Annotated in this window: 57 protein-coding genes (2 of these 57 running past the window's edge); 29 read left to right on the top strand and 28 right to left on the bottom strand. The window is 42.1% G+C overall.

Annotated elements, in window-relative coordinates; translation table 11 throughout:
* Positions 1–594, top strand: partial view of a zinc transporter ZntB gene (locus KFK88_RS10035; RefSeq protein WP_223579196.1) — the 3' portion only. Its footprint begins 342 nt before the window's first position; only the last 594 of its 936 coding nucleotides appear in the window; its start codon lies off the left edge, out of view; the stop codon is at positions 592–594.
* Here the strand turns inward: KFK88_RS10035 and KFK88_RS10030 are convergent.
* Together KFK88_RS10030 and KFK88_RS10025 are read right to left on the bottom strand one after the other, a co-directional pair.
* On the bottom strand, positions 591–1,334 hold the full coding sequence (locus KFK88_RS10030; protein ID WP_223579193.1) for a HesA/MoeB/ThiF family protein: 744 nt from the start codon (positions 1,332–1,334) through the stop codon (positions 591–593). The genes KFK88_RS10035 and KFK88_RS10030 overlap by 4 nt on opposite strands.
* Before the next feature lie 6 nt (positions 1,335–1,340).
* Positions 1,341–2,102, bottom strand: a complete 762-nt coding sequence (locus tag KFK88_RS10025) for a hypothetical protein (protein WP_223579191.1) — start codon at positions 2,100–2,102, stop codon at positions 1,341–1,343.
* Between the two features lie 106 nt (positions 2,103–2,208).
* Between KFK88_RS10025 and purT the strand changes: the two genes are divergently transcribed.
* Complete coding sequence (gene purT, locus KFK88_RS10020; RefSeq protein WP_223579189.1) at positions 2,209–3,390, top strand: formate-dependent phosphoribosylglycinamide formyltransferase; 1,182 nt, start codon at positions 2,209–2,211, stop codon at positions 3,388–3,390.
* A gap of 13 nt (positions 3,391–3,403) precedes the next feature.
* On the opposite strand, the gene KFK88_RS10015 is transcribed toward purT, so the two are convergent.
* Positions 3,404–4,315 carry a pirin family protein gene (locus KFK88_RS10015; RefSeq protein ID WP_223579187.1) on the bottom strand — a complete coding sequence of 304 codons (912 nt, stop codon included), beginning with the start codon at positions 4,313–4,315 and terminating at the stop codon, positions 3,404–3,406.
* 298 nt (positions 4,316–4,613) lie between these two features.
* On the opposite strand from KFK88_RS10015, the gene KFK88_RS10010 reads away from it, so the two are divergent.
* The 9 genes from KFK88_RS10010 (at position 4,614) to KFK88_RS09970 (ending at position 14,697) form a co-directional block, all read left to right on the top strand.
* Complete coding sequence (locus KFK88_RS10010) at positions 4,614–5,030, top strand: hypothetical protein (RefSeq protein ID WP_223579186.1); 417 nt, start codon at positions 4,614–4,616, stop codon at positions 5,028–5,030.
* Between the two features lie 129 nt (positions 5,031–5,159).
* On the top strand, positions 5,160–6,554 hold the full coding sequence (locus KFK88_RS10005) for a TolC family protein (RefSeq protein WP_223579184.1): 1,395 nt from the start codon (positions 5,160–5,162) through the stop codon (positions 6,552–6,554).
* A complete protein-coding gene (locus KFK88_RS10000) occupies positions 6,547–8,034 on the top strand; it encodes an efflux RND transporter periplasmic adaptor subunit (RefSeq protein WP_223579183.1) in 1,488 nt (495 codons plus the stop codon). Before KFK88_RS10005 ends, KFK88_RS10000 begins: the two co-directional genes overlap by 8 nt.
* Positions 8,027–11,149, top strand: a complete 3,123-nt coding sequence (locus KFK88_RS09995; RefSeq protein WP_223579182.1) for an efflux RND transporter permease subunit — start codon at positions 8,027–8,029, stop codon at positions 11,147–11,149. Before KFK88_RS10000 ends, KFK88_RS09995 begins: the two co-directional genes overlap by 8 nt.
* A gap of 9 nt (positions 11,150–11,158) precedes the next feature.
* A complete protein-coding gene (locus tag KFK88_RS09990; protein ID WP_223579180.1) occupies positions 11,159–11,524 on the top strand; it encodes a copper resistance CopC family protein in 366 nt (121 codons plus the stop codon).
* A complete protein-coding gene (locus KFK88_RS09985; RefSeq protein ID WP_223579178.1) occupies positions 11,525–12,403 on the top strand; it encodes a CopD family protein in 879 nt (292 codons plus the stop codon).
* An 8-nt stretch (positions 12,404–12,411) separates the two neighbouring features.
* Positions 12,412–12,879, top strand: a complete 468-nt coding sequence (locus tag KFK88_RS09980; protein ID WP_223579176.1) for a YybH family protein — start codon at positions 12,412–12,414, stop codon at positions 12,877–12,879.
* A 34-nt stretch (positions 12,880–12,913) separates the two neighbouring features.
* Positions 12,914–14,215, top strand: coding sequence for an APC family permease (locus KFK88_RS09975; RefSeq protein WP_223579174.1), 1,302 nt, complete (start codon positions 12,914–12,916; stop codon positions 14,213–14,215).
* Between the two features lie 50 nt (positions 14,216–14,265).
* Positions 14,266–14,697: a YqaA family protein gene (locus KFK88_RS09970; protein WP_223579171.1), complete on the top strand. Its 432-nt coding sequence runs from the start codon at positions 14,266–14,268 to the stop codon at positions 14,695–14,697.
* A 28-nt stretch (positions 14,698–14,725) separates the two neighbouring features.
* On the opposite strand, the gene KFK88_RS09965 is transcribed toward KFK88_RS09970, so the two are convergent.
* From KFK88_RS09965 to KFK88_RS09950, 4 genes are all read right to left on the bottom strand, one after another.
* Positions 14,726–15,349 carry a LysE family translocator gene (locus KFK88_RS09965; RefSeq protein ID WP_223579168.1) on the bottom strand — a complete coding sequence of 208 codons (624 nt, stop codon included), beginning with the start codon at positions 15,347–15,349 and terminating at the stop codon, positions 14,726–14,728.
* Positions 15,350–15,496: 147 nt separating this feature from the next.
* Positions 15,497–15,964 carry a hypothetical protein gene (locus KFK88_RS09960; protein ID WP_223579166.1) on the bottom strand — a complete coding sequence of 156 codons (468 nt, stop codon included), beginning with the start codon at positions 15,962–15,964 and terminating at the stop codon, positions 15,497–15,499.
* A 527-nt stretch (positions 15,965–16,491) separates the two neighbouring features.
* Positions 16,492–17,646 (bottom strand): type II toxin-antitoxin system HipA family toxin, encoded by a 1,155-nt coding sequence (locus tag KFK88_RS09955; protein ID WP_223579163.1) that lies wholly within the window; start codon positions 17,644–17,646, stop codon positions 16,492–16,494.
* Positions 17,613–18,047 carry a 5' nucleotidase, NT5C type gene (locus KFK88_RS09950; protein WP_223579161.1) on the bottom strand — a complete coding sequence of 145 codons (435 nt, stop codon included), beginning with the start codon at positions 18,045–18,047 and terminating at the stop codon, positions 17,613–17,615. Before KFK88_RS09950 ends, KFK88_RS09955 begins: the two co-directional genes overlap by 34 nt.
* A 129-nt stretch (positions 18,048–18,176) precedes the next feature.
* Between KFK88_RS09950 and KFK88_RS09945 the strand changes: the two genes are divergently transcribed.
* From KFK88_RS09945 to KFK88_RS09925, 5 genes are all read left to right on the top strand, one after another.
* Positions 18,177–18,713, top strand: coding sequence for a 3'-5' exonuclease (locus tag KFK88_RS09945; RefSeq protein ID WP_223579159.1), 537 nt, complete (start codon positions 18,177–18,179; stop codon positions 18,711–18,713).
* 305 nt (positions 18,714–19,018) lie between these two features.
* Complete coding sequence (locus tag KFK88_RS09940; RefSeq protein WP_223579158.1) at positions 19,019–19,369, top strand: hypothetical protein; 351 nt, start codon at positions 19,019–19,021, stop codon at positions 19,367–19,369.
* A gap of 100 nt (positions 19,370–19,469) precedes the next feature.
* The gene (locus KFK88_RS09935) at positions 19,470–20,723 is read left to right on the top strand and encodes a TolC family protein (protein ID WP_223579156.1); all 1,254 of its coding nucleotides are present in this window, start codon (positions 19,470–19,472) and stop codon (positions 20,721–20,723) included.
* Positions 20,724–20,731: 8 nt separating this feature from the next.
* Positions 20,732–22,036, top strand: a complete 1,305-nt coding sequence (locus KFK88_RS09930) for an efflux RND transporter periplasmic adaptor subunit (protein WP_345252512.1) — start codon at positions 20,732–20,734, stop codon at positions 22,034–22,036.
* Positions 22,037–22,052: 16 nt separating this feature from the next.
* Complete coding sequence (locus tag KFK88_RS09925; RefSeq protein ID WP_223579153.1) at positions 22,053–25,259, top strand: efflux RND transporter permease subunit; 3,207 nt, start codon at positions 22,053–22,055, stop codon at positions 25,257–25,259.
* Positions 25,260–25,336: 77 nt separating this feature from the next.
* On the opposite strand, the gene cadR is transcribed toward KFK88_RS09925, so the two are convergent.
* Positions 25,337–25,744 (bottom strand): Cd(II)/Pb(II)-responsive transcriptional regulator, encoded by a 408-nt coding sequence (gene cadR / locus KFK88_RS09920; protein WP_223579151.1) that lies wholly within the window; start codon positions 25,742–25,744, stop codon positions 25,337–25,339.
* 75 nt (positions 25,745–25,819) lie between these two features.
* Here cadR and KFK88_RS09915 point away from each other — a divergent pair, with 75 nt between their 5' ends.
* The 4 genes from KFK88_RS09915 (at position 25,820) to KFK88_RS09900 (ending at position 29,997) form a co-directional block, all read left to right on the top strand.
* Entirely contained in the window at positions 25,820–26,722 is a 903-nt protein-coding gene (locus KFK88_RS09915) for a cation transporter (protein ID WP_223579149.1), read from the top strand.
* Positions 26,723–26,756: 34 nt separating this feature from the next.
* Positions 26,757–27,644 carry a cation diffusion facilitator family transporter gene (locus KFK88_RS09910; RefSeq protein WP_223579148.1) on the top strand — a complete coding sequence of 296 codons (888 nt, stop codon included), beginning with the start codon at positions 26,757–26,759 and terminating at the stop codon, positions 27,642–27,644.
* A gap of 174 nt (positions 27,645–27,818) precedes the next feature.
* Positions 27,819–29,060 carry a permease gene (locus KFK88_RS09905; RefSeq protein WP_223579146.1) on the top strand — a complete coding sequence of 414 codons (1,242 nt, stop codon included), beginning with the start codon at positions 27,819–27,821 and terminating at the stop codon, positions 29,058–29,060.
* Positions 29,061–29,076: 16 nt separating this feature from the next.
* Complete coding sequence (locus tag KFK88_RS09900; RefSeq protein WP_223579144.1) at positions 29,077–29,997, top strand: bile acid:sodium symporter family protein; 921 nt, start codon at positions 29,077–29,079, stop codon at positions 29,995–29,997.
* Positions 29,998–30,114: 117 nt separating this feature from the next.
* On the opposite strand, the gene merA is transcribed toward KFK88_RS09900, so the two are convergent.
* The 5 genes from merA to merR form a co-directional block, all read right to left on the bottom strand.
* Positions 30,115–31,752 carry a mercury(II) reductase gene (gene merA / locus KFK88_RS09895; protein WP_223579141.1) on the bottom strand — a complete coding sequence of 546 codons (1,638 nt, stop codon included), beginning with the start codon at positions 31,750–31,752 and terminating at the stop codon, positions 30,115–30,117.
* A gap of 13 nt (positions 31,753–31,765) precedes the next feature.
* The gene (gene merC / locus KFK88_RS09890; protein WP_223579139.1) at positions 31,766–32,209 is read right to left on the bottom strand and encodes an organomercurial transporter MerC; all 444 of its coding nucleotides are present in this window, start codon (positions 32,207–32,209) and stop codon (positions 31,766–31,768) included.
* Entirely contained in the window at positions 32,209–32,499 is a 291-nt protein-coding gene (gene merP, locus KFK88_RS09885; RefSeq protein WP_223579970.1) for a mercury resistance system periplasmic binding protein MerP, read from the bottom strand. The genes merC and merP overlap by 1 nt, the downstream gene beginning before the upstream one ends.
* Positions 32,500–32,540: 41 nt before the next feature.
* On the bottom strand, positions 32,541–32,888 hold the full coding sequence (locus tag KFK88_RS09880; protein ID WP_223579136.1) for a mercuric transporter MerT family protein: 348 nt from the start codon (positions 32,886–32,888) through the stop codon (positions 32,541–32,543).
* 82 nt (positions 32,889–32,970) lie between these two features.
* Positions 32,971–33,363, bottom strand: coding sequence for an Hg(II)-responsive transcriptional regulator (gene merR / locus KFK88_RS09875; protein WP_223579133.1), 393 nt, complete (start codon positions 33,361–33,363; stop codon positions 32,971–32,973).
* A 401-nt stretch (positions 33,364–33,764) separates the two neighbouring features.
* Here merR and KFK88_RS09870 point away from each other — a divergent pair, with 401 nt between their 5' ends.
* From KFK88_RS09870 to KFK88_RS09840, 7 genes are all read left to right on the top strand, one after another.
* Entirely contained in the window at positions 33,765–34,013 is a 249-nt protein-coding gene (locus KFK88_RS09870) for a helix-turn-helix domain-containing protein (RefSeq protein ID WP_223579130.1), read from the top strand.
* Between the two features lie 252 nt (positions 34,014–34,265).
* Entirely contained in the window at positions 34,266–35,558 is a 1,293-nt protein-coding gene (locus tag KFK88_RS09865) for a hypothetical protein (RefSeq protein WP_223579127.1), read from the top strand.
* Complete coding sequence (locus tag KFK88_RS09860) at positions 35,545–36,225, top strand: PDDEXK family nuclease (protein WP_223579124.1); 681 nt, start codon at positions 35,545–35,547, stop codon at positions 36,223–36,225. Before KFK88_RS09865 ends, KFK88_RS09860 begins: the two co-directional genes overlap by 14 nt.
* A gap of 2 nt (positions 36,226–36,227) precedes the next feature.
* Positions 36,228–38,036, top strand: a complete 1,809-nt coding sequence (locus KFK88_RS09855; RefSeq protein WP_223579122.1) for a hypothetical protein — start codon at positions 36,228–36,230, stop codon at positions 38,034–38,036.
* On the top strand, positions 38,033–39,016 hold the full coding sequence (locus KFK88_RS09850) for an ATP-binding protein (RefSeq protein ID WP_223579119.1): 984 nt from the start codon (positions 38,033–38,035) through the stop codon (positions 39,014–39,016). Before KFK88_RS09855 ends, KFK88_RS09850 begins: the two co-directional genes overlap by 4 nt.
* A gap of 294 nt (positions 39,017–39,310) precedes the next feature.
* Positions 39,311–40,414, top strand: coding sequence for a hypothetical protein (locus KFK88_RS09845; protein ID WP_223579117.1), 1,104 nt, complete (start codon positions 39,311–39,313; stop codon positions 40,412–40,414).
* Between the two features lie 9 nt (positions 40,415–40,423).
* Positions 40,424–42,034 (top strand): BCCT family transporter, encoded by a 1,611-nt coding sequence (locus KFK88_RS09840; RefSeq protein ID WP_223579114.1) that lies wholly within the window; start codon positions 40,424–40,426, stop codon positions 42,032–42,034.
* A gap of 67 nt (positions 42,035–42,101) precedes the next feature.
* Here the strand turns inward: KFK88_RS09840 and KFK88_RS09835 are convergent, their stop codons facing one another.
* From KFK88_RS09835 to KFK88_RS09785, 11 genes are all read right to left on the bottom strand, one after another.
* On the bottom strand, positions 42,102–43,535 hold the full coding sequence (locus KFK88_RS09835; RefSeq protein ID WP_223579111.1) for an NAD-dependent succinate-semialdehyde dehydrogenase: 1,434 nt from the start codon (positions 43,533–43,535) through the stop codon (positions 42,102–42,104).
* 102 nt (positions 43,536–43,637) lie between these two features.
* Positions 43,638–45,404, bottom strand: coding sequence for an arginine--tRNA ligase (argS, locus tag KFK88_RS09830; RefSeq protein ID WP_223579108.1), 1,767 nt, complete (start codon positions 45,402–45,404; stop codon positions 43,638–43,640).
* 117 nt (positions 45,405–45,521) lie between these two features.
* Positions 45,522–46,061 carry a DUF924 family protein gene (locus tag KFK88_RS09825; protein ID WP_223579105.1) on the bottom strand — a complete coding sequence of 180 codons (540 nt, stop codon included), beginning with the start codon at positions 46,059–46,061 and terminating at the stop codon, positions 45,522–45,524.
* Positions 46,048–46,539, bottom strand: coding sequence for a low molecular weight protein-tyrosine-phosphatase (locus tag KFK88_RS09820; RefSeq protein WP_223579102.1), 492 nt, complete (start codon positions 46,537–46,539; stop codon positions 46,048–46,050). The genes KFK88_RS09825 and KFK88_RS09820 overlap by 14 nt, the downstream gene beginning before the upstream one ends.
* Before the next feature lie 21 nt (positions 46,540–46,560).
* Positions 46,561–47,340: a 3-deoxy-manno-octulosonate cytidylyltransferase gene (gene kdsB / locus KFK88_RS09815; protein ID WP_223579100.1), complete on the bottom strand. Its 780-nt coding sequence runs from the start codon at positions 47,338–47,340 to the stop codon at positions 46,561–46,563.
* A complete protein-coding gene (locus tag KFK88_RS09810) occupies positions 47,340–47,519 on the bottom strand; it encodes a Trm112 family protein (RefSeq protein WP_223579099.1) in 180 nt (59 codons plus the stop codon). The genes kdsB and KFK88_RS09810 overlap by 1 nt, the downstream gene beginning before the upstream one ends.
* 22 nt (positions 47,520–47,541) lie before the next feature.
* Positions 47,542–48,498 carry a tetraacyldisaccharide 4'-kinase gene (gene lpxK / locus KFK88_RS09805; RefSeq protein WP_223579098.1) on the bottom strand — a complete coding sequence of 319 codons (957 nt, stop codon included), beginning with the start codon at positions 48,496–48,498 and terminating at the stop codon, positions 47,542–47,544.
* Positions 48,499–48,503: 5 nt separating this feature from the next.
* Positions 48,504–50,252: a lipid A export permease/ATP-binding protein MsbA gene (gene msbA, locus KFK88_RS09800; RefSeq protein WP_223579097.1), complete on the bottom strand. Its 1,749-nt coding sequence runs from the start codon at positions 50,250–50,252 to the stop codon at positions 48,504–48,506.
* Positions 50,253–50,267: 15 nt separating this feature from the next.
* Complete coding sequence (locus tag KFK88_RS09795) at positions 50,268–50,687, bottom strand: ExbD/TolR family protein (RefSeq protein WP_223579096.1); 420 nt, start codon at positions 50,685–50,687, stop codon at positions 50,268–50,270.
* A gap of 15 nt (positions 50,688–50,702) precedes the next feature.
* Entirely contained in the window at positions 50,703–51,401 is a 699-nt protein-coding gene (locus tag KFK88_RS09790) for a MotA/TolQ/ExbB proton channel family protein (RefSeq protein ID WP_223579095.1), read from the bottom strand.
* 173 nt (positions 51,402–51,574) lie between these two features.
* The gene (locus KFK88_RS09785) at positions 51,575–53,896 is read right to left on the bottom strand and encodes a DNA internalization-related competence protein ComEC/Rec2 (protein ID WP_223579094.1); all 2,322 of its coding nucleotides are present in this window, start codon (positions 53,894–53,896) and stop codon (positions 51,575–51,577) included.
* 75 nt (positions 53,897–53,971) lie between these two features.
* Between KFK88_RS09785 and KFK88_RS09780 the strand changes: the two genes are divergently transcribed.
* Complete coding sequence (locus KFK88_RS09780) at positions 53,972–54,577, top strand: DUF2062 domain-containing protein (protein ID WP_223579093.1); 606 nt, start codon at positions 53,972–53,974, stop codon at positions 54,575–54,577.
* 12 nt (positions 54,578–54,589) lie between these two features.
* Here KFK88_RS09780 and lolD read toward each other — a convergent pair whose 3' ends face one another.
* Together lolD and KFK88_RS09770 are read right to left on the bottom strand one after the other, a co-directional pair.
* The gene (gene lolD, locus KFK88_RS09775; RefSeq protein ID WP_223579091.1) at positions 54,590–55,297 is read right to left on the bottom strand and encodes a lipoprotein-releasing ABC transporter ATP-binding protein LolD; all 708 of its coding nucleotides are present in this window, start codon (positions 55,295–55,297) and stop codon (positions 54,590–54,592) included.
* 7 nt (positions 55,298–55,304) lie between these two features.
* Complete coding sequence (locus KFK88_RS09770) at positions 55,305–56,552, bottom strand: lipoprotein-releasing ABC transporter permease subunit (protein ID WP_223579087.1); 1,248 nt, start codon at positions 56,550–56,552, stop codon at positions 55,305–55,307.
* A 152-nt stretch (positions 56,553–56,704) separates the two neighbouring features.
* Between KFK88_RS09770 and KFK88_RS09765 the strand changes: the two genes are divergently transcribed.
* Positions 56,705–56,998 carry a hypothetical protein gene (locus KFK88_RS09765; protein WP_223579084.1) on the top strand — a complete coding sequence of 98 codons (294 nt, stop codon included), beginning with the start codon at positions 56,705–56,707 and terminating at the stop codon, positions 56,996–56,998.
* A 61-nt stretch (positions 56,999–57,059) separates the two neighbouring features.
* Here the strand turns inward: KFK88_RS09765 and KFK88_RS09760 are convergent, their stop codons facing one another.
* Together KFK88_RS09760 and nagZ are read right to left on the bottom strand one after the other, a co-directional pair.
* Positions 57,060–57,416, bottom strand: a complete 357-nt coding sequence (locus KFK88_RS09760) for a DUF2288 domain-containing protein (protein WP_223579081.1) — start codon at positions 57,414–57,416, stop codon at positions 57,060–57,062.
* Positions 57,417–57,457: 41 nt separating this feature from the next.
* A protein-coding gene (nagZ, locus tag KFK88_RS09755; RefSeq protein WP_345252514.1) for a beta-N-acetylhexosaminidase crosses the window boundary here: on the bottom strand, positions 57,458–57,671 show its 3' portion. Its footprint extends 803 nt past the window's final position; 214 of the gene's 1,017 nt are visible here — the last part of the coding sequence; its start codon lies off the right edge, out of view; the stop codon is at positions 57,458–57,460.

Genomic DNA, 57,671 nt, shown 5'->3' with positions numbered 1-57,671 from the left:
AAAAACTTGCAGAACAACATTGGCCCTAAAACCCCAGGTGAGTTTTTAGCAGTACTCATAGAGCGTTTAGCCATTCGTATTGAAGATTTCTTTGAAAAGTTTGAAGAGCAGTTAGATGTTCAAGAGGAAAGCATTGAAACTGCTGATAGTCGAGGGCTGGGTACAGAGCTCGGTAACCTCAGACGTCAGGCAGCTACAGTGCGACGCTATCTCACTCCGCAAAAAGATGCGCTTGAAAAACTAAGCCGAACAGACAGCCCACTGCTAACCCCTGAGCTACTGGAAGAAATGAAGGATGACCGTGACAAAACTGCTCGATTACTCGAGGACCTCGAGCTTTCCAGAGAGCGCTCTATGGCACTTCAAGAGCAATTACTGGCTAAAATCGGATATGAGCAAAACAATCGACTGTATGTCTTAGCGATCATTTCAGCCATCTTCCTACCTTTAACGTTCCTTTCGGGGATGCTGGGTATGAATGTTGCTGGATTGCCAGGAACAGAAGATAGCAATGCTTTTTGGTTTGTATCTGGCCTATGCCTAGTCATAGCCATAGGTTTAATGCTGTGGTTTAAATTTAAGAAATGGTATTAACTACAGACACTACAATTAGGATCCTTGGGAACCTTAAATTTTTGAAATGTTGTTTTCAAACTTTCGTATTTCAGTAAAAAGCTGCCATTTGGTTGTTCTAGTTCAAGAATAAGCTTTAATGCTTCTGTGGCTTGCAAACTGCCCATAGTGCCTACTACCGGCGATAAAATTCCTTGATCTGTACAGTCACCTTCTGGCAAATCCATATTCGAGTACAAGCAGTGATAGCAGGCATCTTCTTGCTTACGATTAAACACAGCCAGTTGACCAGAAAAGGCCACGGCTGTTGCTGAGACAAGTGGTATTTGATTCGCTACTGACCATTCATTAATCAGAAATCGACTTTCAAAATTATCTGTACAGTCTAGCGCAAGAGTAAGATTTGATGAGTTAAACTGTCCCAAGACTTCTCGACTGGCTTTTTCTGAAATGGTGTTAACCTTAGTGTAGGGTGATAAGGATTCTATAGCAGCACGCGCAGACTCAGTTTTGGACTTGCCTACGGTGTTTGTTTGATGAATGATTTGTCTTTGCAAGTTTGACGTTTCGACTAAATCGTTATCGACGACAGTCATCTCACCGACCCCGGCCGCTGCTAAATACATAGCAGCAGGCGAACCAAGCCCCCCTAGGCCTATTATTAAGACATGACTGCTCTTAATAGCCTCCTGGCCCTGGATATCTATTTCTGGGAGGATGATGTGACGGCTAAATTGTAGTAGCTCAGATTGACTTAGCATATCTTGTTACTTGCACCGAATTGTTTTACTGGGCTTTGATGCGGCTTTCAACTGTTGTTTATACATTGCACGTTCCTTCAGCACTGCTTCGTATAACCCTTGTTGGCTCTTATCTTTTGATAAGCGCTCTATATTTCTCCTATTATCAAAAAACTTTAGGTAAAAGGATAATTGGTAATCGGTTAATTCATAACCAATGTCAGACAATAAATTAAGGTCCGGGAGTTCCGAAATGGGGATTTGTTCAAATATTGTATCTATAACACTCTCTGCTTCAGATTTATGACCAAGAAGTTGATGATAGTACGCTTGTATTAGATGAAAGTCTTCCCATACGGTCGTACGCGATAGATTAAGTTTTTCTGATACCAGTTGATAGAGCTTTAATTTTTGTCGAACTTGCTCGCAGGAGCCTGGTTGCTTAAATGAGCCCTGACTGCGTCTAACTAAGACATCTTTGTGAAAGGCGCTGATAAGCTTACTAGGCAAGATAGAACGTTTGTCTTCGGGTAACTGCGAAAGGCTGAAAAAAGTAGCCGCAGCAGCGGGGTTTTCATATTCAAAAGTCAGTTGAGTGATAATACTGGCGACATTCTGGTCATTCTCAAAACAGCTTTTACTGATCGATGAGGGGTTGTCTTTGAGAAGTCGCTCAATGTTTTTTGGGGATAGATTGCAGTCTACTTTGACTTGTTGACCTTTGGCTTGTTGACAAAGGGTTGTTAGTACAAAAACACTGGTAATAAGAAAAGCTTTAAGCATTGTCACGATATGACCTTTTCTAGTGGATGGGAATATTTAAGCATACTCCTAAACAAGTTGCACCTGTGATTATCCGCTGATAACCTTAAACAAAAATTTTATATGAAACACTATGTCTACAATCGGAACTCCTTACTCATCGTCCTCAAAAAAAGTCATGTTACTCGGCTCAGGAGAGCTTGGTAAAGAAGTCGCCATTGAGTTACAACGTTTTGGCGTAGAGGTTATTGCCGTCGATCGTTATGAGCATGCTCCAGCGATGCAGGTCGCCCATAAAAGCTTTGCCATTAACATGCTAGATGGTGCCGCATTAAGGCAACTGGTAGAGCAAGAACGTCCACACCTAATTGTTCCTGAAATTGAAGCTATCGCGACATCAACTTTGCTCGAGTTAGAGAAAGAAGGTTTCACTGTAATCCCAACCGCCAGAGCGACAAATCTGACAATGGACCGAGAAGGTATTCGACGCTTGGCTGCTGAAGAATTAGGCCTGAAAACGTCGCCTTATCAGTTCGCTGACACCTATAAAGAGTACCAAGCAGCAGTAAAAGCAGTCGGTATTCCGTGCGTTGTTAAACCTGTCATGAGCAGTTCCGGTAAGGGCCAGTCGACGATAAAATCAGAATCAGATATCGATAAAGCTTGGCAATACTCACAAGAAGGTGGTCGCTCGGGCGAGGGCAGAGTCATCGTTGAAGGGTTCGTGGATTTTGACTACGAAATCACACTATTAACGGTTCGTGCGGTTAATGGCACTCACTTCTGTGAACCAATTGGTCATACACAAGAAGACGGCGACTATCGTGAATCTTGGCAGCCACAGGCTATGTCGCCACAAGCCCTGCAGCAAGCTCAGTACATGGCAAAAGCCGTGACCAATGATTTGGGTGGGTTTGGACTTTTTGGTGTGGAAATTTTTATTAAGGGTGATGAAGCTATCTTCAGCGAAGTGTCGCCACGGCCTCATGACACAGGTTTAGTGACATTGGTGTCTCAAGACTTATCCGAGTTCGCATTACACGCTAGAGCTATACTAGGTTTACCTATTCCTGTTATTCGACAAAATGGTCCGTCTGCTTCAGCAGTTATTTTAGTTGAGGGCGAGTCGAATCAAGTAAGTTTTGGTAACCTTGAGGAGTCACTGTTGGAACCTGATACTCACCTTCGATTATTCGGAAAGCCTGAAGTTAAAGGAAAGCGTCGTATGGGTGTTGCACTAGCCAATGGCCTTGATGTTGAAAGCGCCAGGGCTAAAGCTCGTAACGTTTCAAAATCAGTTAAAGTTACGCTGTAAAACTTGCATAGTTTTAGGGGAGGGGGATAAACTCATCCTCATCCCCTGGAACCTTAGGAAAGCGCTCTGCTTTCCAGTCTTCTTTAGCTTCTTCAATTCGTTCTTTAGAGCTGGAAACAAAATTCCAATCAATATAGCGTTTGCCAAGGTTTTCGCCACCGATAATGGCTAATCGTGTGTTTTTCTGCGCAAGAACGCTTACATCTAGGGAAGTATTAATGACAGCCATAGAGTGCTCGTTGATGACGGTGTCATCTACCGTTACGCTGCCTTTTGCCACATATATCGCCAATTCTTGAACTTTTGGTAATGCTAAAGACTGCTCTGAAGCAAAATCAGCTTCCACATATAAGGTTTCAGCAAAGGTTTTGACCGGTGATGTTACGCCATAAGCTGTCCCCATCATAACTCTAAGTTGCACATCCTCATCAGTGACACATGGAATGTTTTCCGCAGGGTAGTGATGGAACTCCGGTTGCATTTCTTCTTTATCTTCAGGTAATGCTAGCCATAACTGTAGTGCGTGAAGGCTATGAGCCGTATTGCTTATTTCCGGACGCTCTCTTTCTGAGTGCACGATGCCTTTACCTGCAACCATCAAGTTGATATCCCCCGGTGTAATCGTTTGATAGCTACCCAATGAATCCCTATGCAGGATTTCTCCTTCAAACACGTAGGTTACAGTGGCGATACCTATGTGTGGGTGTGGGCGAACATTAATGCCTTGACCAGCTTCAAAACTAGCTGGGCCCATATGATCAAAAAACACCCACGGGCCTACTGCTTTTCTACCTACGGTGGGGAATAAACGCCTTACCGAAAAACCACCCAGATCTTTCTCTTTTGGCTCAATTAACTGCTCTATAGATGAGCAGGGTGTGTTAGTGCAGTCGTTATTTGGTTTTGATTTTAGTAAGTCACTCATGAGCATAAACCCTTTAATATTTATATCCAAATTACCAACTTTAGTGATTTTAAACAAATTATTGATTTAGATAGTTGGCATTACAAAGCGGTATAGTTGTTTACATTCTGAGCTTGTCAAAAATTCAACAATCTAGCTAAAACCCACGCAGAGTAGAGCCTAATCATTTTATCCACAGCCTTATCAACCATTTTTGTGGAAAGAGTTAACTGTAAACCTAGGTAAATAGACTGTATTAGATTTGCCTCTGGGGCGTTACTTCAATAGAATAATAGCCATTACTCAAGTTGTTAACAGTATGAACTCAAAAGCCATTCGTATAATTTTGCTATTAACGCTACTTTCTGTGGCGGGACAGCTTACGGCTTTTAATCAGCATTGTGATATGGGTTCAGAACCTAACAATGATAAAACAGCCATGACGATGAGCATGTCTCATAGCAGTATGGACCATAACTCTACAGATCATAGCTCTGTTAATCATAGTCCTATTAATCATAGTAAGCATGATGCAGAGGATGTTCCAGCCGGAGAAACCATGCCTTGTTGTGACATGTCTTCAGGCTGTGACATGGCAACTTGTGTGGCTATGATGTTAGCTTCAACGGCAGGGCAAGCTGAAGTTTACCGTCAATCCAGCCTAATCAATTTATATAAACCAAACTTTCACTCATTCGAGCTCCACTCCTTTTATAAGCCACCAATTTTCAGTTAACACAGGATAGATCTATACAAATGAAATTGGTGAGCCATTTATACCTCTCTTTCTAGAACCGCTATAAATCGCTCAACCTCCTTTAGTGACGTCGCTGTACGTTAAAATGTTTACTAGAGACCGCAGGTTATGAGTACCCTTAAATTTACTATTGTTGTATTTATTGGAGTTTTCCAATTTAAAGCTCTTTATGCCGAAGAAGCTAGGAATTCAGGTTATGGCTATACATTAGAGTCAACCTTAATTATGGCGCTTGAAAGTGACCCTTGGTTGCAAAAAAGCACCTACAAAGAAAAGTCCTTATTATCACAAGCAAAATCTCAGTCCAGCTTACCCGATCCTAAAGCATCGATTAGTTTAGCCAATGTGCCTGTCGATGACTTCAGTTTTAACAGCCAAGCCATGACGCAGTTCAAGCTAGGTTTAAGCCAAAGTTTTGCACGGGGAGACTCACTAGACATTAAAAGTGATATCAATAAGCTGACAGCTGGCTTAGAGCCACACCTTAGAGAAAATAGAAAAAACCATTTGATTATGGTGGTTGGCACTTTGTGGCTTGACGTTTACAAGGCTCAACATAGCATTGCGCTGATTAATGACAAACAGTACTTGTTTGAAGAACTCAGAGAAGCTGCCGAAATCAGCTATACCTCAGCGCTGTCTAAGACCAGCCAACAGGAAATGATTCGTGCTGACTTGGAGCTTGCCAAGTTGCAAGACCAACTCACGGTATTTTCTGAACAGCTCGACACTTCTATTCGTAAATTAAGTGAGTATGTTCCATTGCCACAAAGTTACTTATCTCATCAGCAACATGATAATCAAAACTTTGTCAGTAAGACGCTACCAGAAATTAGATTGTTAGAAAGCAATAATGCTTTGCAACAACATCCTTTAGTTAAAGCAATAGATAAAGACATACAAGTCTCACTCAAAACAATTGAACTGCAAGAGCAAGGCTATAAGCCACAGTTTGCTGTTAACGGAAGCTATGCCTTTCGTGAGAATGCGCCAGATGGAATGGAGCGCCCTGATTTCTTTAGTGTGGGTGTCAGCTTTGATTTGCCTCTTTTTTCCGACAACAAGCAAGATCAAGATGTTAAAAGTGCTGCTTATATGAAGGAAGCCAAAAAAGAAGAAAAAGCATTACTGTTAAAGCAACTTCATTCAGGGATGACAACTCAACTTGCCAGCCTTCAACGGTTGAAAGAGAGAGAGACTCTATATAGAGAGTCTTTAACTCCACAGGTAAAACAGCAGGGTGAAGCTTCAATGATTGCCTATAGTAACAATGAAGCAGATTTTGCAGAGCTGGTTAGAGCTCGAGTTGATGAGGTTAATGTTCAGCTGACCGCTCTAGAAATTGCGGTTGACATTGAAAAGGCCAAAATTCGCGCTAATTACTATCAAGCTAGCAACTCTAAAGAGTTCATGGGGCTCATCAATACACCAGCAAACTCCTTGTACTCTAAACCGAATAATCAATCTACACTGCATGATCCTTCAGGAGAAAGCCATGAATAAGACATCAATCATCTTCGCTATAACTGGTTTTGCGGTCGGGATCACGGCTATGATTGTGGCAAATCAATTTATTTCAGATGGTAGCCATAGCTCTGGGGCCGAAGCTTCAGCAAAGAAAGAACCTTTGTATTGGGTTGCACCTATGGATTCTAATTACCGTCGGGACAAACCTGGCAAATCGCCCATGGGGATGGATTTGGTTCCTGTTTATGAAGAAGACGGGGATGACGAGGATAGTCCAGGCACAATAAAGATTCACCCAGATGTCATTAACAACTTAAGCGTTAAAACTGGGAAAGCTAAAAAATCATCACTCATCGATAGATTAAATACCGTTGGTTATATTACGTATGATGAAACCACGTTGACGCATATTCATTCAAGAACCGATGGTTGGATTGAAAAACTTTTCGTCAGCCATAACGGACAGTATATTGAAGCAGGCCAACCCCTTTATACGCTCTATTCGCCGGCACTAGTCAATGCTCAGCAAGAGTACTTATTAGCAAAAAAACGCAATAATCAAACACTCTTAAGCGCCGCAAAACAGCGCTTGAAGTCATTGAGTTTCAGTAACGACGAGTTGCAAAAAATTAATAAAACGCGTCAACCACTACAAAACGTCACGTTCTACGCCGAGTCAGATGGTGTCATCGATAATTTGAATATTAGAGAAGGCTTTTTTATTAAGCCGGGGACTAGGCTTATGACCCTTGGTAGTTTGGAGACTGTATGGGTCGAAGTTGAGTTGTTCGAGCGTCAAATTCCTTACGTTCATGAAGGCCAGACTGCCCAAATGAAGCTTGATTATTTACCGTCTAAAACATGGACGGGGACAGTCGACTATATTTACCCAATGGTTGACTCAACTAATCGAACTGCAAAAGTTCGCCTTGAGTTTGATAATCCTGATCACAAGCTGAAGCCCAATATGTTTGCTGACATTGCTATAAACACCGAGTCCGATGAAGAAGTTTTGCAAGTGCCACACAATGCTGTCATCCGCACAGAGAACAATAATCGCGTGGTTTTAGCTCTAGGTGATGGCAAGTTCAAATCGGTCAGTGTTGATATTGGTCGAACAACCAATAATTCGGTCGAAATTCTGGAGGGGTTAGTTGCTGGCGATAACGTTGTGTTGAGTGGACAGTTCTTGATCGACTCGGAATCAAGTATCGAATCCGACTTTAAACGTTTTGCAGATAGCAAGGCTGATCAAAAGTCTGACATGCCACCCTCGGCTAGAGTTAAAGGACTAGTTAACTCTGTTGATACGGAAGCGCAAACCGTTAACATTTCTCGTGGAGCCATAGAAAAATGGAATCGAGGTCCTATGACGATGGATTTCAGTGTGGTCGCTTCAATTTCACTTGATGAATTTAATGTTGGTGAGAATATTGATTTCACTTTTGAAATACGTGATAGCGGGTTCCTCATTACGAAGTTACATCATGAAATGAAGGAGCATCAACATGATTAATCAAACCATTAAGTGGTCAATTAAAAACCGCTTTTTAGTTTTATTAGCCACAATAATTATCGCGGGTCTAGGAGTCTATTCGTTTAAAAAAACGCCTGTTGATGCTATACCTGATCTTTCCGACGTCCAGGTCATCATTAAAACAAATTATCCTGGCCAAGCACCGCAAGTGGTTGAAGACCAGGTAACGTATCCTTTAACCACTGCAATGCTTTCAGTGCCTGGCGCACAGACCGTCCGCGGCTTTTCATTCTTTGGCGACTCCTATGTCTATGTCATCTTTGATGAAGAGACCGATCTCTATTGGGCGCGAAGTAGGGTGCTTGAATATTTAAGTCAGGTTGCCCCTAGTTTACCTGATACAGCTAAGCCACAACTGGGACCAGATGCAACAGGTGTTGGTTGGGTATATCTTTATGCACTAATTGATAAAACCGGTAAACATGATTTAAGTGAACTGCGCTCCATTCAGGACTGGTTTCTAAAGTACGAATTGCAGACAGTCGCTGGTGTATCAGAAGTGGCGCCCGTGGGTGGAATGGTCAAGCAATATCAAGTCAAAGTTGACCCTGAAAAATTGCGAGCATTAAACATCCCTTTAGAAATGGTTAAAGTTGCTATTCAGCAAGGAAACCAAGAAGTCGGAGCCTCAGTAGTAGAGCTAGCAGAAGCAGAGTACATGGTGCGCGCTAGCGGTTACATTGATAGTACCAGCGATTTAAAAAATATCCCTCTTGGAACCAATGTCAAAGGAACACCGCTTTTATTAGGGGAGGTTGCTGAGATTACTACAGGCCCTCAAATGCGGCGGGGTATAGCCGATCTCAACGGTGAAGGTGAGGTCGTTGGTGGTATTGTGGTTATGCGCTATGGAGAAAACGCGCAAGCAACTATTGATGGCGTTAAAAAGAAGCTGGAAGAACTTAAAAAAGGCCTTCCCGAAGGCGTTGAGATTGTTACTGTGTATGATCGATCAGGGTTGATTCAAGACGCTGTAACCAACCTTTGGTATAAGTTGCTCGAAGAGTTTGGTGTTGTAGCGCTAGTCTGTATTGTGTTTCTGTTCCACATACGCTCATCATTAGTGGCTATCATTAGTTTACCCATAGGAATTTTAGTTGCCTTTATTATCATGAAGCTTCAAGGGCTTAATGCTAACATTATGTCTCTTGGCGGTATTGCTATTGCCATTGGTGCCATGATTGATGGTGCGATTGTGATGATTGAAAATATGCATAAGCATATGGAACGAACCCCGCTAACCTCAAGAAATCGATGGGAAATTGTTTATAACTCAGCAAAAGAAGTCGGGCCGGCTTTGTTCTTTAGTTTGCTGATTATTACAGTGAGTTTTGTGCCTGTTTTTACGCTAGAGGCACAAGAAGGCAGGATGTTTTCTCCCTTGGCTTTTACAAAAACCTATGCCATGGCAGCATCCGCCGCTCTAGCCATTACGTTAGTACCGGTATTGATGGGTTACTTTGTTCGAGGGAAAGTTCGTGCAGAGCATGCTAATCCAGTAAACCGCTTCTTAACCTTCATCTACAAGCCTGTACTGAGAGTAGCTCTAACTTATCCTAAAAGCATACTGGCTGGTGCTTTAGTCATACTTGTCGTAGGTTTTTGGCCCGCAAACAAAATCGGTACTGAGTTTATACCACCTCTTGATGAAGGCGACTTAATGTACATGCCAACAACATATCCAAGCTTATCCGTTGGTGAAGCTAGAGAAATCCTTCATAAAACGGACAGGCTTATCAAGACAATACCTGAAGTGGATACTGTCTTTGGGAAAATTGGACGTGCTGAAACAGCGACAGACCCTGCTCCTTTGACAATGATTGAAACCTTTATTCAGTTCAAGCCAAAGTCAGAGTGGCGAGAAGGGGTTACTACAGACACCATAAAAGAAGAATTGAATCAATTAGTTAAATTCCCAGGGTTAACCAACGCCTGGGTTATGCCGATTAAAACTAGAATTGATATGCTCGCAACAGGTATAAAAACGCCTGTCGGTATTAAAGTATCAGGACCAGACTTATCAAAAATAGAGAGTATTGGTAAAGAGTTAGAGTTAATACTTAAAGATATTCCTGGGACCAGTTCCGTTTATTCAGAGCGAGTAGCAGGTGGACGTTACATTGATATTGATATTGACCGAGTTAAAGCTGCTAGGTTTGGACTGAGCATCAGAGAGATTCAAAATGTCATAGGGGCAGCAGTTGGTGGAATGAATGTGTCTTACTCTGTTGAAGGGTTGGAGCGGTATCCGATTAATGTTCGTTACCCTCAAGAGTATCGAGATTCTCCTGAAAAACTTGCTGAACTTCCTATTGTTACATCAAGTAAGCAACGCCTAGCGTTAGGCGATGTCGCTTCAGTAAAAGTAAAAGATGGTCCCCCTGGTATCAAGAGTGAAAATGCTCGGTTGAATGGTTGGACTTTGGTTGACATTAATGATGTTGACTTGGGTTCTTATGTTGAAAATGCACAGCAGGTCGTATCTGAAAAACTTGATCTCCCAGCAGGTTATGCCATCAATTGGTCAGGGCAGTACGAGTATATGCTTCGAGCAAAAGAAAAGCTTACCTATGTCATACCGCTGACCTTAGCAATAATCATACTCTTGCTTTTCTTAAACTTTAAGAGCTTTGCCGAAGTCGCCATCATTATGGGGACATTACCCCTAGCGATGGTTGGCAGTATTTGGCTGATGTACTTACAAGGCTTCAACTTCTCTGTTGCTGTAGGTGTTGGCTTTATAGCCTTAGCAGGGGTGGCTGTTGAGATTGGTGTCATTATGTTGGTCTATCTGAACCAATCGTACCAAGCAATGCTCAAAAAGTCACGCGAGTTAGGAGCGTCACCAACTATCGAACAGTTAAAAGACGTTGTTGATGTGGGAGCAGGGCAGCGAGTACGCCCTGTAATGATGACTGCATTATCAATTATTGTCGGCTTATTACCAATTCTCTATGGGACAGGCACCGGCTCCGAAATAATGAGTCGCATTGCAGCACCAATGGTTGGCGGGATGGCCAGCGCTGTCATTTTAACTCTTGTAGTGATTCCAGCTGTTTTCTATTTGTGGAAAAAGAAGTCACTTAATCTTTAAAGGTCAATTATGAAAAATATAATTTACACTGTATTCGTTTTAGGGTTTGTAGCAATCTTCAATATAGCTTCCGCTCATGTCAAAGTTGTTAAGACCTCACCAGCCTCTGGTGAGGCTCTAGAGTCAAGTCCTAGCTCACTGACATTCAGCTACTCTAAAAAAGTTCGTCTAGTAAGCATTAAGTTAAGCCATGCAGGTAATGGAGAGATTAACTTAGATTACAAACTTACTTATGCTCCGACAGCTGAATTTGTGATCCCAGTCCCTGAGCTTGAAGCAGGTAAGTACAAAGCTGAGTGGGTAATCATGGGAACAGACTCTCACAAGATGAATAGTAGCTTGTCATTTGAAGTGTTGAGCTCAAAGGAGCTGTAGATGACATTAGATATGTGGGCCTTAGTATCCACACTTTTCAAGTTTGGATCTTATGTTGGAGTTTCTGTGGCGCTAGGAACACTGTTATTTGTGTTCCTATATCGACCAGCGCTTAAGCGACAAATTAAATTTATCAGTGTGATGTCACTAGTCGGTGCGGTTAGTACAGTAGGATATTTTTTATTGCAAGTCGGGGCTTTCTCCCAGTCTGGCCTGCTGGGTATGTTTGATGTAGATATATTGAAGCTGCTTTATGCTACCGGAAATGGAGACCTGCTAATTTTCAGAGCTTTTGGTTTAGTCTACTTTGCTGCTGTATGGAGCGTCCTAAACAAAATATTACTGCGCTCCCATTGGTCGGTAACAACGTCATTACTTATGCCTGCTATTATGTCCGTTCTGTGGTCTTTTTCTACTGTGGGACATATTTCGGACTTGGCATGGTATTGGCAAGGAACCTTGATATTACACATATTTGTAGCTTTGGCTTGGATTGGGTCATTGCAGCCCCTTTACAAACTGGTCGAAGGTGTCGATACGAAACAAGTCAATTATACGCTGCATCAGTACTCTAAGATCGGGACTGGAATCGTTATCCTATTGTTAGCTGCTGGTTTATCGCTGACCTATAAACTAATCATTCTCGACAATAACCAAGATTCTATTGAATACTTGATAGCCTTATTATCAAAGGTCACGTTGGTGGTCATAATGTTTGGCTTGGCGGCTTATCATAAATTTAATTTAGCTGAAAAGCTAAAGAAAGGTGAAGTAGATAAAAACAAAGTAGCTCTATCGATTAAAAGAGAAAACATTATTGGTTATAGCGTACTGCTAATAACCGCAATTCTAACCACTGTTGTCGGAATAAATCACTAGGAGAAAATATGAAACTAAGCAAAATATTATTATTTATAGTAATAACGGGTATCAGTACTTCAAGTTTTTCGCATGGCAAAAAAGAAGATAAATCTAATCAAATGATGGTCAACACTGATACCAAAGTAGGTGAAGTTGTTGCTGAGCTTCATACAGCTTTGCGAAGTTCAGATGAAGCCACAATAAGGTCAATATTAGCGGACAATGTACTAATTTTTGAAGGAAGTGGGGCAGAGCGTTCGCTTGAAGAGTACGCCAGCCATCACATGAAGTCCGACATGAAGTTTCTTAAACATATGGCCACTGAGTTGCTAGAGCGAAATATCATGATTCATGGTGATATTGCTATATCGAGTTCACGCTCCAAAATGACCGGGAAATATAAGAACAAAGATTTCAATAAAGTTACTGTAGAAACTTTAGTTCTTAAGAAAAACAGTGATGGCTGGAAAGTGATTAGAGTTCACTGGTCTTAAGTTTAATTTTTTCGCAAACCATTAAGGAGGAAGTATGAGCAATTCTAAGTTAACCCTTATAGGGTCGGTTTCAATGGGTACTGGCGTTATGATCGGAGCAGGGATTTTAGCACTAACCGGTCAAATCGCCGAGCTTGCAGGTTCATACTTCCCTATCGCATTTGTGGTAGGAGCAATAGTTTCAGCTTTTAGTGCCTATACATATATAAAGCTTTCTCAGGTTCATCCGTCATCAGGCGGTGTCGCTATGTTTCTAAAAAAGGCTTATGGCAAAACCCTGCCAACCGCAGTTTTTGCATTATTGATGCTCTTATCTATGGTTATCAATCAAAGCTTAGTAGCCAGAACCTTTGGTTCATACACTCTGCAACTCTTTGAACTTAAAAGTTTAGGGGAGTGGGCTGAACCTATCCTTGGGACTCTATTATTACTATCAGCCTTTGTTATAAATATCATTGGCAATAAGTACATTGAGCGCTTGTCAATTATTATGGCTTTCTTCAAGACTATAGGCTTACTTTTGTTATCACTGGGTGGGCTTTGGGCATTTGGGTTTGATTTTAGTGCGATAAACCTTACAGGTGAAGCGGCTATAACGGATTCTAGTAACAGTGTTAAATTTATAGCTGCTGTAGCTCTAAGTATCTTAGCGTTTAAAGGCTTTACAACAATTACAAACAGTGGTGATGAAATCGACAGTCCTAAAGTTAATATCGGGCGCTCGATTGTCGCATCACTGATAATTTGCTTGGTTGTGTACTTATTAACTACTTTTGCTGTGATGGGCAATTTATCTATACCGGAAATAATTAAAGCAAAAGATTACGCTCTAGCAGAAGCGTCAAAACCAGCTTTTGGTCAGGGTGGCCTAACAATCACAGTTATCTTCGCGATTATTGCGACCGTTTCAGGTGTGATTGCAAGTATATTTGCTGTTTCTCGTATGCTTACAATGCTAACTAAAATGGAGCTTGTCCCGCATAGTCACTTTGGGATGCCGGGCTCGATACAAAAACATTCTGTGGTATATATAGTAGTAATAGCAATCTTGTTGACCATCTTGTTTGACTTATCCCGAATAGCATCAGTAGGTGCAATATTCTACTTGATTATGGATATCGCTATACATTTTGGAGCAATAAAGCACTTAAAAAACGATGCTGAAATTAATGTTTTTTTCCCAGTAATGGCTATTATTTTAGACTTGGTAGTACTAGTAGCATTCTGCTGGATTAAATTACAGTCAGATGTACTTATTATTTGGATTACGATTGCAGTATTAATAGTTTTAACAATCACAGAGTTACTCTTCCTTAAATACAATAAAGACAAATAAGTTGAGTACTAATGTAAAAGACAGAGAGTTAGGCTTAGAGTAAGAAGAGGGTGGATTTCTTATCAGAAAACGGATACCTGGGGCTATTTATTACAGCTTTTCTGTCCGCAACGATTTTGCCATTAAGTTCAGAGCTCGTATTAACAGGGCTTCTACTTAATGGTTTATCGCCTGCAAAACTTTTGATGATTGCAACCGTTGGCAATGTTTTGGGATCGTTAACCAATTATTACTTAGGACTTCTAGCAAGTAAAACAGTTATTCAAAAGTGGTTGCGGATGACTGAGTCTCAGTTTGAAAATGCTGAGGCACGATTCAACAAGTATGGATTAGCTGCTTTACTGTTTGCATGGGTACCGGTTATTGGAGATCCAGTAACTGTAATAGCGGGGATCCTAAGGGTAAAACTACTATGGTTTATTATTTTGTTGACAGTAGGGAAGTTCCTGCGATATGCATTTGTCGTATATTTTGTGTTATGAAACTGTAGTTTAAAGCAAAATCAGGTGGCTACGAAACTGCTAGCCAAATACCAACGGCAATCATTAAGCTTCCTGAGAGGCGATTAATTAGCCGTACATTGTCGCTTCGCTCAAGCATACGTCTTAACGTCTTACCGCCAGTGGCGTAGAGCATTAAAAAGGTAAATTCACTCAACAATATAATAACAACCAGAGCGGCAAGCTGAGGCGGCATTGGCATGTCTGGATTAATAAAGGAGGGTAATAGCGAAACGGTAAAAGCCCAACCTTTAGGGTTGGCAATAGCCGTAACAAAACCTTGTATTGCTAGCTGTCGCCCTGAGACTGTGTCAAAAGAGTTGTCTGCCAAGTCGATAGCCATTTTTCCGCGTGAACGCCACATTTGGATACCCAGGTAGACAAGGTATGCGCCGCCAGCATATTTTAAGACGAGAAAAGCGGAGGGATAATTCAGCATGATGCTAGCAACACCAACAACAGCCAATACTGAAACCATGGCCACACCAATTAATTCTCCCCACATCATGTACATTGTGCGCCGAACGCCAATGCTCATGCCTAGCGTCAGCGCCAATGTCATACACATACCAGGTGTAGCAGAAATCACTAGAAATGTGGGAATAAAAAGCAATAGTAAAGTGGTATCTAGCATGCTATCTGTCTTGCTTGTTTAATGCTGTAATACAAATGAGGTCACGAAGTTTATCATATGAAGTATCGGATACCACTTAATTAGCTAAGCCACTGACATTTATATTAAAACTATCAGGGTCAGTATTAGCCCAGCCTGTACACCTAATTACAGAGTATTTGTATAGTCATGCACTGAAAAGGCTGAAATTTTCCACTCACCTTTGTATTTATTAACAAAATAGGTGGCGCCAACCTTGTTATGAATGTCACCATTAATCAAGTAACGCACTGCGATATTACTCACAACCGCAAGATTAGTGTCTAGAATTTGTATATTAGTAGACTCCCACTGTACGTTATGTACGCCTTTAGCCTTCAAGGAATCAAGAAAAACTTTAACTTGCTCATATAAATTATCTGAACTCAATGTGTTTGAGCCATTGCTATTTGAAACGATCATTACATTATCATGATACAAGTCTGGCTCTTTGTTGAATTCGCTATGAGATAAGTAATGATTGTACTTAGCCATATAGTTTTCGAATAGAGTGTTAATCAACTCTATGTCATTGCCAGATTCTTTAGGGGCGGCTTTTGAGTTCGTTGATGCTAAGCAAATAAATAGTAAAGCCATTATCCATTGAAAAGTTTTTATCATTGTTATCTCTATGTTTACTATGAAGAAATTCTAAAGTGTCGTTTGAGTCTATCAGCAGATAATTTGAGTGTCATGAGCTTTTTTGTCAGGAAGAGTAAAGCAATGATATTACTAGGGTGTAGCATACCTAAGCGCCTAGATGTACAAACAAGACAAAGTGGCTTTATTTAAGATATTGATATTACCCTCACTTATCAACTTTTACTTGTAACGCAAGCTTTTAATATTAGCAAAAGATTGTAATTTACAAGACGTTTTGTATCGAATTTGTACGATGTTACGTTTGAGACCCGCTTTTAGTACGAAGTTGGGATCTACTGCTGCAACTCTCAGGTCTATTTAGATGGAGTGCAAGTGCAGTTTAAGGCAAGAGGTTCTTTCTGTCACTCATTTAGGAAATATCATTGAACGAACCAAAACAGAAGTGTTTGGTGTAAAGGGGTTAGCGTTCGTTCAAGAACTTTACGAGCAGCTAGAAATCCAATTAATTGTTGCCAAGATACTTAAACAGCTTTTTGAATTGACGTAACGATATCGTGTGCATATATTTTATCTAAACTAAACCGGAAGTGCTGTGATAGTAAGTTATAAATGCTTCCGACTCGTCCTTTTTGTCCAATACCTAGTCCATGTTGTCCTCTAGACAATATAGGCAGTACATCGTAAGCCGGCGATAACCTCCAGTTTTTCTTTTCGAAAGAATACAGGAATGCATGATTTCTAGGATGGTCATCAGTATTACCTATTAAGACGTTAAAGACCATTCTCTTGTATAGCTCTTCAGCGTCTCGCTCAGGCTCAGCTCCATACTTCAATATAAATTCAGCCAAAAAGCCGTAAGAGTACCTATTCGTAGCCATAGATTCCTTTACTTTATTCATGTTTATTATCGAATGCCCACTGATGAAGTGGTGGGTTGGCCGACCATATTCCAAGTCGAACCTTTTAACCAATAATATTTCTTCACTTAGGCTCTCAACAATGTGAGTCTGTGCAACATTACCAGTGATTTTCTGCAGCAAACTCATCGTCGCATGCTCAGCTCTAACATTATTAAACTTATCATCAATCCTCTGAAACTTTGCGATATAGTCTATATCATCAATAGTAAGAACACTCTTGGGTCTTGCACCTCCTATTCCAATTCCTTTAGAAAGTATGTTAGAACTTGGCTTGGACAGACTTTCGCCTGACAGCGCATCATTCTTTGCAGTGAGAATTTGCGGGATGTCCTTAAGCTTGTTCTGATAAAGTCTAGATTTCACTGAATTGCGTGAAAGGCTAAATCTCAAACAACCGACCCCTGTACCAGAGTAAGCAAGGAGATATTCAAGTATATTTTGGGGTTGCTTAGAGTAAATGTTATGAAGTAGTTTCTTGCCCCAAGAGTCTGCGCCTGCATCGGTGAAAACCCCAAAAGTGGAATTAGCAGTGTCAGAGTGACAAACATTGTTACCCAGTGGAAGGTTTAGTGGATCAAGTGGGAATGTATTAGGGTGAGATAAGTAGTTATCTGAATACGTAAAGCTTGTGGTTTTATCTTTATTTAAGACCAACTCTCCACATAACAACGGTGTACCCTCTAAACCCTCGATGAATGCGTATACTTTATTGATCATGGCAATTAACCACAGAGTTGCTGGATGATCTGCTGCCAAGCACCTTTAATCCTTCGGTCGAACTTAATAAGCTTACCTTCAAAGTTTTCTTGCCCTTTGCCATCTATATTGTCATCAATCAAAATATCACCTTTAAGTAACCCCTTATTGGAACAAATGATGAGTTTTTCTGTGGCATCAAAGCCTAAGTGCTCTTCTACCCATAAACGCTTTTCTGTGTAACTAAGAGGGTTTCTATTAGACGGCGCTGTAAGAATGTAAGTATCGTGATGTTGTGAAAGAACTTGAAAGCTTGTCACAGCATCTTGAATTGGGTGAAGGCCTGTAAAGAAACCAGGTAGTGATTGAGGGTACTTGGTTTCTGGCATACCCATACGCACTTCTTCATAAGCGCGATCGTAGTCAGCTAAAACGCCATCTATATCCACATAAACGATCATGAAACATGCACCCTTTAATTATTATAACAAACTTATATCATTGATATTTATAGACTTTATTCACTTTATGCTACTATTATGTCTATGTCTATGTCTATGTCTATGTCAAAGCGCAAAGGAGAATAATTGATGCTGATGATTTTTGATCAGGAGTGTAGCTTTGCAAATCATTGGAAGAAGGAAGAGAATAAGTCAGAGCTTTTAGAGCTTGGAGCCGTAGTCGTTGATGAAAATTACGAGATTCAATCCAATTTTAATAGTTATGTAAAACCTATGTCTAATCCAGAGCTATCCGAAGAGTGCATGGAGCTTCTGGGTGATATTCAGTCAAAAGTAGACTCAGCTCCCGAGTTTCCTGTGGTCATGGAAAGGTTCGATAAATGGGTGCAATCCAACAACGTTAATAAGATTGCTAGCTGGGGCATCTCTGATAGAACATTTATCTTAAAGCAGATTTCAAAATACGAGCTAAAGAACACAACGTTTGAACTGGAGTATATCGACCTAAAGAAAGCGTTTAGAAAGTCTCGTCCAATAAGAATTAAACCAGTAGGACTGAAGAAAGCTGCCGAAATTGTGGGGGCTGAGATCGTAGAGCCTCACCACTCGGCATTAAATGATGCATTCACTGCGCTAAATGTTTTGAGACTAATGCCTCAGTTGTGACTAGTTAGTTCATAGTGGTTTATTAATTTTTTTCGTCAACTGAGCTGCTTAAGAACAAAGTCTAAACACTTCTATTGTGCAACTTAAAAAGAGTTAGCGCTTTCAAAGCGCTTAATGAATCTACAAAAAAGTAGGAATTAGATTAAACGTTTACGCGATAATTCTTTCATCAGAACGCTTTTTGCGGCACGCATCTAAAGTTTGGTATCTAATTTTTGTGGGCTAATGCATAATCTGTTAGAATTTGGCAACTTAAAGTCATTAGATTAAATGTAGAGAATCTTTTTATTGTGAACCGCCGTTATTTGATATGTTTTTTGGCTATTCTGATTGCCCTGCAATCGGTAGTTGCCGTGGCGGATGTTCATAAATTTCATCAGTCTGGCGCTCAACATCTTTCCTTTGAGCATGAACACCAGGGTGATGCTCAGGCATCTTTGGCTGATATGGATAAGTCGCCAGCCGAATCTAAAGACCGTGTAATTTATCAGCCTGACTGCCATCACTGTTGTCATTGTCATGGTTCATCACATATATTCTTAATTAGTCGTCAAGACGTCTCTGCTTCTCTTTATCAGAGAGGCGCTATTTCAGACTACCGTTCCCATTATCACTCTCATATTGGATTCCCTGAAAATCCACCTCCAATTGCTTAGTTGAAGTACAAATAAACTTATTACTCCTAGGTATAGCGTTGTGCAAGTATCTATGTCGCTATGCCTGATGTACTTTAATTTATAATTGTGAGGAAATTTCATGAAGAAACTGTCAGTTTCTTATGCGATGTGTGCTGCTTTGTATCTATTGATACCTTCAGCACAGGCGCAATCAACCGATTGGCAACGCTGGTTGGTATCTCAAGTAAAGCAGCACCCCGATGTCATCGCGGCCCGAGAACAGTTACAGGGCTTCAAGGCCACCGCTGACGCATCAGAACAGCCACTCTACAACCCAGAGCTGTCCTCTGAACTAGAGCAAAGCGGTGAAGAAAATAACTACCGTGTAGGTATTTCTCAAACTGTCGACTGGTGGGATAGACGAGGTGCAAAAAAGCAGCAAGCAGCTTTTATCCGACAAGCAGCTAAAGCACAGTATAGTCAGCGGCTCATGAGAAAAACCGCCGAAGCATTATCAGCATTGGTCGAGTGGCAAGCCAGTAATCGTGCAGCCACCATTGCTCTGGATCAAAAAGATCAGCTTAACGCTCTACTAAACCTGGCTGAGAAACGCCAAAAAGCAGGTGATATCGGTAGTATTGATGCTGAGCTCACCTTTTTATCCTTGTCAAAACAGCTAGCACAGGTCGCTGAACTTGAAGTCGCTTTACAAAAGGCTGAAAACAAAGTGCGCGAACTTTTACCACAGTGGACGCCTGAACGGGGTGGCATTCCAGAAGACTTCTGGCCTAAAGAACCTATATCCATTAATGATCAAGAGTTACTGCAACATCCAGCCGTTGCCAGCGCCCAGGCTCACTGGAAGTCAGTCAAGGAAGGAGTCGAAGTCACTCGACGTGCTGCCAAGGCAGAGCCTACATTTGGTCTTAATGCCGGCCGCGATGGGGGAGAAAACTCAGTAGGATTGACCTTTTCCATCCCCCTGAATGTCCGCAATGACTATAGTGCCGAAACTCGTGTGGCTAACCGTGCAGCGCTAGAAGCTGAGGCGCGTTTCTTAGCTGTTTATCGCAAGCTACGGTTTGATTGGCAGGCGGCACAAGCTGCTTGGAAACGTTATGACCAACAATATCGTCAATGGCTAGAACTTGCTCGTGGCAGAGTTGAGAATAGTGCTGACTTGTTAGAACGCCAGTGGCGTAGTGGCGATCTGTCTACCACTGATTACTTGTTAGCATTAAATCAACGTGCAGAGAGCCTACTGGCCGGTATTTCACTGGAAAAGCAGACCCAACTTGCTCTAACAGAAGTATTGTTGCAATCCGGCCGTTTAATTACCCCTGCAGTGCCCCCCCACAGCGAAGCCAGCAACGAATTGAAAACAGGACAATAAACATGAATATGAACAAAATATTGATCGCTATTTTGGGCGCTGGAATTATTACGGTAAACCCAGCGCATGCCGAAATTACAAGTGGCTCAAAACATGTGCATGACAAAACCACGTCTGCTTCAGAGGTTCACGAACAAGAGGAAGGCACTTCCCATCAGGAGCACGAACCTAACGCGGGTGATGAAGATGCAAGTCATGCCAATAAGGAAAATCACCCTAACGGCAGCTCCGACAGTGAAGGCCATGATGATGAACATAGTGAGGGCGATGGCAAGGAAGATGAACGCGGCCATGGAGAAACCGCTAATTCTGCGTCACTGAGCACTTCTCAAATGACACTTGCTGATATCCAAGTTGGCACCCTTACTGCAAAGAAGGTAAATTTTGAATTTTACGCACCGGGTGAGATCCTATCCAATGGTTACACCAGTTACCAAGTATCTCCGAGAGTACCGTCAGTAGTATTGCGCCGTCATGTTGCGCTAGGCGACCACGTCAAGCAAGGGCAGCCACTGGTTACCCTGTTCAGCGAGAGTGTCGCGCAAGCACAGGCAGACTATCGTACCGCTTGGCCTGAGTGGCAACGAGTCCGGGAGCTTGGCCGCAAAACCGTTGGAGAACAACGATATATCCGTGCCAAAGCCAGCTGGGAAGCGGCTCGTGCGACCTTACAGGCCTATGGGTTAATTGAATCAGATTTGAAGTCTCTGGCATCACAAGATATTAAAGCATTGGGACAATACACCCTACGTGCCGAAACGGATGGTTCTGTGCTATCTGACGACTTCGAGCAGGGGCAAAGGGTCGAATCTGGTACTCCTCTGATTAAACTGGCCAATGAGAAACAACTTTGGGTAGAGGCTCATCTGCCCGCAGATCGTTCACTGTCACTTCCCGTTGGAACATTAGCGGACATTGTTGCCGGTGATTTACGTGTTCAGGGCAAAGTGTCACAGGAGGCGCACACCATCGATCCTGTGACTCGTACTCGAACGGTACGCCTGTTGGTGAATAACCGGGAGCATAAATTGCATCCAGGCCAGTTCGCTGAGGTCTTTTTTCGCTTCCGTACTGAAAAACCTGTATTGGCAGTTCAGGAATCCGCTCTGATGCGTAACCCCGATGGCGACTGGGCAGTTTATGTCGAAGTGAGTTCCGGTAAATACCGTCCAGTAGAGGTAGAACTGGGACGTGCGCTGGGGGCATTACGTGAAATCACAGGCATTGAGCCAGGTGTGCGTATTGTTACCAATGGTGCCTTTTTTGTTGCATCACAAATCGCCAAAGGCGGTTTTGATCCCCATAACCACTAAGCATTAAGGAGACTCTATGTTTAATCGAATTGTCGATTGGGCGGTCACTAACCGTTTGCTGGTTGCGATTGCGCTTATTACTCTAACGGTCAGTGCCTTTTTTATTATTCCAAGGCTGAATCTTGATGCATTTCCAGATGTTACCAACGTTCAGGTCTCGGTCAACACCGAAGCTCCTGGCTTGGCTGCTGAAGAAGTTGAGCAGCTGATAACCTACCCGATTGAAGCAGTGATGTACGCCTTGCCTGACGTAGAAGAAGTAAGGTCTATCTCAAAGACTGGCTTGTCTGGCGTCACCGTGGTTTTCAAAGAAGGAACCGATATTTATTTTGCCCGACAACTGGTATTCGAGCGACTTCAAGCTGCTAAAGAGCTGATTCCTGAAGGCGTTGGTACACCAGAAATGGGCCCAAATACTTCGGGGCTGGGGCAGGTCTATCAGTATTTACTGGTTGCCGAATCCGGATCGGGCTTCGATGCAATGGAGCTACGCAGCTTAAATGACTGGGTGGTAAAATTATTGCTTATCCCAGCCGAAGGCGTGACCGATGTGCTGTCCTTCGGCGGCGAGGTGCGTCAGTATCAGGTCGATTTGAATCCGTCAAAGCTATTATCTTACGGTCTAACGCAGAACGACATCATGGCGGCTCTGGAGCGAAACAATACCAATGTTGGAGGTTGGTATATGAATCGTGGCCAGGAGCAATTAGTGATCCGAGGTACCGGCTGGCTCGATCATGGCAAGCAAGGGCTGGAACAGCTCCGCCAAGTCCCCCTGAAAACAGTCGATGGCACTACTATCACAGTATCTAATGTGGCCAAAGTGAGTCTGGGGAGTGAAATCCGCCAAGGGGCAGTGACCATGACACGCAGAACCCCTGATGGAAAGGTTGAGGAACTGGGGGAAGTCGTCTCTGGTATTGTATTAAAACGTTTAGGAGCCAATACTAAAAGCACCATTGATGGGGTTAATGCCCGTGTCGAACGTATTAATCAGGCGTTACCGGAAGGAGTTAAGTTTGAGCCTTATTACGATCAGGCTGACCTGGTGACGCAAGCGGTTGATACTGTTGTCAATGCTCTATTACTGGCGTTTGTCTTCATTGTCGTTATTTTGGCGCTGTTCCTAATGAACTTGCGTGCCACATTACTAGTGCTGATTTCAATCCCAATTTCCATCGGTATTGCCTTGATGGTGATGGCGTGGTTCGGTATTTCGGCGAATTTAATGTCGCTGGGGGGGATTGCTGTAGCCATTGGTATGCTCGTGGATGGTTCCGTAGTGATGGTCGAAAACATGTTCAAACATTTGACCCATCCCGATGCCACCCATGATAAAGATAGACAGGTAATGATTCGGGACAACACTTCCGATCCTGTTGATGCTTCCCATGATAATCATGGCATTCCCTTACGCTTACAAGAGGCTGGAAGAGAGGTAGCAAGACCCATATTTTTTGCTACAGCAATTATTTTAGTTGTGTTCATGCCGCTATTCAGTTTTGAAGGGGTCGAAGCCAAACTATTCCAGCCGATGGCTATCAGTATCATGCTGTCTATGTTGTCTGCAGTGATTGTAGCTTTAATCATAGTCCCAGCTTTGGCCACCTATTTGTTTCGCAAAGGGATACGACCACGGGAAAGTTTCGTCTTGAAACCACTTGATAGACTCTATCGCAAGGGCTTGTCGTGGGCCATGAACCACAGAAAAATCGTGGTGGGTATTTCTGTGGTGATGGTGATTGCTACGGCACTGGTTATACCGCGCCTGGGTACCGAGTTTGTGCCTGAGCTAGAAGAAGGAACGGTTAACCTAAGGGTAACGCTAGCTCCTTCCTCCAGCCTAGATACTGCGCTCGAAGTAGCGCCTAAGCTTGAAGCGATGCTGATGGAGTTCCCCGAAGTCACTTATGCGCTGTCACGTATTGGGCGTGCCGAAATTGGCGGTGATCCTGAACCAGTGAACAATATCGAGATATATATTGGTCTTAGGCCTGTGGCGGAATGGAGCAGCGCTGATAATCGTTATGAACTTCAATCACTGATGGAGCAAAAACTCGAGCAACATCCAGGCTTACTGTTCAATTTCTCACAACCGATTGCGACCCGTGTGGACGAGCTGCTGTCGGGGGTTAAAGCACAACTGGCGATTAAACTCTTTGGCAAAGAACTTGATGTGTTGGCTAAAAAGGGACAGGCAATAGAGGCTGTAGTTAAAGAAGTCGAGGGCGCTCGCGATGTTGCCATGGAGCAAATTGTCGGTGAAGCTCAATTGGTTGTGAAGCCTAATCGCCGAGCTCTATCTCGTTATGGGCTCGACGTGGCGGATGTCATGGAAGTGGTGCGTGATGGACTTGGCGGCGCCAGCTCTGGACAAATCATCAATGGTAACGAACGCTATGATATTTATGTTCGACTGGATGAACGCTTTCGTCAAGATCGTGACACTATCGCTGACCTTCGTTTGCAGGCACCTTCAGGAGCCTGGGTTCGCCTCGGCGATGTGGCCTCTGTGAATATTGCTTCCGGCCCACCGCAGGTACGCCGAGACGATGTTCAGCGCAGAGTAGTCGTTCAGGCCAATGTGCAGGGACGTGATATGGGCAGTGTGGTTGCAGACATTCGTACAGCCATTGCTGAGCAGGTTGATTTGCCGACGGGTTATTCCGTGGACATAGGCGGACAATTCGAGAATCAACAGCGAGCACAAAAACGTTTGTCGTTGGTTGTGCCATTATCGCTGGCGCTTATCGCCTTGTTGCTTTATTTTGCCTTTGCATCTATCGGTCAGGCTATGCTGATTCTAGTAAATGTACCACTGGCCGTTATTGGCGGGGTATTTTCACTCTGGATTTCAGGACAGTATTTATCGGTACCCAGTTCTGTCGGATTCATTACTCTGTTTGGCGTTGCGGTACTTAACGGCGTAGTAATGGTTGAAAGTATCAATCAGCGTATCAAGGATGGCTTACCTGTTAGCGAAGCCGTATTTGATGGTGCTGTATCCAGGCTTAGACCAGTATTAATGACAGCGGTGACTTCTGCGTTAGGCTTAATACCAATGTTGTTATCAAATGGCGTTGGCGCAGAAATACAAAAGCCACTAGCCAGCGTTATCGTAGGCGGGTTGATAACAGCCACATTTTTAACCCTGTTTGTTCTACCCGTTTTGTTTGCCTGGTTTTCAAAAGGTAAACTGAAGGAAAAAACACTAACGACTTAACTAACTGTCTGCCGGTTCCCCTTAGGAGCCGGCAACTTTCTATATTGGAATAGGATCTACCGCGTTAAAAAGTGCTATTAACTCATGATTTTTTGCGTCGCGGTTAAATTTTTCAGGATTTCGCATTTTTTCACAGTTCCCTGACTAGGACAGCTGTGTAGAAGTGAAGCCAGTTGATCTTCCAGATTGATTAATTCTTCAATCCGTGCCCGGACATGATTAATATGGGACGAAAGCATATGGCTGACTTCATCGCAGGGAGCATTAGGCGAGTACCTTAACTCTAATAACTGCCGGATCTCAGATAAACTAAGATCAAGGCTTCTACAACGCTTAATAAACAATAAATGTTCGACTGATGCATCATCGTACAGCCTGAAGTTGCCCTCACTCCGCTGAGTTTTTGGAAGAAGGTGTTCTTTTTCATAATAACGTATCGTTTGAACCGAACACCCGGTTAATGTTGAAAGTTCACCAATTTTCATATCTGAGTTTCGCACTTGACTCTATAGTGACTAGAGAGTTTAAACTACTGGTGTCCATTAATACAAGGTATACCTATGAGCCAGAAATGTAACCGTGACTGCAAAGCCGGTGCTACAGATAAAACACAAGATATTACTAACGACGATAAGTCATTTGAAGGGGCACATGTAAGCGAATACCACGTTCCTAAAATGGACTGCCCATCAGAGGAAGGCATGATCCGAATGGCACTGGACAGTCTTGAGCCAAGTGTAATCCTCGAGTTTGATACACCTAAACGCATAGTTAGAGTGTTTCATCACCTTGAACTCAGGGACATGGTAGAAGACCGGATAACGTCTCTTGGACTTGGGGCTAGATTGGAATCAACCAACGCTGTGGACAGCGAGATTATCCATAAAGCAAGGTTGACGGCACAAAATGAAGAAGCAGAGGAAGCTGGGATACTTAAAATGCTATTAGCTATTAATGCAGTGATGTTTATTACAGAACTTGTTATCGGCTGGTGGGCACAATCGACCGGATTGATAGCTGATTCATTGGATATGTTTGCCGATGCAGCAGTGTATGGGGTGGCACTATACGCCGTTGGACATGGCGTCCGAAAAAAACTCCGTGCAGCGCATATATCAGGATGGTTACAGATTTTATTAGCTCTGGGTGTATTAACAGAAGTTGTGAGGAGACTGGTTCAAGGGAGTGAGCCTGAGTCAAACCTTATGATGGTGTTTGGCTTAATTGCCTTGGTAGCAAATGTCTGGTGCTTAATCTTAATTGCCAAAAAGCGAAATGGCGGCGCTCACATGAGAGCAAGCTGGATTTTTTCTGCTAACGATGTCATCGCCAACCTTGGTGTTATTGTTGCTGGGGGGTTGGTAGCATGGACGGGGTCGCAATACCCAGACTTAATCATTGGCTTTATCATTGGCTTAATTGTTTTAACAGGTGGTTTTCGTATATTGAAGATTAAATCCTAAAGAAGGGATAGAGCCCCGCAAGAGGTAACGTTATATGCATGATCATTCACATTCTCAAGGTTCAAATAATCGTATAGGATGGGCATTTTTTCTGAATGTCACCTTTACCATTATCGAGTTTATAGGAGGCATCTTAACCAATAGTACCGCCATCATGGCCGATGCAGTCCATGATCTTGGCGACAGTTTATCCATTGGATTTGCTTGGTTTCTTAGTAAAGTTAGTGAGAAAGGTTCAAACTCAGAGTTTACCTATGGTTACCGCCGATTATCACTGCTTGGAGCTCTTATTAATGGCCTAGTTCTGATTATTGGCTCTGCATGGGTTCTGACAGAAGCTATTCCTAAACTTCTGCAACCAGAAATGCCTATGGTTGAGGGCATGATCGCCTTAGCCGTTTTTGGAGTGCTAGTTAATGGGTTTGCGGCTTATAAATTAAGTAAAGGCAAAACTCTTAATGAGCGTATACTCAACTGGCATTTATTGGAAGATGTACTGGGTTGGGTTGCAGTTTTAATCGTTTCCATCGTACTTCTTTTTGTTGACTGGCCCATTCTTGACCCAGCTTTGTCGATTCTTTTCACTCTCTATATTTTAATTAATGTTGCTAAAAACCTTTGGCACACTATAAGGTTATTTTTACAGGCAATCCCTGACAAAGAACTGTCAAAGTCAGTTTATAAGACCTTAATAGAACTTGAAGAAGTGGACAGTATCCATCACCTGCACTTGTGGTCTTTAGATGGAGAGCATCATGTACTTACTGCTCATCTAGCTTTACAAGAGGCACTGTCTATTCAACAACAACTGGAGTTAAAAAAGTCCATAGCAGAACGATTGAGTGAGTTTAATTTAGAACATACGACCATTGAGCTTGAAATGAGTAATGAGGAATGCCGCGATGAGCCCCAAGCTTTGTAATTCGGAGAGTAAGACTTAATAAATTCGGACTAATTGTGACCATTTCAAAGAGGTTAGAATTCTAATATCCCTGATACGGTTACAAAGGGGAGGGGGCTGGACTTAACTGGCTCAATATATACGATGTTATTAGGGTTAGTTTATTGCTTTTAGAATTAATGAGGTAGCTGAATAATGCAAGAGTTTCTAGATACTTGGAATGAAGCAGTAGTGACCAGTCTGGGCTTCTTCTGGATGGCGCTTTGGGCATTTATCCTTGGCTACCTAGTCAGCAGTTTAATTCAAGTGCTAATCACCCGAGAGCGGATGCAAAAGGCGATGGGAGAAGACGGCCCACGCAGTATGTTTCTAGGAACCTTCTTCGGTTTTATATCCAGTTCATGCAGTTTTTCCGCGCTTTCGACTACTCGAACCATCTTTAATAAAGGCGCTGGCCTTGCTCCTTCACTGGCTTTCCTTTTGGCTTCGACCAACCTTGTCATTGAATTAGGGATGGTAATCGCTATTTTTCTAGGCTGGCAATTTGTTGTGGGTGAATATGTAGGGGGGCTGTTACTGATTCTAGTAACCTGGCTGCTTATTAGAATAACACGTCCTAAACGGCTAGAAGCACAAGCACGTGAGCATCAACAAGGCAATGCCGAACAGTCTGAAAATAATAGTCAAAACTGGAAACAGAAACTGACAAGTTATCGTAGTTGGCAGAGTATAGGTAAAAACTATGTCATGGAGTGGCGAATGGTATGGCGTGATGTTTTAATCGGCTTCACGGTAGCAGGCGTTATATCTGCAATGGTTCCTAGCAGCTTCTTTCAAGCATTGTTTGTTGGTTCTGGTGGTAACGCGGATCTAGATTTTGGTTCAGTGTTGCTGCAAACCTTGGTAGCTCCGCTGGCTGCTTTTTTTACTTTTATAGGCTCTATGGGTAACATCCCCCTTGCCGCCGTACTGTTTGGACAGGGTGTAACATTCGCAGCAGTCATGGCGTTCATATTTTCCGACCTTGTGGTGCTGCCAGTACTGCGTATCAATGCAAAGTACTATGGCTGGAAAATGGCACTCTATATTCTCATTTTGATGCTCATTGCCATTACCGTATCTGCTCTCGTTATGCATTATGTCCTAGCATTTTTGGGGTTACTGCCAGACTTTAAAGCTACCGTTCCCCCGGGTGATAGAGAGTTTTTTAAACTCAATTATCAATCAATACTCAATGGAATATTCCTTACCATTAATCTAGGTTTATTCTGGCTATGGCATAGATCGAACAAGGAGAGTCATGACAAAAACAATGATCAGGAGCAGAAACAAAAGAAGAAGTCACTAATTGATAAGGTAATGTCATTTCTGGTCGTATTTGCAATTATATGGCTTGCCGGAGGTTTACTAGCTGGAGTTGTTGAGGCTACTCAGTAACTGGTACCCTTGACTTATGCGTCGATTAATTTATTTCGTTGAATCAAATCTTGTTTGGTTTGTGATTATTGTAGCTGGTGTTGGCCTGATATTCCCCGAATCCGGGAAGTACCTTGGCTCTTCGATAGCCCCTTTACTTGCGATTCTGATGTTTGTGATCAGCCTTACATTTGATGCACATGCCGTACGAATAGTCTTTCGCAAACCGTCAAGGCAGTTTTTGGCAATGGTGCTAGTCTATGGCCCGATGTCAATTGCAGGCTTCTTGACTGGTCGCCTTTTTTTTGGAAACGGATTGCTTGCTACAGGCCAAACTCTGCTTGGCACTCTGCCAACAGATGTATCTTCTCCTCTTTTAGTACTGATGGCTCGTGGAAACGTTGCCTTGGCCGCCGTTTTCAATGCGGTCAATACAGCCTTATCTCCTTTCATAGTTCCGCTCTTTTTTCTGTGGCTGACAGGAATACAGCTAGAAGTCCCTATCGTTTCCATCATCCTGGAGTTAGTTCTGGTTGTTCTAGTGCCTACAATTCTCGGTGTAACCTTACGCACCAAGTTTCCGACGATTATTTCACAGCATGATTCGACTTACGCAGGAATTGGGTCAGTCTTCTACCTTGTAATATTACTTGCGGTAGTGGCTCCCAATGCAGAAACCATCATTGGTTATGGATGGTATGCTTTTGTAATTGCTGGAGCAGCTTTAAGTCTAAATCTTTGTGGCTACTTTATTGGAATGGCTTCACGGTTTATAACGGCAGACCGACCGGAAGTCATCGCATACCTATTTACTGTAAGCAAAAAAGAATTTAGCATTGCAGCGGCTTTTGTGGCTGCATCCGGGTTGCCATCAGAAATAGTAATACCAGCCACATTCTTTGCAGTAATTCAGATGATCACATCTCCTGTTGTGGCCAAATATCTTGCTCGAGGCTAGCTCTCAAACAGTTACTGAAGAAACTTTCCACGAAGAAATATGCAGTACATTGGTAGTACCGTACCACTTGAAACCAAAAGCCGACTCATAAATATCTTTTCCGACGAAAGATAAAGCTTACCCAGCACAGCAAGACAGTTCTTTAATATCTTTACTGAAGGTCTGCGCACAAAGTTTCAGTCCTTCCACCATAGTCAAATAAGGAAACAATTGATCTGCTAAGTCATCGACCGTCATGTGGTTGTGAATCGCCAGTGCGGCGCTCTGGATGATCTCACCGCCATCATGAGCGAATACTTGGGCACCAATCAGACGCTTGGTGTCTGCCTCTACCACCAGTTTGATAAAACCCTCTGTATCAAAGTTAGCCAATGCTCGGGGGACGTTCTCCAATGGTAACACTCGACTTGCGGTTTCAATGTTACGCTCACGTGCTTCTTGCTCCGACAATCCTACCGTTGCGACCTGTGGTTCAGTAAAAATCACGGCAGGCATGGTGGACAGATCCAATTGTGCTTCACCGTCAGTCATATTGATCCCAGCACGGCTCCCAGCAGCTGCTGCAACGTAAACTAGTTGCGGCATGTTGCTACAATCACCAGCAGCATAAACATGTGGCTGTGATGTTCGCATCTGATTGTCCACAGCGACCGCTCCATTGGCTTCTGTTTCGACACCAGCAACGTCTAGATTAAGGTTAGCTGTATTGGGTGCGCGACCTGTGGCTACCAATAATTTATCGCCACGGACTTCTCCTTGGTCGGTATCGAGAATAAATTTACCTTCTTCATAAGATACTTGACTGGCCTGAGTATGTTCCAGTACACGAATACCTTCTTGTTTGAAGACTGTGGTTAAACCTTCTCCCAGCGCTGGATCTTCGCGTAGCAATAAGGTGTTACGAACTAGGATAGTGACCTCTGAGCCCAGTCGACGATAGGCTTGAGCCAGCTCCACAGCGACGACGGAGGAACCTATCACTATCATGTGCTCAGGTAACTCAGTTGCGAAGAGAGCTTCCGTTGAAGTCCAGTAAGGAGTGTCTGTTAGGCCTGAAATTGGAGGTATGGACGCTTGGCTGCCGCTAGCAATCAAAAATCGATCTGCAACCAGCTCTTGCTCGTAACCATCCTTATGACGGATGAGCAAAGTATGAGCATCTTTGAAAGATGCATGACCACGCACTAGCGATAATGACGGGTTAGTATCCAGAATATGCTGATACTTAGCTGCACGCAAGTCATCAACACGTGCAGTTTGCTGTTTCGCCAACAAGTTACGATCTAGAGAGGGCTCAAGGTTTTCTATGCCCTCGAATGGGTTATTGCGCTGTTGCTCAGCCAGCTGCGCAGCCCTGATCAATATTTTTGAAGGTACGCAACCGACATTTACACAACAGCCACCAATCACTTCTCCAGCTTCAATAAGTGTGACTTGAGCACCATTGTCAGCGGCCTTAATAGCACATGCAAAAGCAGCCGAGCCAGTACCGATAATAGCAACATGCAGTGACTTTTTATCAGTCACATTGTCACTATCGCAGCATCCTTCAGCGACAGATTTCGCGCCGTATCCGAGCGTTTTTATGGCACTGATAAGCACCTGTTCCTGAACACTAGGATCTGCTTCAACGACTGCACTGGATTCCGCATAAGAAACGCTGACCTTGTTAACTCCGGAAATTATGATCAAAGCCTCTTCGATATGTTGGGCACAACTTTCGCAAGTCATGCCATAGATGGAAAATTTACTCATAAAGACCTCATTATTAGTTTGAGTGAGTGTTGTCGTCGGGAATTGCACAATCTTCATCGTTACAACGTTTATTCGCTGGTGAAAAAATATCCCAGAGCGAGACCGCCACCATCAGTGTCAGGGCCGAGTATGTCACGTAAGTACTCCAAGCATATTGAAAGAATGGGTAAAGCGATAGCAACAATAGGATCGGGCCTGTCATACCAAATAAACTACGATACCACTGCTTATGACTAAACCAGCTAAGGCCGTTAATTATTAGAGCAACCCAAGCAAAGATGGGTAAAAGTGTGTTGATAAAGAGCCACTCCCATTGACTGAGAAAACCTAGTCCAATAGCCGCACCTAAGCTGGCGATGGCAGGAAAGCACATAGCACAGCCCATAGCAGCCACCACAGCTCCTAATGAGCTGATTTTATCGCCAACGCGAGTAAGAAAACTGAGTAGGCTATCCATCAGCCTTCTCCCATAGTTTGGTTAACTAAGGAAGGATAACCAGCATTTTTTGTAGCCTCTGTTAGCTTTTGCACTGTCGTTTTCTCATCATCAAAAGTCACCACAGCCAACTTATCTTCAAAGGTGACTTTAGCTTTACTAACGCCTTCAACCTGTTGCAAGGCTTTTTTCACCGTAATTGGGCAGGTCACGCAGTTCATAGTAGGGACTTCAAGAATAACAGTGTGCTGTTTGGCAAGTGCACCTAAGCTAAGCACAGACAGTAGGAATAATAGAGCGAATTTCTTCATCATTGTCTCCAAGTGTTACAGTAAGATATTCAATCAACGGCTTAAGCAAACCACATGATCCAGTAATTGCTCGTAACCAATATTAATGCAATGAACGCGGTTCCCCAGAAAATGATTTGGCGACGTTTACGCACCTGCGGTGTTGCACAAGCGGTTCCTGCTTCACAGTTTTCTAGAGGTCGGTATACTTTCCAGCCTGCAAAACTAAACAAAGCCACAACCAACAAGATAAAAATGGGACGGTATGGCTCCAACAAGGTCAAATTGCCAATCCAAGAGCCACTAACTCCCAGTAACAACAAAACGAGGGGCCCAGCACAACAAAGCCCCGCACCAATAGCAGCTGCAATACCGCCAGCTAATGGTAAACTGGAATTGTTTTTTGTCATGGTTTACTCAATTTAAATGATTTAATGGCAAATAGTATAAACTCCGTATCCAAGTACGGAGTCAAGAGATTTGGCGATTTTTTTATTTATTGTGTGGAAGAAGGGAGGTAATAATCGGACAATGCGTCTGTTCAGAATTATTTGCACATTGTTTCAGTAAATCATTCAGACTAGATTCTAAACGGCGTAGATCGGCCATTTTGTCACGAATACTGGCAAGTTTGTGGCTGGCTATACTTTGTACTTCTTGACAAGAGGACTCTTCGAGTATCAGTAAGTTAGCGATCTCATCCAAAGAAAATCCCAGCTCTTGAGCTCGTTTAATAAATCGAATGCGACTCAAAGTCGCTTCAGGATAATGACGATAACCTTTAGCGGGCTTTTCCGGTTGTGCAATTAACCCGCACCGCTCATAATATCTGACGGTTTCAACATTCACGCCTGCAAGTTTTGCGAGTTGACTAATTACATACATAATTTAAGCGTATCATCGATACTGAAGTGCATAGTAAAATTATAAGTTGAAAGCATAGATATAACAAATGCAAAAAATAATTGAACAACGGGTGTGTCAAGAGCACAAAATCTGGTTTGATTTCATTGGGGTATTCGATATATTTCTTATAGTTAAGACTTTGGTCGAATTGTCACGAATCTTGACCATACCTCATCAAGAGTTAATGCCGGCCTACTTATAAATGACTTTTAACGTATGCTTTTCGAGTAATTTAGAGCAAAGACATTTTAGTCAACGCAAATTGAATTATTTTCTTACTTTGATTCGCATGTCTTTTCTTTATACTGAAAACCGTATAAAATGAAACTATACTCTAATCCGTATATTACTAGTTTGGGCTTTCTTAGTAGGGGGGAAGCATGATAATAACAGCGCGTTCAGCCTTAGAACTTGGGCAGGCTATTAGACGATTTAGAAAAAAGAAAAATCTTTCACAATCTGATGTAGCTAAAACCTTCAACTTACGGCAAGCTACTATTTCAAATTTAGAGCGTGGTGGAGAAAGCAAAAAACTCGACATACTATTTATGGTTTTGTCTTCTTTAAATCTTGAAGTCAGTATTCAAGAAAAAGTACCGCCGCCAGAAATAGATGAGGAAAACTGGTAGGTATATAAAGATATAGCCTTGAAGAAACTTAACATTGATTTATGAAGAACTTATAAATGAGACTTCATCCACAAAATATAGTTTTATAGACAAAAAATTTACTACCATTAATTTAGTTATAACCACTTATTTTTACACGGTATTACTACCTACTTGGTATTTATTATATTTATTATAACAAACTTATCTTGTTGATTTATAAGGACTTATATGTATTTATGTAGTTAAGTATTTATGGTTGGGGGATAGATAATGTTTATCGTAAATAAAAATTTATTATATCCATTTGAATCGATAATTTCAGTAATATACAAACTATCTTATATAGATAAGTTAGAATACCAAGATGCCTTAAAACTGTTTGGCATTAAACCCAATCGTTCTAACAGACCATTTTTAAGTGGTAACTCTACCAACCTTATAAAAGTTTTTAATCTTCAACCAAGCAGATATTTTTTATATAAAATTGATTACATTGGAACAAGGAATTTTAACACCTCTCATGCTCTTAGGCCTGAAAATATTAGCCCATTCTATTTCTGCCCTAAATGTGCAATGCACAACTTCCATGCTGTTTTTCATAACAGCTATTTTAGACTTTGCTTAATCCACGGTTGCGTACTTACAACAAGATGCCCCTCATGCGAGTCTAGGGATTTGACAAGAAAGTCAGGGGTAATTTATTGCACAAAGTGTAAATACACCCTGTTTAACGAAGACAAATTTCTACCAGATGAAGACTTCAAAAAGCTAATACTAAAAGAAGTTATTCCCTTTAAAAATTATATAAACCGGCATGTAAAGGATAATGAGTTATTTAATGTGGTTAATGTCAACATTTGTAACATCCTAGGAAGTTGTAACTTTAAAAAGCTATTGTTTCACATAAAAAAATATTATTTTTGGATGAGTATTGTACTTAGAAAGCCTTATATATACACATCTATTGATTACTCTAAAATTGCTCCATTAGATCAAAGCTTTATAAATACTAATGAATGGCTAGAATTGTGTGTTAATAATATTTTGCGTCAGTTTGAAAGGGTTTACATACGCAAGTTTTATAGCTTGATAGAAAACAGCAATCTGACAAACGAAGAAAAATTAGGATATAAAAATAGAGCAACAGAATTTCAAAAAAAAATTCTGTCAAATAAGGATTTAGCTCTCCGGCTGAGAACTGACTTAAAGGATATAGAGTATCCGATAATATTTAAATATAAAAAATTGGTGCCATATTTATTAAGGAAGAGGCTAACAACCTATCTAAGACTGGCCTACTTTGATGCATTAATTAATGAGAAATATTTTACTAAGAAGCTTTTAAGACGACCATATATCGACTACATATTTTTTTATCTTTTTGTTACGGAAGGAAGAAGGGTTGAGCTATACATATTTGATCAGAGGCCAATGGACTTTGTAGATAGACGTTTTAACGAATTAATTGAACTAGAAAAAATTTCAAATAGCGTCGAATGTTACATTTATCAAATAGATATTAAAGCATATGTTAGCTCCCTGTATCCTTATGAAATATTCTAATCATAAATACTCTTTTTATTGGGGACAGGTCACCCCACATAAGATTAGCAAGGGGAGGGTTATATCCAATGATATTTACTATTTATATAGCATTAAGCTGCAGCGCTTAATAACTCTTGAATCCAGACTAGAGTACTATAACTGGCTACTTATAGAGATTGATCATGACATTACTTCGGCATGTGAGCAATTTCCAAGGCTCGCAAAAAAAAATGGAGAATATTACACAATGGATGCTTGGATAAAAAATAAAAATGGAGAGGAGGCTATAATAGAAGTTAAAGAGTCAAAGCATCTAATAGAATATAATGGTGTTACACTGCCTAAGAGGCTGCATAAGTTTTATGGATTAATAGAAAAGCAGGGGGTTAGCTTAAAAGTAATAACAGAAAAATCCTTGCGAAATCAAAGTACATTGATTCAAAATTGGATAGAAATATATCCATTTTTAATTACACTTTCAAAAAATACTCTTCTTATCAAACGAATATTGTCATTATGCTCTGCTATATATGATAAGTCCTTAGAAGAATTCTTATTTGAACTTAAATCAGACTACTCTACCCAAGAAATCATCTCTCACATTTTCTTATTAGCTTTAGAAGGAAAGGTACAAACTGATCTACAAAGCGCGCAGCTTTCCAATAGAACTCAAATAAGTGTATAGCTATGAACATCTCAACAGATGATTGGCCAAGTGTTGACGAAGCATCTCTTAGTAAAAGTAATAAATCTATTTACTGCAATAGGAAAAAGGCAGTTTTGATGCGTATTTCAGGTTCAAAGTATTCAGCGATACAAAAAGTAACTGGGATAGCTAGAAATAGCTTAATTAGATTGATCGAAAGGTGTGAAAGTCGAGATAGATACGGAGTAAAAGTTGGATTCAAAGGCTTAATTCCATACAAAAGAGTCAAGAGTTACACTAAAAAGTCCAATAAAGGTTATCAAGGAGCTTTCAAGAAGTTAATAATTGATTACCCTGAATTAAAGGAGCACATTGAAAAGCTTTACCTTGGCAAACGAGTTGAAGGTGTTAAGTTTAGAGAACTATCATTAACTAATATTCACAGATCATTTATTTCTCTATGTAAAAAGTTAAAACTCTCAGATAGTGAGTATCCTTTGTGCACTAAAACAAAGGGGCGGGAGTCACTTCGGCAATATTGCAAAAACCTTTCAAGGCACAATATAATAGATGACACGCACAATAGAGTTTCAATTGATATTGCTAATGATCTTAGAGCTTTTCAGGACGTTAGTAGTAGTATTGAAGGGGTTTTACCAAAATCAAAGCGACCATTTGCAATAGTTCAAATTGATGGGCACTCAGAAGATGTTGCATTCCTACTCAGCACATACAACCCATACAGTGGGCAAGCATTAGTAATCTACAGGTTTTGGTTAATACTTGCTATCGATGTGGCAAGCAAAAAAATTCTCGGTTACTCATTTTCGCTGAACTCAAATTACCGGTTGCTAGATCTAATTTACTGTTTAATAAACTCTTTGACAGGAGAGGAGTTATACACAGTCCACACGGATGTGATTGGTAGCAATTTATCTTCTTGTATAGCTTTTGACTTGATAGCGCTTGATAACCACATGTCACACCGCTCACCTCAATTAATTGAAAAGTTAAGCCGTGCCACTGGCGCTACTGTAAGATTAAATCCTGGAGGAAGACCTAAAGGAAATGCAGTTGTGGAGCGCGTATTTGGGACACTTCGGTCTAAATCATCTGACATATTACCATCAAGCCTAGGCTCTAAGCATTCTAGTCCAAAACGGTGCAAGCCTGATAAATTTGCGCGAGATAATGAAATTACTTACGAGTTTATAAAGGAGTTAATAGAGCAATCTATTTCGGAATACAACAATAAATGGCACTCATCAATTTGCATGTCCCCCAACAACTATATCAAAGAATATTCAGAATTAAATATTCTCCCATACAGGAAAATTAAAACAGATGCAGTATACGACTTACTAAATAGAAGGTTAAAGGCAACTATAAGAGGAAAGACCGAGAGCCAAGTTCGCCCGCCTCATATAAACTTCAAAAGAGCTAAATATTATCCAACAAATGTCGAACTAGCGTATTGTTACTATGGCGAAAAGGTCAATGTCATTTACAACTTATTGGATCTAAGAACACTGAAGGTCTACTTATCTAATGGAGAGGAGTTATGTGACTTTGTTGTAGAGAATAAATGGAGCAAAAGGCACTCCTATTACGATAGAGAGTTAATTAATAAGTTGCTAAGCACTGAAGAAATTGAACTTGATGCATATGACTATGTAGGTTCTGTATTGGCACATACTAAGAAACTAAATCAACAAAAGAAAAATGTTGTGAAAAAATTAAAGCAAAGTGAAATAGACAGAGCGCAACGAACTAATATAAATAAACCACAAAAAGAAAAGACAAAACGTACTTTCACTTATCCCAGCTTTGATATTTTTGATAGCTTATGAACATAGATAGCACACATCCATTCTATACAGGTGAACTAATATTACCAACATCTACTATCGATGTTGTAATCAATAAAATACTATACTGGTATACATATAGTATCCCAGGAGGCGTACTTTGGTCTTACCCTAGAGTAGGGAAGAGCACAGCAATAGAGTATATCAAAATTAACAAAGCAAAAATATTCAATATAGATGTCCCTATATTCTCATATATAGCTGACACGAAAGATTATAAAAAATCGCCAAACAATTTTTATAAATCACTTTTAAACAAGTTTAACTGGGCTGAGGAGATTGACACGAGTCATATTAAAGGAGGTGTAACTGACAATGAGAACAGACTTGTTAAGCTCTTTACATCTCGTGCCATTGATACACCGGAGAAGAAATTAATATTTATTATTGATGAAGCGCAATATTTGGGTATAAATGAATTAGAGTTGCTAAAAAGCTTAACAAATAAAGTAAGAGCGAACGGAGTTAAAGTTATATCTGTACTGTTAGGTGAGCCGGAACTAAATGATAAAAGAAAGTGGTTAAAGCAATCTCGGAAAACACATCTAATATCAAGGTTTTTTGCACAAGAAGAGAGAGTGCCTGGGCTACGGTCAAGAAAAGATATTGAAAATTTACTTAGAGGTTATGACTTATTTGATGTAAAACATAAAGGAAAAAAATGTAGCACATCAAATTATTTTGCCCCGAAGGCATATAGAGAAGGGTTTCGACTACAGAATTACTCCAAAGAAGTATGGGAGCTGTTTACTAGAACCTCAGAGAAGTATAAGCAGCCATATTTAGATCTAGAAATCTCTACAGAAATATTTTTTATATATTGTATGCATTTATTTTATAAAATTAATAAACAAGATAACGAGGAGCTGCTTTTAACTACGCAATTCCTTGAGGAAGCCATGACTCCCGAGGTAGAAAAATTGATTTTTGATTATTCGCAAACAATTGTCGATTATAACTGATTTTTTTCCATACCATTAAGTCTAAACATCAACTTTAAGTTGTTATTGTTACTTTTATCATCTTCCGTACATATTACATCAACATTTTCTTGTTTATACACTTTGTCTTGGACTATAAGACAACTTTGTCTTGTTTGTACAAGAAACAGGTGACTTTGTAACTCAAGTCTTGATACTTTACACAAAACATGATTTAACATAATATAAGTTATGCGCATATTTAGGTGTGATTAGGTTTAAATTTGGAGCTCTTACCAGTATAGTATAAAGATTGTTTATCAGACATGAGGACTTATGTTTTCTAAAGTTACAGCTGTAACTCTTATGTTATCTGGTGTTTTATTTATCCCTACAAAGACAGTTGCTTTTAGTGACGAAACCAATGTTGAATTAGGCGGAGCTGTTCGTCTTAACTACGGTTGGAAAGATTATGATGATGACAGCGATGGTGCTTTTGATTTTGAGCTGTTTGCTGTTGACGTTGATATCACTAAAGGTAAATGGTTCGTCGATTCTCAGTTCCGCTTTTATCAAACCTTTAATGCAGTTCATCACGCTGAAGTTGGCTACAATTTCGATGAATCTAATCGCTTAGCTGTGGGTGTATCACAAGTTCCTTTTGGTATTAGCCCTTACGCATCTCATGGTTTTTGGTTTGGTGGAACCTACTATTTAGGTTTTGAAGATGACTATGATACCGGCGCTAAGTGGACTAAAACAACCGGTGACTGGACATTCGATACGGCCTATTTCTTTAATAGCGAATACGATGACTCTGCTCGATATGGACGCTACTCTTTCGATGTTGCCAGTATCGATGGCAGCGACAATAAAGAAGATGGGCATGGTAATTTTCGTGCGCAATATCAATGGGGGGATCATGTTATAGGAGCTTCCGTTCAGGCGGGCAAGTTCCGTAACCGTACTACCGGTAAAAAAGGTGACCATGTCGCCGCTGCGGTTCACTTTGATGGTAATTTCGATAGCTGGAATCTACAGCTTCAGCATATTTACTACGACTTTGAGGCTGCGCCAGAACTTCAAACGCAAAACAATCGAATTGCTATGTCAGCATTCGACTTCCCTTTTGAGATTGCGGCTGAAGCCAATGTCACTAGCTTTAATCTCGCCAAAACTTTTGAAGTCGGCAATGACTTTTTGGATAAAGTGGTTTGTTATAACGACTTTACTTATACCGCGACACAAAACAAACCTGGCCTAACAGATTCGATTCAAAACGTTACGGGCTGTACTCTAATAAAAGACGGATTGTATACCTATGTAGATTGGATCGCGGGTAAGAATATGTGGTTCGCTGGCGGCCCAGGCATTGGTATATATGAAGGCCCAGAAAAATGGCGTTCACGTTTAAACATTAATATTGGTTACTATTTCTAAGGGGGATTCATGAGTGACTCTGTTCAAGAGCACAATTCAAAAAGCAACCCATTACACGAAAAATACGATGCAGACCATACTGTTGGGGAGAATAATGTCGAAGTCCTAGGTATGGACTTACACAACCCTGTTTTCTTTGCGTCCGCATTTTTCGTTGTTCTTTTCGTCATCCTCACCCTTCTCTTTCCTCAGCAATCAAGTGATTATTATGAAGCAGCAAAAGGCTGGTCAATCAATAATTTTGATTGGTTATTTATGATTGCGGGGAATATATTTGTCCTCTTTTGTTTGTTCCTCTTGCTGTCACCTTTGGGGCGTGTCCGTATAGGAGGTAAGCAAGCTAAGCCAGAGTTTTCATTACTCTCATGGTTTGCAATGCTATTTGCTGCTGGCATGGGCATTGGGTTGATGTTTTTCAGTGTCGCAGAACCCGTGGGTTACTTTACAAGCGATGGCGCAACACCATTCAATGTACCGCCTGGCGCTCCTGAATCAGAAGAAGCAGCCATGGGCGCCACGATGTTTCACTGGGGTTTACACCCATGGGGTATCTACGCAGTTGTCGGGTTATCCTTAGCATTTTTCGCTTACAACTGTAACTTACCCCTAACCATTCGTTCCACCTTCTACCCTATTTTTGGTGATCGCGTTTGGGGAGCGACAGGTAATGTGATCGATACGGTAGCCGTTTTAGCTACAATTTTCGGCTTAGCAACATCGTTAGGGTTTGGTGCTAGCCAAGCAGCAGGCGGCCTTCACTTTTTATATGAAGGCATTCCTAACACCATCACGACTCAACTCGCGATTATTTTCGGGGTGACCGTAATCGCGATCTTCTCAGTTGTCAGAGGTTTAGATGGCGGCGTTAAAGTCTTAAGTAATATCAATATGTCACTCGCTGCAATCCTTATGATATTTGTCTTTGTAGCGGGCTCTACCGTCATGTTGCTAGGTGGCGTTGGTAAAACACTGGTCAGCTACGCTGAAAATGTCATTCCTCTGAGTAATTGGATTGGTCGTGAAGATCAGGGCTTTTATAAAGGCTGGACCATCTTCTATTGGGCTTGGTGGATTTCATGGTCACCATTCGTTGGTATGTTTATTGCTCGTGTTTCAAAAGGCCGAACCGTAAGACAGTTTGTATCAGCGGTACTAATCATCCCTACTCTGCTAACCGCGGTTTGGATGACCGTCTTTGGCCGCTCGGGTATTGAGCAAGTCAAAAACGAAGTCGGCAAGCTGGCAGATGGTATTGGTGAAAGCTCTCTAGCTCTATTTCAGATGCTCGAGAATCTGCCGCTAACAACCATTACCTCAACAATCGCCATTATTCTGGTGTTAGTGTTCTTCATCACCTCATCTGACTCTGGTTCTTTGGTTATCGATAGCATTACTGCTGGCGGTAAATTAGACGCACCAGTAACACAGCGAGTGTTCTGGGCCACAATGGAAGGTGTGATTGCCGCAGTATTACTATATGGTGGCGGTGCAGCAGCTTTGGGAGCCTTGCAAGCTGCAGCTGTCACAGTGGGACTGCCCTTCACTATCGTCCTATTACTGATGTGTGTCAGCTTATTTATGGGCTTACGATCAGCTTATAAACTTAACTATAAAAAATAGGTCGGTTAACAAAACAGAAAAGCCCCTAGTTAGGGGCTTTTTTATTGGCTAAAACATACAGTCAAGATTAGTTAATACAAGCGTACTTTATGTCCAAGTAGTCGCTAATACCATACTTCGAACCTTCTCGGCCCATGCCAGACTCTTTAACGCCACCAAATGGTGCCATTTCGTTAGACAGCTTGCCTGTATTGATTCCAACCATGCCGTACTCTAAGTCTTGAACGAGTCGCTTAATACGATGACGGTTTTCTGTATAAGCGTATGAAGCAAGGCCGGCGCTGGTACTATTAGCGGCAGCAATTACTTCATCGTCTTCACTGAATGGAATCAGAGCCACAACTGGACCAAAGATTTCTTCACAAGCAATATCCATATCTTTATTCACTTTCGAGAGAACAGTCGGTTGAATAATATTCTTAAACTCTTTACTGACACTCCCGCCAACTAAGATTTCAGCACCAGACTCAGTAGCCTGATTGATCAGTCGTAGGACTTTATCAATGCCTTGTTGATTGATGAGGGCCGTAATCTGCACAGAATCAGTTAACCCATTACCGAGCTCTAGAGCCGATACTTTCTTGCCTAAGCGCTTTATGAACTCTTCATACAAAGTCTCATGCACGAAAATACGGTTAGCACAAACACACGTTTGCCCAGAGTTTCTAAACTTACTTGCCATTAAGCCATCAACGGCATCATCAATGTTAGCGTCGTCAAAAACAATAAACGGAGCGTTACCACCTAGCTCCATAGTAACTTTTTGAACATTTTCTGCGGACTGAGCAATCAGTTTTTTGCCGACTGCTGTGGAGCCTGTAAACGATATCTTTCGAACGACTGAGCTCGATGTTAGAACTTGGCCTATCTCCGATGAGGATGTTGTTGGCACTAGGTTAATAACGCCTTTAGGAATACCGGCTTGATCGGCAAGCTCAGCCATGGCCAAAGCCGACAAGGGCGTTTCTGCTGCAGGTTTTATGACAACGGTACACCCTGCTGCTAATGCTGGCGCCACTTTACGGGCAATCATTGCTTGTGGAAAATTCCATGGAGTAATAATGCCGACAACCCCCACGGGTAATTTGTGAATCTGTATTTGCTTATCACCATCCGGCGACGGCAAAATATCGCCATTAATTCGAAGCGCTTCTTCAGCAAACCACTTGATATAAGAAGCGCCATACAGGATTTCATTTTTTGCTTCCTCTAGAGGCTTGCCTTGTTCAATGGTTAATAACTCAGCTAAATCCTCAACATTTTCAATAATAAGGTCATGCCAAGTATGTAAGAGTTGAGAGCGCTCTTTAGCAGTGGTTTTTGACCAAGACTTGAAGGCTGTATCTGCTGCCTGAATAGCTTGCTCAGCATGCTCTTTTGTGCAGTCAGTTACAGAGGCGATAACGCCGTTATCGAAAGGATTATCCACTTCAAACGTAGTATCTGCAGAAATCCATTGTCCGTTGATATAAGCCTGCTCTTTCAATAATTCTTTGTTCATAAGTTTTCGTTACACCAAAAAAATGGCTCTATAGTAGAGCCATCTTAACGAACCTTAATCTTTTTTCAAAAGAACAGTTGGTAATATTTGTATATTTAACAATTACATTCGTTCTAATGTTTCAATGCCTAATAGTTCTAGGCCCATTTCCAGCTGATTAAGACATACCGCTGATAATTTCAATAAGCTCGCACGCTTGTCTTGATCGGCTTCTTTCAGGATATGTTGTTTTTGATAAAATGAACTGAACTCTTGCGCTAAGTTGTAGAGGTGTTCACACAAGAAGTGTGGCGCACGTTTGTCGATGGTTTTATCCATCGCAGCATTGAATTCAAGTAGCTTAAACGTCAAAGCACGCTCGTTGTCGGATGTTGCCTGTAACTCACCAGGCTCAGCGTTAATGTCTTTTGCTTTGCGTAATATAGATTTAATTCGAGCGACTTGCATCAGTAAGTAAGGACCTGTTTTGCCTTCAAACTCACTAAATTTCTCTAAGTCGAAGATGTAATCTTTAATACGGAAGTTGCGAAGATCGGCAAATTTTAATGTCGCAATCGCGACTTTATGCGCGATTTCTTCTTTTTCAGCATCATCAAAGTCGACACCAAAATTTGACTCCGCTAATTTCTTGCGAGCCTCTTCCTTCGCCATCAGGATCAAGTCATGAAGCTTCATCACGCCACCAGTACGAGTCTTAAACGGCTTGCCATCTTTGCCGTTCACCGTACCGAAGTAGGTATGTTCGTATGTTGTCGTCTTGTTCATACCCATGAGATCAGCAGCTGCGAATACTTGTTTAAAGTGTTGCTGTTGACGACCATCAACCACATACAAAACAATATCAGCTTTGTCTTCGTACACACGCTCGTACAGCGTGGCCAAATCTGTCGTACCATACATCACTGCACCATCTGATTTACGCAAAATCAATGGTGGCATTACCTTCTCGCCCTCATCATCAACGATAGGAACAATCAAGGCACCCTGGTCCTTAATCGAGATATTTTTATCTTCTAACTCTTTAAGAATTGCTGGAATAAATGGGTCGGCGTCGCTCTCCCCTTTCCACAAATCAAACGTTACACCAAGCTCACCGTAATCACGCTTCAATGTAGCAATGGATACCGACACAAAGTGTTGCCATAGCGCTCGATAGCCTTCGCGACCATTCTGTAACTCTAAGGTGGCCTGACGAGCTTTTTCCGCAGCTTCATCGTCTGATTTACAGAGCCCTGACTCTTCTGGATAAATGGTTTCAAGATCTTGAATCGTCACAGGAGACTCTTCTGAATAAGGCCCTGTATAGTCTTTATCAAAATAAGGCAGGTCTGGCTGACGCTTCTTAAGACCCTCGATCAACATCCCCATTTGCGTTCCCCAATCACCTAAATGGGCATCGGAAACAACGGTATAACCTTTGAAGCGGAAGATACGTTGTAGTGAGTCGCCAATAATCGCGGTTCTCAGATGCCCGACATGCATAGACTTGGCGACATTTGGGCCACCAAAGTCGATCATGACTTTTGTCTCAGACAGATCTTCAGCCGTACCAAAAGACGTATCACTCGAAACTGCTGCAAGCTTGTTCGCAAGGTAGTTCTCGTTAATAAAAATATTAATAAAACCAGGACGAACGACTTCGACATTCTTGATGATGTCATTATCAGCAAGGTTTGCAACCACCTTCTCGGCAGTAACGAAAGGGTTCCCTGCGCCCTGCTTTGCTGCAGCCATAGCACCATTGCACTGAAAGTCACCTAACTCTGGTCGGTTACAGCGGACCGTGTTGCCAAAATCGAAAGATAAGTCGTTTGCTTCAAATGCTTGACCAAATAATTGGCTTAAATCGTGTTCAATGGTGGTTAACATGCTAATAAGTCTTAAGTTAATGGAATGAGTCATCGTAAAAACTGCCGGCATTATACTAAAATATCGTCCGACAATGCTATGTTGCTGGGTGTTTATCTTTACTTTATAACGTCAGGTTTAGAAAGAAGAGCCCGGTTGTTTCAAAAACTCTAGCTCTTCTTCTGTGGATTGGCGACCTAGCACCTCATTTCGATGTGGGTATCGTCCAAAGCGATCGATAATCTCTTTATGTTTTAGCTCAAAGTCATATCCTTTATCCGCGCCAAGGGACTTAAATAAAGGAACTGCCTGTTGGTGGATCAGTTTCGACTCGCTGTGCATATAAGGCATGTACAAAAACTGACGTTCAGAAAGAGACAGTTCGCGGTCATGCTCATGTTGCACTGCCAGTTGAGCTAACGTCAGAGCCTGAGCATCATAGGCAAAGGCCTCTGCAGTGTTTCTGAATATATTACGCGAAAACTGATCGAGAATAATAATCTCAGCGAGATAACCTTTGGCAGTATTTCGCCATTGATACAGCTCTCCTAAAGCCGCTGCAGCATGGTAGTCGCCAAATCTAGACTGAATCGTGCGGTCGAATGCATCGCTCTTAATCCACCAGTCTTTCGGCTGGATTTCACCAAACCAAAAATCAAGTACGTCATTTGGCTTCATTGAGCTTACCTTGAATTTCTTTCAGTAAATTGTCGCTTGCAATTTCAATCATTTTAAGGACTTTAGTGAAGCCTTCAGCGCCACCATAGTAAGGATCTGGCACTTCTTCAATATCAAGTTCAGGGGCATAATCACGAATAAAAAGCTTTAATTTATCGTCGTAACCTGTTGTTTTTAATAGTGATAGATTGTGGTAATTTTCTAAATCCATGGCAATCACCAGGTCGAAATCAACAAAATCCTTTGCTTCAGCTTTGCGCGATCGTATGTAAGACAAGTCGTAGCCAAACTTCTTTGCTTCTTGTTGTGAACGCTTATCTGGCGCTTCACCGACATGAAATGCGCTGGTACCAGCTGAGTCGACTCGTATTTGATCAGACAGTCCGGCCTGCTCCACTTTGTGCTGAAAAACACCTTCTGCGGTTGGCGAGCGACAAATATTGCCTAAACACACAAACAAAACTGAAAAACGAGTCATAAAGCCTCACCTTGATTCTATTTAGAGCTGGTGTTGGCGGTAATAGAGATTAGCCGCCTTTAAATCTTCCTCTGTATCGACTCCTAGACCAGGGACTTCTTGTGCGGCTTCAACATGAATCTGATGGCCGTTTGCAAGAACGCGAAGCTGTTCCAGTGATTCTAGCTTCTCAATCTCTGCTGGTGGCATCTGGACATACATGGCTAAAAAGCCTGCCCGGTAGGCATAAATACCAATATGGCGTTGGCAAAAATCATTGGCCCCTACCTTTTGCTCTTCAAAGCTACCCCGCTGCCATGGAATAGGAGCTCTTGAAAAATACAAAGCCTTTCCTGAGACGGAAGACACCACTTTTACGACATTTGAATTAAAGATCTCATCATTATCTATAATTGGAGTGCTCAGCGTCGACATGACACAGTCGTTGTGTTCTGCGAGATTTGCCGCCACTTGAGAGATATTTTCTGGGGAAATAAAAGGCTCATCACCCTGAACATTAACGACAATGTCGTTATCAACGAAAGATAACTGCTGACAAACCTCAGCCAGTCTGTCGCTGCCAGAAACATGATCGTCACGAGTCATACAAACGTCACCGCCAAACTCTTTGACTGCCGCTTCAATCCGAGTATCATCTGTTGCTACGATGACCTTTTTGGCACCAGACAGCATGGCACGCTCATAAACATGCTGGATCATTGGTTTATCACCAATCAACGATAGCGGTTTGCCCGGTAGGCGTGTCGAAGCGTAACGAGCAGGAATCACAACGTAGAACGAATGCTCTCCAGCAACAGCCATTAATCGAGCTCCTCAGAGGAGACTTTACGTGCTTGCTCTTCTAGCATTACAGGAATATCGTCACGGATTGGATAGGCCAACTTATCGAAACGACATATCAGTTCTTTAGCATCTTTCTTGTATTGCAGCTCACCCTTACATAATGGGCAAACTAAAACATCAATTAATTTATGGTCCATAAGCAGTACTCTGTCGTGTTTCTTACAGTAATTCTAATAGCCGGCGCTGCAATTCGTCAGCAGCTTCGTTGGATAACTCTGTTTCTACGGGCAAATAATACATTCGACTATCTGCGATATGATGGCATTTTACCGCATCTTTCTCGGTCATGACGATTGGTCCTGTCATACCTGTAAAATCCTCTGCGCTGTATTGATGGTGATCCGGAAAACTGTGAGGAATAACCTCCAAGCCCACACTTTTAAGCGTATCAAAAAAACGCTGTGGATGACCAATGGCTGCCACCGCATCAACCACAGAGGCAGACATCGTTGTATTATGCCCTACACCTTCAATTGGCAGCGGTTTAAGGGTCATGGATTCACCATTACGTATAATCATGTCCACAGTCTTCAGCCGTGAGGGCGGCTCTCTGAGTGGCCCCATCGGCATAAGCCAGCCATTACCAAGTCCTCGTTTACTATCAACAACCGCAACTTCTAGGTCACGTTTTAGAGCGTAATGTTGCAAACCATCATCACAAATAACGATGTCGCAACCTAACTCAATCAGCTTTTGACCACCCCGAGCTCGGTTAGGATCGACAACAATTGGGGCGTTGGTTTTATGAAAAATCAGATAAGGTTCATCACCACATATTTCAGGCGACGTATCGTCATCAAGCACCAAAGGGTGATTTTCAGCAGTTCCACCATAACCGCGAGTGACAAGACCAGGCTGATAACCTTCTGATTGTAGCCACTGCAGAATATAAATAGACAACGGAGTTTTGCCTGTACCACCAACATTAATATTGCCAATCACGACAACAGGCTTGGATAATTGGGTAGACTTAAAGATGCCAAACCGATAGAAGATTTGGCGAATAAATACAACGCCTCGAAGCAACAGCTGCAAAGGAAAAAACAACCACAGCCACAAAGGTGATGGTCGATACCACAGCTGCTCAAAAAAGGATTGGCTTTTTGAAATAGCCACGCCAGTTACTCGCTAAACTGCATTTGTTGTAAACGTGTATATTCGCCTTCTTGCTGCATCAACTCAGCGTGTGAGCCTGCTTCAACAATACGCCCTTCTTTGACTACTAGAATTTTGTCAGCGCTCTCAATAGTCGATAGTCGGTGTGCAACAACGATTGTGGTTCTTCCCACCATCAGTGCTTCCAGTGCTTTTTGAATATGGCGCTCGGACTCGGTATCAAGAGCGGAAGTCGCCTCATCTAAGATTAAAATAGGAGCATCTTTCAGCATGGCACGTGCTATAGCGATTCGTTGACGCTGACCTCCTGAAAGTAACAGTCCATTATCACCAACCTGCGTATCAAGTTGTTGCGGCAGCTGTTCAATAAACTCCCACGCATAAGCATCCTTGGCGGCTTTGATGATCTCTTCGTCCGTCGCATCTTCGAGCCTGCCGTAAGCAATGTTATGGCGTATGGTGTTGTTAAACAGAACGACGTTTTGCGATACGGTGGCAATCTGCTCGCGTAATGACGATAAGGTTAATTCTTCGATAGGAATATCATCAACTTTTATTGCGCCAGATTCGGCATTGTAAAAACGTTGAATTAAGCTAGCGATAGTACTTTTACCGCTTCCTGAGCGCCCTACTAATGCAATGGACTGCCCCGGCTCAGCTGTAAAACTAATGTCTCTCAAAATCGCTTTATCGCTTTCATAAGCAAAGCCTACGTTTTCAAAGCTAATTTTACCCTTAGCACGCTCTAGAGTTTTCGAGCCATTATCAGGTTCGTCAGGAAGGTCTAATATTTCAAACACACTCTGTGCGCCGGCAATACCGCGCTGCAAGTGCGTATTGACGTTACTAATGTCGCGCATTGGCTTTAAAATAATGCCCATCATGGTGATAAAAGTTACTAACTCACCACTTGTCATACGATCATCGAGTAGCTCTAAACTACCGAAATACATAATCGCTGCAAAACCAAATCCAGCGACAATTTGAATCACAGGAGAGGCAATGCCTTTTGTGGCAATAAGCTTCATGTCTTGCTGGCGATTTTTGTTCGCTTTGTCGTTGAAGTTTTCAATTTCACGCTTGGAACCACCAAAAATTTTGATGACCTGATTGCCTTTAATGGTTTCTTCTGCAGTTTTTGTGACGTCACCGACGACATTCTGGATGTTGTTACTAACTTTTTTCAGTCGTTTCGCGCTGACATGGATAATCCAGCCAATAATAGGAACGACGAAGAATAAAAATAAGGTCAAGCGCCAACTAATTAAAGTTAGATAAACGAGTACAAAGAGAATCGTTCCACCGGTTCTCAACGCAAGCGTAATCGCATCAGAGCTTGCAATTGCCACTTGTTCCGTATTAAACGTCATGGTGGATAGTAAATTACCTGGTGCACGCTCAGAAAAGAATTTTGCTGGTTGCTTGATGTACTTTTCGTAAAGCGCTTCACGTAAATCCTGTACGACTTTACGCCCAACCCAGCCCATGCAGTATGTCGAGACGAAGTTACAAATTCCACGCAAGAAAATAGCGCCAATAATAAATAGTGGCGTTTGTACTAAAAGGAAATACCGATCACGCTCTTTTAAACCATCATCGATTAAATATTGAATGGCATTAACAAAGGTAGTTTCAATCAAGGCAAAGAAGATATTAGCAAGAACACCAACGAGGAAGACCCACTTATACCGCTTAGTGTAGCCAAGTAACCGTTTATAGATTGTCGAGTTTTTTTCTGACTTTAATTCGGACATGAATCACTTCAAACACTAGTTATTTTCAGAGTCAGGCTTCTGCGTCGGCAATGTCAGGTTGTTAAAGCCTGCTTGTCCGGCAGCATCCATAACCGTAATCACGGCCTGATAAGGTGCAGCCGCATCTGCGCTGATTATAACAGGTGTTTGAGTGTCTGTGGACGTTTGTTTTATAGCGTTTCTAATGGTTGTGACATCACGATTCACTAGGCCATTGCCATTGACAAATATTTCGCCAGTCTTGGTCACAGTGACTTCAATGGACTCAGCGTTAGCGTCTAAAGTTTCACCGTTGGCTTCTGGAAGCGTTAGGCTGACTTTAGTTTCTTTCTTGAAGCTGGTCGATACCATGAAAAAGATAAGGAGTAAGAAGACAACATCGATTAATGGCGTTAAATTAATCTGAACATCTTCTTTTTTCTTTTTTAACCACATGATTAAAAGCCTGTCTTAATCTTGTGATGAGGTGAAAATTTCACGCTCACCGTGTAATACATCCACCATTTTCAACGCTTCTTGCTCCATATCAGTGACCAACTCTTCGACACGGCGAATAAAGTGGCGATGTAGAACCAGCGTTGGAATCGCTACAGCCATGCCAGCAGCAGTGGTAATCAAAGCCTCAGAAATACCACCAGCCAAGGCATCTGCATTGCCCACGCCTTCAACACGCATCACTGTAAACACTTTAATCATACCGATCACGGTACCGAGCAAACCCAGCAAAGGAGCGACAAGCGCGATAGAACCTAATGTGTTTAGGTAGCGCTCTAAGCGAACGACCACGGCTCTACCCGCTTCGTTAATGCTGGCTTTCATGGATTCACGACCATACTGGTGATTGAGCAGCCCTGCTGTTAGGACCTCTCCCAGCTCAGAGCTGTTTTTTAGATCGCGCATTTTGCTTTTATCAAACTGCCCGTTTTTAATCCAAGTCCAAACCTGTGCAACGAGGTGCTTTGGTAAGATGCGTTCTCTTTTTAGCGCCCAAATACGCTCGACGATAATACCCATGGCAATAAGCGAGCAGATCGCAATCGGAACCATGGTCCAGCCACCCGCTTTGAATAAATCAAATAAAGTGCCCGAAGACGTCGTTGTTGCCGTCGCGAGAATTGCGCTAGAAAAAAGTGCAGAAGATATAACCATGAGCCCCATTACCTCAATGCGTACTGATATTTAGGAAGAATAAACGCTAAAACTGTATAAATATTAATCATTTATTATTAATTTAATCAAAATATTGTGCAGTAGCGACCGCTTAAGAGCAAGTGTTGATTACTACCAAGTGTGAACAATTCCACCGGTTTCATCGAAAACGCCTACTTTTCAACCACCTCACACGGTGGCAATCGCCAGATCTTCGCTTCATTGCGTGTCGCATCGAAGCTGTTAGTCGCTAAATTATAGGTTATTTGACCATAACAGCCGGTGTGAATTTGTGGGATATCAAAATCCTGATAGCGTCTCACCACTTTCGAACTCGGCAAGTTGTAACGGCTAAATCGTTCCGTCGCATAAATGGCGACACTGGGATTAACCCTTTTTATGAATGGGTAAGTTGACGAACTATTACTGCCGTGGTGTGGGACGATTACAATATCTGCGGACAATGTGTTCGATTGATCCGCTGCCAGCTCATACTCACTGCTCTTTTCAATATCTCCTGGTAACAGTATTGAAAAACGATACTCAGGCACTCCACTGGTAATTTTGACGACACAGGAGTCGTTGTTACGTCCATTCGTAGAATCTTTTGGGTGTAATACATCCAGACTGAAAACACCGAATTGGTATCCGTAGCCCGCAACACAGTCTTTCGTGGGCAGGCCTGAGAGCATGTCATTTGCCCACTGCCCTGCTATGACCTGCTTAACTGGAAGCTGCTTAGTAATCTTTTTCGCCCCTCCAGAGTGATCATTGTCTTGGTGGCTTAGGATTAACGCATCTAAGTGCTGAACACCTAACTTTTGCAATGTTGGCTCAATATAACTCTCAAAAGCACTACCATGAGTCGCCGCATACCCTGTGTCATAAAGAATGTGAGTCTTGCCATCCGTCAATAACACAGATAGACCATGCCCAACATCAAAAACAACCATGGTTGGCTGCGTTGAGCTCGCCCACTGCTGTATAAGGTATGATGTGACGAGTACAAACCACAGTCCAATAAACTGATATCGAAAGATGTTAATGGGTAACCAAATGATGAACATGACCACCATCAGGCTACAAAGAAGCCAGCCTGGCAGCCAAAACTCAAAGCGAAGCCAAGCTAACGTATTCGCTAGAGCTTCCGCCCAGCCCAAAGAAGTCGTTAATGCAGAATCGAGCATGCCAAGCGGCGATGAAAACTCAAACAAAGTCAAAATAACGCAGACGATAATGAGCGGCAGCACCAAAACACTAAACGCAGGTATCACAACAATATTGACCAGCAAACCTAACAATGTGGCTTGTTGAAAAAACAGCAGGCTGGGCAATAAGAGCGTTAGCGAAATAGCAACCTGAATCTTGCCAAGCTTGCTCAAGCCATGACGCCAACCTTGCTCCCCACCAGCACGTCCCGACACGACAAAAGCGATCACCGCCACAGCAATATAACTCATCCAAAAACTGACGGAGAGCACGGCTAAGGGATCAATCAACAGCATCATACCGAGCGATACTTTAAGGCCACTCAATAATGCCGCCTGTCGTTGCCATAGTAGCGCAGCAGCAACACACCCCCACATGATAAGGGCTCGCACGGTTGGGACCGAAAAGTCAGCCAGCGCGGTATAACAGAAGGCAACGAAGCAGCTCACAATAAGGGCAGGACGAAAAGGCTCAACGGCGTTGACTCTGCATAACCGGTTAACCCAGCCCAGAACAACAAACATTAGCCAAAAACTTCCACCAGCAATAATGGAGATGTGAAGCCCCGATATCGCAATCAAATGACTCAAGCCCAACTGTTGCAGTATTTCTCTATCCTCTTTGGGAATAGAAGACTTTTCGCCAATGGTTAAAGCCTGAAACAAGCCGGCATTATCAAATTCACTCAAAGCATCAAAAATTGATTGCCTAAATGCGCCTATACTCCATTCAGGTTGCTGACTCACGAGTGTGGCTTGTTTAATGTAACCTTTGCCATCTATGGCTTGCTGAAACATGAATCGCTCATAGTCAAAACCCGCTTGGTTCAAAGACCCGTGAATCGGTTTAAGCTTAACGGTAAGAGTCCAAACTTCTTCGTTTAAATAAGGACACTGTTTGGAGTAATCGTTTAACTGCAGCTTTTTATGAATTAATGATGGAGTATCTGAGTGTTTAACCTGCACTTTAAACTGACAATATTCGGGATAAATCACTGGCAATGACTTAACCTCTGCTTCTATAATGTGCACGCTTTGATTTTCCGGCGATGGGATTTGCTGTGATAAACGCCAAGATGCGTGAATTGATGTCCAGCCAAACCCAAACAAAAAGCCACTAATGACGACAATACAAGCAGAAAGCAACGAATGTTTGACTCGTTTTACGAGCAGGAGCAAAGCTCCAGCAATAACGAGAGTTAAGAGTGTTGAGGTGGTTTGAAGTACGCTCGGCTGCAAAACTAAACTGCAAGCACCAAGCAAAAAGCCCAAAATCCATTTGAACATTCGGGGATAATCCTTATCCAAGCTTTAATAAAAGTGTTGTACGATGAACTAACGCAAGTGTAACCGTGAAACTCTATGCCGCGCAAGCTACTAAGAAAGATTACGCCAGATCCGAAGAAAGTGACTGAAAATCGTTTTTTAAAGATTTTCGGTAAGCTAATTCATGATCCTGGCTTATGGCATTTAAACCGCTACAGTGCGTCAGGCGCCTTTGCGGTAGGCTTGTTCATGTGTTTTATGCCAATCCCATTTCAAATGGTGATGGCAGCTGGTCTTGCTATTTGGTTCCGAGTCAACTTGCCCTTATCAGTCTTGTTGTGCTGGATAACTAACCCTATCACTATTCCGCCGATGTTCTATTTCGCCTATTTAGTTGGCACTTGGGTTCTTTCGTGGCCGCCAAGCCAGTTCGAGTTTGAGCTAAGTTTTGAATGGCTAGGCAATGAACTGATTCATATTTGGCAGCCTTTCTTGTTGGGTTGTCTAATCTGTGGCTCTATTGCGGCCATTATCGGCTATTACACCATCAGCCTATCTTGGCGCTATCATGTGGTCATGGCTTGGAAGGCGCGTCAGCAAAAGTGGAAAGAAAAGCTTATGCACACGCTTCACCTTGATGGTGATGATGAGGGCGAAAACAAAAAAGCTCAGGATAAACCTGAGCCTTCGGATAAAAAATAAAGCTTAAAGCGACTATAGCTGGAGCGGTTTTAAGTTTCCTTCTTCAAGGTGTAATTGTCGCTGCATTTTCCCAGCAAGCTCAAGATCATGAGTTACTGTAATAAACGTGGTTCCCATCTCACGGTTTAACTCACACATCAGCTCATACACTTGATTGGCTGTTCCGTGGTCTAGGTTGCCTGTAGGCTCATCGGCCAGCACACAATCTGGCTCAGTAACTAGGGCTCGCGCGAAAGCGATACGTTGTCGTTCACCGCCCGACAATTCAGCCGGTTTATGCGTTTTACGATGTGACATCCCTACTTTCTCTATCAGCCCGCTTGCAATTTTATGGGCTTGCGTGCGCTTCATACCCCTGATAATTAAAGGCATCGCAACGTTATCTTGCGCTTCGAACTCGGGCAGTAAGTGATGAAATTGGTAAACAAAGCCGATATGCTGGTTTCTGAAACTCCCCTGAGCCTTGGCTGAAAGCTGATGAATGTTAGTCCCGTCGATAATCACGCTACCAGAGGTTGGTTTGTCCAAACCACCAATAAGGTGAAGCAAGGTACTTTTACCTGAGCCCGACGAACCCACAATAGCTAATTGCTCACCTTTTTTGACTGTTAAATCTAACGCTGACAAGACTTCAACTTTATTGGCGCCATCGTTGTAAGTTCGGTTTAGTCCGGTAATTTCAATCATTGAGTTATTATTACTCACAACAGAATTATTCATAGCCGAATCATTCATAACGCAACGCCTCCGCGGGTTGTGTTCTTGACGCTTTCCACGAAGGATACAATGTCGCCAGTACGCTGATGCTAAAAGCTGCGATCGCGATCTTAATCACATCATCCCAAATCAACTCGGTTGGCAAGAAGTTAACGAAATAGACATTTTTCGGGAATACACTCATCTCGAACGTCACTTCGATCCAGTTAATAATGTCAGGTAGGTTCAGTGCCAAAAGAATACCCAAAATAACTCCTGCCCCAGTCCCGATCAGGCCATTGATAATGCCGCTGGTCATAAAAATACGAAGGATTGAGCCTGGACTTGCGCCTAAAGTACGCAGAATCGCGATATCTGCCTGCTTTTCATTCACCAACATAACCAATGACGTCACGATATTAAACGCAGCCACAGCGATGATAAAGGTCAAAAGGATAAACATAATCTTCTTTTCCATCTCAATCGCGTTAAATAATGTTTGGTGTTGGCGGGTCCAGTTGGTTACAAAGTACTCATAACCCAATTTTTCATTGATACTCGTGGTCACGTCGTGAACATTCATCACGTCGGCGGTTTTAAGCTGAAGAGCAGACACACCATCAGTAACTCGTAAAATCTTTGCGGCGTCTTTTATATGAGTGAACGCAAGACCTTTATCCGCTTCGGAGCGAGTTTCAAAAATTCCGGAGACCGTAAAACGTTTTGTTCTTGGGTGAATCCCCGCAATCGTCATGCGTGTTTCTTTTAAGAACAGTAGCGACACTTTATCACCGACATTTGCACCTAAACTACGGGCTAACGAGGCTCCAAGAATAATGTTATAGCTGCCTTCGGTTAAAGAGTCGAAAGAGCCGTTGCGCATATTTTCTTTAACGATGGTGACTTCACCAATTTTTTCAGGAAGTACCCCTTGGATCATGCCAAACTGGTCAGAACCTAGGTGTTGAAACATGGTTTCAGACTGAATATACGGCGAAGCACCGATCACATTCGGGTTTTCCAGAACGGTTTGTTCAAGCGCCTGCCAGTCTTCTATATTACTGCCAACACCACTGACAAGTACGTGTGGTGCCATACCTAAGATGCGATCACGAAGCTCACGCTCGAAACCGTTCATGACGGACATAACAGTAATTAGGACCATCACGCCAAGCGCGATTCCTATCATAGAAATCAAGGAGATAAAGGAAATAAAGTGGTCGCGGCGTTTTGCTCGAGTGTATCGAAGCCCGACAAATAGCGAAAAAGGCAGCCTCATGGTGCTTTCTAAATAAATTAAATTGGCGTCATATTGAATGGTTCACAATTTGTAGTCAAGTTATGCAGTAGAATTAATGTTAATTATGATTAGGATATTACGCTAATTTTTTGATATTCTTAGGAATACACAATGTTTGAGGAGTCAACATCATGAAAACAATAACAGCTGCTGTTTGCGCTCTGTCGCTAAGCTTCGGTGCGGGGGTTGGCTTAAATACTGCCAAGGCCGAAGAAGTTAAAGTTCCTGTAGCACAACAAGGCCAGCAGGATATTCAAGTACCGAAGCGCGGTGTCAGCAAATCGCACGTTGAACAAAAGTTCGGTACTCCGAATAATGTGGAAGGTCCAGTAGGTGACCCGCCAATCACTAAGTGGGTATACAATGGATACACGGTCTACTTCGAGTATGACCATGTGATTCATTCAGTGATTCATCATGGTTAAGTTTTAGTTTATCAAAGTTATTAAAAAAGCGGCTTGTTAGCCGCTTTTTTGTACCTAATCTCTATTTCTTTAACTGCGATAAAATATACGGCGCTACTACTACGGTCCAAAACTCCGTTTCAGGTTTACAGTTAGCCTTAACAAACTCCATCGGCATGCGCTGGATTTTTTCCGAATCAATCAACGGTTTTATTTCGTCTGCGTTATCCAGTGACAAATCCGCAGCGCAGTTGATGAGGTCAACGTCCTGATCTATCAAAAGTAAATTGCCTTTAGCGAAAAAGCGCTCAATTTCTTTCCACTCAACGATAGCAGTTTCCCCATTAAGTTTAGCGACCAGCTCTTCTCTTGGTGTTAGCTGTGTAAAACTATCTGTTTTTTGCTCAGTAAGCTCTTCAATCTTCTTTTCGTTAGACATTTCAATCAAACCCAGTTAAATCAATAATATACAATAGATATTTAAACCATCTTATCAAGCTGTAAATCATGCTCTAGTTGCTGCCAGTTGTCGCCTTGACGAACTTGAGTCAGCGAGTAGTTAAGCGACTGACCTTTCATTCTTGCCAATCGCTCCGCAGATTTGGAGTCCACGTCAAAATCGAATTCAGACATCAACTCACGCCCTTCTTGCGGATGGTTGCACACTAAAACCATATCGCAACCTGCCGTCACT

Origin of the sequence: Kangiella taiwanensis, assembly GCF_020005165.1 — a bacterium.
Lineage (GTDB): Bacteria > Pseudomonadota > Gammaproteobacteria > Enterobacterales > Kangiellaceae > Kangiella > Kangiella taiwanensis.
Note: the sequence above shows the minus strand (reverse complement) of the source record. Positions and strands in the feature narration are given on the sequence as shown.

Bases quoted from the DNA above. Each gene is read 5' to 3' on its own strand.
- KFK88_RS09795 (WP_223579096.1), bottom strand. From the start codon at position 50,687: ATGTGGTTAAAAAAGAAAAAAGAAGATGTTCAGATTAATTTAACGCCA.
- KFK88_RS09980 (WP_223579176.1), top strand. From the start codon at position 12,412: ATGAAACTAAGCAAAATATTATTATTTATAGTAATAACGGGTATCAGT.
- KFK88_RS09965 (WP_223579168.1), bottom strand. From the start codon at position 15,349: ATGCTAGATACCACTTTACTATTGCTTTTTATTCCCACATTTCTAGTG.
- KFK88_RS09865 (WP_223579127.1), top strand. From the start codon at position 34,266: ATGTTTATCGTAAATAAAAATTTATTATATCCATTTGAATCGATAATT.
- KFK88_RS09860 (WP_223579124.1), top strand. From the start codon at position 35,545: ATGAAATATTCTAATCATAAATACTCTTTTTATTGGGGACAGGTCACC.
- KFK88_RS09780 (WP_223579093.1), top strand. From the start codon at position 53,972: ATGCCGCGCAAGCTACTAAGAAAGATTACGCCAGATCCGAAGAAAGTG.
- KFK88_RS09790 (WP_223579095.1), bottom strand. From the start codon at position 51,401: ATGGTTATATCTTCTGCACTTTTTTCTAGCGCAATTCTCGCGACGGCA.
- merA (WP_223579141.1), bottom strand. From the start codon at position 31,752: ATGAGTAAATTTTCCATCTATGGCATGACTTGCGAAAGTTGTGCCCAA.
- KFK88_RS09770 (WP_223579087.1), bottom strand. From the start codon at position 56,552: ATGAGGCTGCCTTTTTCGCTATTTGTCGGGCTTCGATACACTCGAGCA.
- KFK88_RS09835 (WP_223579111.1), bottom strand. From the start codon at position 43,535: ATGAACAAAGAATTATTGAAAGAGCAGGCTTATATCAACGGACAATGG.
- KFK88_RS09945 (WP_223579159.1), top strand. From the start codon at position 18,177: ATGCTGATGATTTTTGATCAGGAGTGTAGCTTTGCAAATCATTGGAAG.
- msbA (WP_223579097.1), bottom strand. From the start codon at position 50,252: ATGTCCGAATTAAAGTCAGAAAAAAACTCGACAATCTATAAACGGTTA.
- argS (WP_223579108.1), bottom strand. From the start codon at position 45,404: ATGTTAACCACCATTGAACACGATTTAAGCCAATTATTTGGTCAAGCA.
- KFK88_RS09990 (WP_223579180.1), top strand. From the start codon at position 11,159: ATGAAAAATATAATTTACACTGTATTCGTTTTAGGGTTTGTAGCAATC.
- KFK88_RS09910 (WP_223579148.1), top strand. From the start codon at position 26,757: ATGCATGATCATTCACATTCTCAAGGTTCAAATAATCGTATAGGATGG.
- KFK88_RS09760 (WP_223579081.1), bottom strand. From the start codon at position 57,416: ATGTCTAACGAAAAGAAGATTGAAGAGCTTACTGAGCAAAAAACAGAT.
- merR (WP_223579133.1), bottom strand. From the start codon at position 33,363: ATGTATGTAATTAGTCAACTCGCAAAACTTGCAGGCGTGAATGTTGAA.
- KFK88_RS09820 (WP_223579102.1), bottom strand. From the start codon at position 46,539: ATGACTCGTTTTTCAGTTTTGTTTGTGTGTTTAGGCAATATTTGTCGC.
- merC (WP_223579139.1), bottom strand. From the start codon at position 32,209: ATGGATAGCCTACTCAGTTTTCTTACTCGCGTTGGCGATAAAATCAGC.
- KFK88_RS09925 (WP_223579153.1), top strand. From the start codon at position 22,053: ATGTTTAATCGAATTGTCGATTGGGCGGTCACTAACCGTTTGCTGGTT.
- KFK88_RS09905 (WP_223579146.1), top strand. From the start codon at position 27,819: ATGCAAGAGTTTCTAGATACTTGGAATGAAGCAGTAGTGACCAGTCTG.
- KFK88_RS10000 (WP_223579183.1), top strand. From the start codon at position 6,547: ATGAATAAGACATCAATCATCTTCGCTATAACTGGTTTTGCGGTCGGG.
- KFK88_RS10005 (WP_223579184.1), top strand. From the start codon at position 5,160: ATGAGTACCCTTAAATTTACTATTGTTGTATTTATTGGAGTTTTCCAA.
- KFK88_RS09880 (WP_223579136.1), bottom strand. From the start codon at position 32,888: ATGACAAAAAACAATTCCAGTTTACCATTAGCTGGCGGTATTGCAGCT.
- KFK88_RS09870 (WP_223579130.1), top strand. From the start codon at position 33,765: ATGATAATAACAGCGCGTTCAGCCTTAGAACTTGGGCAGGCTATTAGA.
- KFK88_RS09985 (WP_223579178.1), top strand. From the start codon at position 11,525: ATGACATTAGATATGTGGGCCTTAGTATCCACACTTTTCAAGTTTGGA.
- KFK88_RS09840 (WP_223579114.1), top strand. From the start codon at position 40,424: ATGAGTGACTCTGTTCAAGAGCACAATTCAAAAAGCAACCCATTACAC.
- KFK88_RS09855 (WP_223579122.1), top strand. From the start codon at position 36,228: ATGAACATCTCAACAGATGATTGGCCAAGTGTTGACGAAGCATCTCTT.
- KFK88_RS09850 (WP_223579119.1), top strand. From the start codon at position 38,033: ATGAACATAGATAGCACACATCCATTCTATACAGGTGAACTAATATTA.
- KFK88_RS10010 (WP_223579186.1), top strand. From the start codon at position 4,614: ATGAACTCAAAAGCCATTCGTATAATTTTGCTATTAACGCTACTTTCT.
- KFK88_RS09765 (WP_223579084.1), top strand. From the start codon at position 56,705: ATGAAAACAATAACAGCTGCTGTTTGCGCTCTGTCGCTAAGCTTCGGT.
- KFK88_RS09960 (WP_223579166.1), bottom strand. From the start codon at position 15,964: ATGGCTTTACTATTTATTTGCTTAGCATCAACGAACTCAAAAGCCGCC.
- KFK88_RS09935 (WP_223579156.1), top strand. From the start codon at position 19,470: ATGAAGAAACTGTCAGTTTCTTATGCGATGTGTGCTGCTTTGTATCTA.
- KFK88_RS10015 (WP_223579187.1), bottom strand. From the start codon at position 4,315: ATGAGTGACTTACTAAAATCAAAACCAAATAACGACTGCACTAACACA.
- kdsB (WP_223579100.1), bottom strand. From the start codon at position 47,340: ATGGCTGTTGCTGGAGAGCATTCGTTCTACGTTGTGATTCCTGCTCGT.
- KFK88_RS09915 (WP_223579149.1), top strand. From the start codon at position 25,820: ATGAGCCAGAAATGTAACCGTGACTGCAAAGCCGGTGCTACAGATAAA.
- KFK88_RS09900 (WP_223579144.1), top strand. From the start codon at position 29,077: ATGCGTCGATTAATTTATTTCGTTGAATCAAATCTTGTTTGGTTTGTG.
- cadR (WP_223579151.1), bottom strand. From the start codon at position 25,744: ATGAAAATTGGTGAACTTTCAACATTAACCGGGTGTTCGGTTCAAACG.
- KFK88_RS09950 (WP_223579161.1), bottom strand. From the start codon at position 18,047: ATGATCGTTTATGTGGATATAGATGGCGTTTTAGCTGACTACGATCGC.
- KFK88_RS09845 (WP_223579117.1), top strand. From the start codon at position 39,311: ATGTTTTCTAAAGTTACAGCTGTAACTCTTATGTTATCTGGTGTTTTA.
- KFK88_RS09785 (WP_223579094.1), bottom strand. From the start codon at position 53,896: ATGTTCAAATGGATTTTGGGCTTTTTGCTTGGTGCTTGCAGTTTAGTT.
- KFK88_RS09930 (WP_345252512.1), top strand. From the start codon at position 20,732: ATGAACAAAATATTGATCGCTATTTTGGGCGCTGGAATTATTACGGTA.
- KFK88_RS09825 (WP_223579105.1), bottom strand. From the start codon at position 46,061: ATGAAGCCAAATGACGTACTTGATTTTTGGTTTGGTGAAATCCAGCCG.
- merP (WP_223579970.1), bottom strand. From the start codon at position 32,499: ATGAAGAAATTCGCTCTATTATTCCTACTGTCTGTGCTTAGCTTAGGT.
- KFK88_RS09810 (WP_223579099.1), bottom strand. From the start codon at position 47,519: ATGGACCATAAATTAATTGATGTTTTAGTTTGCCCATTATGTAAGGGT.
- KFK88_RS09995 (WP_223579182.1), top strand. From the start codon at position 8,027: ATGATTAATCAAACCATTAAGTGGTCAATTAAAAACCGCTTTTTAGTT.
- KFK88_RS09975 (WP_223579174.1), top strand. From the start codon at position 12,914: ATGAGCAATTCTAAGTTAACCCTTATAGGGTCGGTTTCAATGGGTACT.
- lolD (WP_223579091.1), bottom strand. From the start codon at position 55,297: ATGAATAATTCTGTTGTGAGTAATAATAACTCAATGATTGAAATTACC.
- KFK88_RS10030 (WP_223579193.1), bottom strand. From the start codon at position 1,334: ATGCTAAGTCAATCTGAGCTACTACAATTTAGCCGTCACATCATCCTC.
- purT (WP_223579189.1), top strand. From the start codon at position 2,209: ATGTCTACAATCGGAACTCCTTACTCATCGTCCTCAAAAAAAGTCATG.